This is a genomic window from Mesorhizobium australicum (assembly GCF_900177325.1).
Lineage (GTDB): Bacteria > Pseudomonadota > Alphaproteobacteria > Rhizobiales > Rhizobiaceae > Mesorhizobium_A > Mesorhizobium_A australicum_A.
Map to the genome: position 1 here is coordinate 3,725,716 of NZ_FXBL01000004.1, position 57,010 is coordinate 3,782,725.

At 65.5% G+C, this 57,010-nt stretch carries 50 protein-coding genes and 2 pseudogenes (2 of these 52 running past the window's edge); 29 read left to right on the forward strand and 23 right to left on the reverse strand.

Annotation, left to right across the window (positions count from 1 at the left end; all coding sequences use genetic code 11):
• Window positions 1-647: the start of an aminotransferase-like domain-containing protein gene (locus B9Z03_RS20875; RefSeq protein ID WP_085465970.1), read on the reverse strand. Its footprint begins 742 nt before the window's first position; only the first 647 of its 1,389 coding nucleotides appear in the window; it begins with the start codon at window positions 645-647; its stop codon lies beyond the left edge, outside the window.
• Window positions 648-758: 111 nt separating this feature from the next.
• Here B9Z03_RS20875 and B9Z03_RS20880 point away from each other — a divergent pair, with 111 nt between their 5' ends.
• The 6 genes and pseudogenes from B9Z03_RS20880 to B9Z03_RS20905 all read left to right on the forward strand — a co-directional run bounded on the left by B9Z03_RS20880 (window position 759) and on the right by B9Z03_RS20905 (window position 3,141).
• Window positions 759-1,145 (forward strand): DUF983 domain-containing protein, encoded by a 387-nt coding sequence (locus tag B9Z03_RS20880; protein ID WP_085465971.1) that lies wholly within the window; start codon window positions 759-761, stop codon window positions 1,143-1,145.
• A gap of 102 nt (window positions 1,146-1,247) precedes the next feature.
• On the forward strand, window positions 1,248-1,571 hold the full coding sequence (locus B9Z03_RS20885; RefSeq protein ID WP_085465972.1) for an ArsR/SmtB family transcription factor: 324 nt from the start codon (window positions 1,248-1,250) through the stop codon (window positions 1,569-1,571).
• Window positions 1,568-1,978, forward strand: coding sequence for an SRPBCC family protein (locus tag B9Z03_RS20890; protein ID WP_244561803.1), 411 nt, complete (start codon window positions 1,568-1,570; stop codon window positions 1,976-1,978). The genes B9Z03_RS20885 and B9Z03_RS20890 overlap by 4 nt, the downstream gene beginning before the upstream one ends.
• A 44-nt stretch (window positions 1,979-2,022) precedes the next feature.
• Complete coding sequence (locus B9Z03_RS20895) at window positions 2,023-2,232, forward strand: hypothetical protein (protein ID WP_085465974.1); 210 nt, start codon at window positions 2,023-2,025, stop codon at window positions 2,230-2,232.
• A 10-nt stretch (window positions 2,233-2,242) separates the two neighbouring features.
• Window positions 2,243-2,701, forward strand: a pseudogene (locus B9Z03_RS20900) (DUF1801 domain-containing protein).
• A gap of 11 nt (window positions 2,702-2,712) precedes the next feature.
• Window positions 2,713-3,141, forward strand: a complete 429-nt coding sequence (locus tag B9Z03_RS20905; RefSeq protein WP_085465975.1) for a DUF1801 domain-containing protein — start codon at window positions 2,713-2,715, stop codon at window positions 3,139-3,141.
• A 47-nt stretch (window positions 3,142-3,188) separates the two neighbouring features.
• On the opposite strand, the gene B9Z03_RS20910 is transcribed toward B9Z03_RS20905, so the two are convergent.
• Window positions 3,189-3,638: a GatB/YqeY domain-containing protein gene (locus B9Z03_RS20910; RefSeq protein ID WP_085465976.1), complete on the reverse strand. Its 450-nt coding sequence runs from the start codon at window positions 3,636-3,638 to the stop codon at window positions 3,189-3,191.
• Between the two features lie 285 nt (window positions 3,639-3,923).
• On the opposite strand from B9Z03_RS20910, the gene carA reads away from it, so the two are divergent.
• Window positions 3,924-5,126, forward strand: coding sequence for a glutamine-hydrolyzing carbamoyl-phosphate synthase small subunit (gene carA / locus B9Z03_RS20915; RefSeq protein WP_085465977.1), 1,203 nt, complete (start codon window positions 3,924-3,926; stop codon window positions 5,124-5,126).
• A 67-nt stretch (window positions 5,127-5,193) separates the two neighbouring features.
• On the opposite strand, the gene ypfJ is transcribed toward carA, so the two are convergent.
• The 3 genes from ypfJ to B9Z03_RS20930 all read right to left on the reverse strand — a co-directional run bounded on the left by ypfJ (window position 5,194) and on the right by B9Z03_RS20930 (window position 9,291).
• On the reverse strand, window positions 5,194-6,114 hold the full coding sequence (ypfJ, locus tag B9Z03_RS20920; protein ID WP_085465978.1) for a KPN_02809 family neutral zinc metallopeptidase: 921 nt from the start codon (window positions 6,112-6,114) through the stop codon (window positions 5,194-5,196).
• 153 nt (window positions 6,115-6,267) lie between these two features.
• Window positions 6,268-8,907: a bifunctional diguanylate cyclase/phosphodiesterase gene (locus tag B9Z03_RS20925; RefSeq protein WP_085467793.1), complete on the reverse strand. Its 2,640-nt coding sequence runs from the start codon at window positions 8,905-8,907 to the stop codon at window positions 6,268-6,270.
• 198 nt (window positions 8,908-9,105) lie between these two features.
• Complete coding sequence (locus tag B9Z03_RS20930; protein WP_085465979.1) at window positions 9,106-9,291, reverse strand: hypothetical protein; 186 nt, start codon at window positions 9,289-9,291, stop codon at window positions 9,106-9,108.
• Between the two features lie 137 nt (window positions 9,292-9,428).
• On the opposite strand from B9Z03_RS20930, the gene B9Z03_RS20935 reads away from it, so the two are divergent.
• Both B9Z03_RS20935 and B9Z03_RS20940 read left to right on the forward strand, forming a co-directional pair.
• Window positions 9,429-12,581, forward strand: coding sequence for a caspase family protein (locus tag B9Z03_RS20935; protein WP_176247583.1), 3,153 nt, complete (start codon window positions 9,429-9,431; stop codon window positions 12,579-12,581).
• Between the two features lie 2 nt (window positions 12,582-12,583).
• Window positions 12,584-15,325 carry a caspase family protein gene (locus tag B9Z03_RS20940; RefSeq protein WP_085465981.1) on the forward strand — a complete coding sequence of 914 codons (2,742 nt, stop codon included), beginning with the start codon at window positions 12,584-12,586 and terminating at the stop codon, window positions 15,323-15,325.
• A gap of 12 nt (window positions 15,326-15,337) precedes the next feature.
• Here the strand turns inward: B9Z03_RS20940 and B9Z03_RS20945 are convergent, their stop codons facing one another.
• Window positions 15,338-16,825: an alginate O-acetyltransferase AlgX-related protein gene (locus B9Z03_RS20945; protein WP_085465982.1), complete on the reverse strand. Its 1,488-nt coding sequence runs from the start codon at window positions 16,823-16,825 to the stop codon at window positions 15,338-15,340.
• Between the two features lie 2 nt (window positions 16,826-16,827).
• The gene (locus tag B9Z03_RS20950) at window positions 16,828-18,240 is read right to left on the reverse strand and encodes an MBOAT family O-acyltransferase (RefSeq protein WP_176247584.1); all 1,413 of its coding nucleotides are present in this window, start codon (window positions 18,238-18,240) and stop codon (window positions 16,828-16,830) included.
• Between the two features lie 240 nt (window positions 18,241-18,480).
• Here B9Z03_RS20950 and carB point away from each other — a divergent pair, with 240 nt between their 5' ends.
• On the forward strand, window positions 18,481-21,975 hold the full coding sequence (gene carB, locus B9Z03_RS20955; protein WP_085465984.1) for a carbamoyl-phosphate synthase large subunit: 3,495 nt from the start codon (window positions 18,481-18,483) through the stop codon (window positions 21,973-21,975).
• Window positions 21,976-22,360: 385 nt separating this feature from the next.
• On the opposite strand, the gene B9Z03_RS29520 is transcribed toward carB, so the two are convergent.
• Window positions 22,361-23,182, reverse strand: coding sequence for a HEPN domain-containing protein (locus B9Z03_RS29520; RefSeq protein WP_139832352.1), 822 nt, complete (start codon window positions 23,180-23,182; stop codon window positions 22,361-22,363).
• A gap of 701 nt (window positions 23,183-23,883) precedes the next feature.
• Window positions 23,884-24,651 (reverse strand): type I restriction enzyme HsdR N-terminal domain-containing protein, encoded by a 768-nt coding sequence (locus B9Z03_RS20965; RefSeq protein WP_085465986.1) that lies wholly within the window; start codon window positions 24,649-24,651, stop codon window positions 23,884-23,886.
• A 266-nt stretch (window positions 24,652-24,917) separates the two neighbouring features.
• On the opposite strand from B9Z03_RS20965, the gene B9Z03_RS20970 reads away from it, so the two are divergent.
• Window positions 24,918-25,316 (forward strand): hypothetical protein, encoded by a 399-nt coding sequence (locus tag B9Z03_RS20970; protein WP_085465987.1) that lies wholly within the window; start codon window positions 24,918-24,920, stop codon window positions 25,314-25,316.
• Between the two features lie 217 nt (window positions 25,317-25,533).
• Window positions 25,534-25,965 (forward strand): hypothetical protein, encoded by a 432-nt coding sequence (locus B9Z03_RS20975; protein WP_348529052.1) that lies wholly within the window; start codon window positions 25,534-25,536, stop codon window positions 25,963-25,965.
• A 79-nt stretch (window positions 25,966-26,044) separates the two neighbouring features.
• Here B9Z03_RS20975 and B9Z03_RS20980 read toward each other — a convergent pair whose 3' ends face one another.
• A complete protein-coding gene (locus tag B9Z03_RS20980; RefSeq protein ID WP_085465988.1) occupies window positions 26,045-27,568 on the reverse strand; it encodes a hypothetical protein in 1,524 nt (507 codons plus the stop codon).
• Window positions 27,569-27,718: 150 nt separating this feature from the next.
• Here B9Z03_RS20980 and B9Z03_RS30670 point away from each other — a divergent pair.
• Window positions 27,719-27,984: pseudogene (locus tag B9Z03_RS30670) on the forward strand (hypothetical protein).
• A gap of 18 nt (window positions 27,985-28,002) precedes the next feature.
• Here B9Z03_RS30670 and B9Z03_RS20990 read toward each other — a convergent pair.
• Window positions 28,003-28,521 carry a hypothetical protein gene (locus tag B9Z03_RS20990; protein ID WP_085465989.1) on the reverse strand — a complete coding sequence of 173 codons (519 nt, stop codon included), beginning with the start codon at window positions 28,519-28,521 and terminating at the stop codon, window positions 28,003-28,005.
• 92 nt (window positions 28,522-28,613) lie between these two features.
• Window positions 28,614-29,390 (reverse strand): lytic transglycosylase domain-containing protein, encoded by a 777-nt coding sequence (locus B9Z03_RS20995; protein ID WP_244561804.1) that lies wholly within the window; start codon window positions 29,388-29,390, stop codon window positions 28,614-28,616.
• A 201-nt stretch (window positions 29,391-29,591) separates the two neighbouring features.
• On the opposite strand from B9Z03_RS20995, the gene B9Z03_RS21000 reads away from it, so the two are divergent.
• Window positions 29,592-30,158, forward strand: coding sequence for a methylated-DNA--[protein]-cysteine S-methyltransferase (locus B9Z03_RS21000; RefSeq protein WP_244561805.1), 567 nt, complete (start codon window positions 29,592-29,594; stop codon window positions 30,156-30,158).
• A gap of 145 nt (window positions 30,159-30,303) precedes the next feature.
• Here the strand turns inward: B9Z03_RS21000 and B9Z03_RS21005 are convergent, their stop codons facing one another.
• The 9 genes from B9Z03_RS21005 to B9Z03_RS21045 form a co-directional block, all read right to left on the reverse strand.
• Window positions 30,304-30,609: a hypothetical protein gene (locus B9Z03_RS21005; protein ID WP_085465991.1), complete on the reverse strand. Its 306-nt coding sequence runs from the start codon at window positions 30,607-30,609 to the stop codon at window positions 30,304-30,306.
• 356 nt (window positions 30,610-30,965) lie between these two features.
• Complete coding sequence (locus tag B9Z03_RS21010) at window positions 30,966-31,988, reverse strand: sensor histidine kinase (RefSeq protein ID WP_085465992.1); 1,023 nt, start codon at window positions 31,986-31,988, stop codon at window positions 30,966-30,968.
• A 70-nt stretch (window positions 31,989-32,058) separates the two neighbouring features.
• Window positions 32,059-33,123 (reverse strand): sn-glycerol-3-phosphate import ATP-binding protein UgpC, encoded by a 1,065-nt coding sequence (locus B9Z03_RS21015; protein ID WP_085465993.1) that lies wholly within the window; start codon window positions 33,121-33,123, stop codon window positions 32,059-32,061.
• Window positions 33,124-33,131: 8 nt separating this feature from the next.
• Entirely contained in the window at window positions 33,132-33,980 is an 849-nt protein-coding gene (gene ugpE / locus B9Z03_RS21020; protein ID WP_085465994.1) for a sn-glycerol-3-phosphate ABC transporter permease UgpE, read from the reverse strand.
• Window positions 33,977-34,861, reverse strand: a complete 885-nt coding sequence (gene ugpA / locus B9Z03_RS21025; RefSeq protein WP_085465995.1) for a sn-glycerol-3-phosphate ABC transporter permease UgpA — start codon at window positions 34,859-34,861, stop codon at window positions 33,977-33,979. Before ugpA ends, ugpE begins: the two co-directional genes overlap by 4 nt.
• A gap of 64 nt (window positions 34,862-34,925) precedes the next feature.
• Window positions 34,926-36,239, reverse strand: coding sequence for a sn-glycerol-3-phosphate ABC transporter substrate-binding protein UgpB (gene ugpB, locus B9Z03_RS21030; protein ID WP_085465996.1), 1,314 nt, complete (start codon window positions 36,237-36,239; stop codon window positions 34,926-34,928).
• A gap of 141 nt (window positions 36,240-36,380) precedes the next feature.
• Window positions 36,381-37,016: a glutathione S-transferase family protein gene (locus B9Z03_RS21035; RefSeq protein ID WP_085465997.1), complete on the reverse strand. Its 636-nt coding sequence runs from the start codon at window positions 37,014-37,016 to the stop codon at window positions 36,381-36,383.
• Between the two features lie 95 nt (window positions 37,017-37,111).
• A complete protein-coding gene (locus B9Z03_RS21040) occupies window positions 37,112-37,963 on the reverse strand; it encodes an EAL domain-containing protein (RefSeq protein WP_085465998.1) in 852 nt (283 codons plus the stop codon).
• A 104-nt stretch (window positions 37,964-38,067) separates the two neighbouring features.
• A complete protein-coding gene (locus B9Z03_RS21045) occupies window positions 38,068-38,967 on the reverse strand; it encodes an EAL domain-containing protein (protein ID WP_085465999.1) in 900 nt (299 codons plus the stop codon).
• Window positions 38,968-39,128: 161 nt separating this feature from the next.
• Between B9Z03_RS21045 and B9Z03_RS21050 the strand changes: the two genes are divergently transcribed.
• The 5 genes from B9Z03_RS21050 (at window position 39,129) to B9Z03_RS21070 (ending at window position 47,103) form a co-directional block, all read left to right on the forward strand.
• A complete protein-coding gene (locus B9Z03_RS21050) occupies window positions 39,129-40,328 on the forward strand; it encodes a pyridoxal phosphate-dependent aminotransferase (RefSeq protein ID WP_085466000.1) in 1,200 nt (399 codons plus the stop codon).
• 149 nt (window positions 40,329-40,477) lie between these two features.
• Window positions 40,478-40,735, forward strand: coding sequence for a SemiSWEET family sugar transporter (locus B9Z03_RS21055; protein ID WP_085466001.1), 258 nt, complete (start codon window positions 40,478-40,480; stop codon window positions 40,733-40,735).
• 72 nt (window positions 40,736-40,807) lie between these two features.
• Window positions 40,808-43,678, forward strand: a complete 2,871-nt coding sequence (locus B9Z03_RS21060; RefSeq protein WP_176247586.1) for a caspase family protein — start codon at window positions 40,808-40,810, stop codon at window positions 43,676-43,678.
• A 146-nt stretch (window positions 43,679-43,824) separates the two neighbouring features.
• Window positions 43,825-46,335, forward strand: a complete 2,511-nt coding sequence (locus tag B9Z03_RS21065; protein WP_176247587.1) for a caspase family protein — start codon at window positions 43,825-43,827, stop codon at window positions 46,333-46,335.
• A 138-nt stretch (window positions 46,336-46,473) separates the two neighbouring features.
• Window positions 46,474-47,103, forward strand: a complete 630-nt coding sequence (locus B9Z03_RS21070; protein WP_085466004.1) for a hypothetical protein — start codon at window positions 46,474-46,476, stop codon at window positions 47,101-47,103.
• 19 nt (window positions 47,104-47,122) lie between these two features.
• Here the strand turns inward: B9Z03_RS21070 and B9Z03_RS21075 are convergent, their stop codons facing one another.
• A complete protein-coding gene (locus tag B9Z03_RS21075; protein ID WP_085466005.1) occupies window positions 47,123-47,764 on the reverse strand; it encodes an NIPSNAP family protein in 642 nt (213 codons plus the stop codon).
• Window positions 47,765-47,896: 132 nt separating this feature from the next.
• Here B9Z03_RS21075 and uvrB point away from each other — a divergent pair, with 132 nt between their 5' ends.
• From uvrB to B9Z03_RS21125, 10 genes are all read left to right on the forward strand, one after another.
• Window positions 47,897-50,881 (forward strand): excinuclease ABC subunit UvrB, encoded by a 2,985-nt coding sequence (uvrB, locus tag B9Z03_RS21080; RefSeq protein WP_085466006.1) that lies wholly within the window; start codon window positions 47,897-47,899, stop codon window positions 50,879-50,881.
• 6 nt (window positions 50,882-50,887) lie between these two features.
• Window positions 50,888-51,487, forward strand: a complete 600-nt coding sequence (locus tag B9Z03_RS21085) for a YdeI/OmpD-associated family protein (RefSeq protein WP_085466007.1) — start codon at window positions 50,888-50,890, stop codon at window positions 51,485-51,487.
• A gap of 8 nt (window positions 51,488-51,495) precedes the next feature.
• Complete coding sequence (locus B9Z03_RS21090; RefSeq protein ID WP_244561806.1) at window positions 51,496-52,092, forward strand: DUF922 domain-containing Zn-dependent protease; 597 nt, start codon at window positions 51,496-51,498, stop codon at window positions 52,090-52,092.
• Between the two features lie 36 nt (window positions 52,093-52,128).
• Window positions 52,129-52,470 (forward strand): hypothetical protein, encoded by a 342-nt coding sequence (locus tag B9Z03_RS21095; RefSeq protein ID WP_085466009.1) that lies wholly within the window; start codon window positions 52,129-52,131, stop codon window positions 52,468-52,470.
• A gap of 43 nt (window positions 52,471-52,513) precedes the next feature.
• Window positions 52,514-53,200 carry a polyamine aminopropyltransferase gene (locus B9Z03_RS21100; RefSeq protein ID WP_085466010.1) on the forward strand — a complete coding sequence of 229 codons (687 nt, stop codon included), beginning with the start codon at window positions 52,514-52,516 and terminating at the stop codon, window positions 53,198-53,200.
• 37 nt (window positions 53,201-53,237) lie between these two features.
• Window positions 53,238-54,431, forward strand: a complete 1,194-nt coding sequence (locus B9Z03_RS21105; RefSeq protein WP_085466011.1) for a DNA methyltransferase — start codon at window positions 53,238-53,240, stop codon at window positions 54,429-54,431.
• 217 nt (window positions 54,432-54,648) lie between these two features.
• Window positions 54,649-54,861 (forward strand): cold-shock protein, encoded by a 213-nt coding sequence (locus tag B9Z03_RS21110; RefSeq protein ID WP_085466012.1) that lies wholly within the window; start codon window positions 54,649-54,651, stop codon window positions 54,859-54,861.
• 164 nt (window positions 54,862-55,025) lie between these two features.
• Window positions 55,026-55,460 (forward strand): hypothetical protein, encoded by a 435-nt coding sequence (locus B9Z03_RS21115; RefSeq protein ID WP_085466013.1) that lies wholly within the window; start codon window positions 55,026-55,028, stop codon window positions 55,458-55,460.
• Window positions 55,461-55,757: 297 nt separating this feature from the next.
• Complete coding sequence (locus tag B9Z03_RS21120) at window positions 55,758-55,964, forward strand: cold-shock protein (protein WP_139832500.1); 207 nt, start codon at window positions 55,758-55,760, stop codon at window positions 55,962-55,964.
• A 120-nt stretch (window positions 55,965-56,084) separates the two neighbouring features.
• Window positions 56,085-56,381: a hypothetical protein gene (locus B9Z03_RS21125; RefSeq protein WP_085466015.1), complete on the forward strand. Its 297-nt coding sequence runs from the start codon at window positions 56,085-56,087 to the stop codon at window positions 56,379-56,381.
• A gap of 9 nt (window positions 56,382-56,390) precedes the next feature.
• Here B9Z03_RS21125 and B9Z03_RS21130 read toward each other — a convergent pair whose 3' ends face one another.
• On the reverse strand, window positions 56,391-57,010 hold the 3' portion of the coding sequence (locus B9Z03_RS21130) for an MBL fold metallo-hydrolase (protein WP_085466016.1). The gene runs 19 nt beyond the window's last position; 620 of the gene's 639 nt are visible here — the last part of the coding sequence; its start codon lies beyond the right edge, outside the window — the gene reads right to left on this strand; its stop codon occupies window positions 56,391-56,393.

Below are 57,010 nucleotides of genomic sequence, written 5' to 3' on the forward strand. Positions count from 1 at the left end.
GCGTCGCCCGGCACGCCGACGAGCCCGCGTCCCAGTGCGCGCGTCAGCGAGATCAGGCCGGGATAGGTGCATAGGTCGGTCAGGATCACATCCCCTTCCCGGCTGTGCGCCAGCACGGCGGCCGCCAGCAGCGCCTGCGCGCCGGAGCCGACTGCCATCCGCGCGACCGAAGGCCGGTCGCCCTCGCCCGCGATCCACTGCGACCCCGCCGCCCGTTCGGACGCCGAGCCCGGCCCGGGATGATAGGACAACAGCGCCTCGGCGCTCGACCGCTTCAGCAGCCCGTCGATGCCGCTCCTGATCAGCGCCGGCAGGTTGATGCCCAGCGGCGCTGGCGGAATGTTCATGCTCAGGTCGAGCACCGGTTCGTCGGAACCGCCCGGCGTAACGAACGTGCCCCGCCCGGGCGCCGCCTCGATCAGGTTGCGCCGCCGCGCCTCCATGAAGGCGCGCGTCACCGTTGTCAGGTCGACGCCCAGCGCCTGCGCCAGGTCGCGCTGTGGCGGCAGCCGGTCGCCGGGCTGCAGCAGGCCGCTGGCGCGCGCCTCGCCGAGCGCCTCGACGATCCTCAGATAGATCGGCCCGCCGCCGGTGCCCACGGGCGCCAGCCAGGAGAGATCGGAAACCGCATGCGCGCTGTCTTGCATATCGCCTCAAGCCATACAATTTGTCGCATTGTATGCATTCAAGAACTGAACATATATGGATCTCGACCAGAAGCATAGCGCGAAACCATGCCGGTCGCGCGGAGTGACGCCATGCACGACCATGCCACCTATCCCCCGCTCGAACCCTGGAGAGTCGGCATTCGCGGTCGCTGCCCGCGTTGCGGCGAAGGCCACCTGTTCGAGGGCTTCCTCAAGCTCGCCCCGCGCTGCGAGGTCTGCGGCCTCGACTATTCCTTCGCCGATCCCGCCGACGGCCCCGCCTTCTTCGTCATCTGCTTCGCCTGCATTCCTTCGGTCTGGTTCGCCGTCTGGGCGCAAATCACCTTCGAGCCGTCGATGTGGTTTCACATCTTCGTCTCGCTGCCGATCGTCTTCGCTACCTGCATACCGCCGCTGCGTCCCCTGAAAGGCTGGCTCGTCGCGAGCCAGTTCTATCACAAGGCCGAGGAAGGCCGCCTCGTGCGTCCGGGCGAATAGCCCGGCCGACGCCCGTCGATGCGTTCCTGTTAGCAGCCGCCTTGACCAATCCATAGCCACCGGGTTATACGCTAATCAATAGCCAACGGGTTATTGGTTGCCATGCTCGACGCCCATGACATGCTCTTCAGGACGCTCGCCGATCCGACGCGGCGCGCGATCTTCGAGCGGCTGTGCCGCGAGGGCGAGCAGACCGTCGGCGCGCTGACCGCGCAGGCCGGCGTCTCGCAGCCCGCCGTCTCGAAACATCTTGCCGTGCTCAAGCAAGCCGGCCTGGTGCGCGACCGCCATGCGGGCCGCCAGACGCATTACAGCGCCGATGCCGGCGCCCTCACCCCGCTCGTCGACTGGACGAACCGCATGTCGGGCTTCTGGCAGAGCCGGTTCGACGGCCTCGAAGACCTTCTGAAAAGGATGGACCAGTGATCCCGCCATTGGCCGAAACGCGTTCCGTCGTCGTCGAGCGCGACATCCCCTTTCCGCCCGAGAAGATCTGGCGCGCGCTCACCCAACCCCATCTCATCGAGGAGTGGCTGATGAAGAACGAATTCAGGCCCGTCATCGGCCATCGTTTCGAGCTCCGCGCCGAATGGGGCGTCGTCCAATGCGAGGTTCGCTCCGTCGAGCAGCACCGGGCGCTGTCCTACTCCTGGGGCGACCACGATCTCGAAAGCGTCGTCACCTGGACGCTCGTCCCGACGCAATCGGGCACGCGCCTGCGCATGGAGCAGACGGGATTCCGCCCGGACCAGCCGCGCTACTTCGGCGGCGCCCGGGCCGGCTGGCCGCGCTTCCTCGATCGTCTGGAACAGGTCGTGGCCCAGATGGAATAACGTCTGACCCCGGCCGCATCGACACATTTTCAGAGGAGGTTCCCTTGAACTGGAGCAAATGGATTCGGCAGGTCCACCGCTGGCTGTCCATCGCCTTCACGCTGGCCGTCGTCGCAAACTTCGTCGCGATGGCGCTGGGCGAGCCGCCCGCCTGGGTGGTCTATTCGCCATTGCCTCCACTCTTCCTGTTGCTCGCCACCGGCCTCTACATGTTCGCGCTGCCCTATGCGCTGCGGCGGCGCACCGGCGCATAGGAGCGATCGGATGCCAGAAAAGACACCAGCCGGGCCTGCAAAGGCCGTACCGAAGCCAGACGGCCCGGTCCTCCTCTCCGGCGGCAATCCCCAGATCGCCAAGGGCTACGGCGACGCGCCGGTGCAAGCCTATATTGCCGCCATGCCCGGCTGGAAGAGCGACCTTGGCCGCAGGCTGGATGCCATCGTCACGCGCACCGTCCCCGGCGTGCGCAAGGCCGTCAAATGGAACTCGCCCTTCTACGGCGCGCCGGATGCGGAGGGCACATGGTTTCTCTCCTTCCACGTCTTCGCAAAATACGTGAAGGTCGCGTTCTTCAAGGGCGCGTCGCTTGAGCCGCAGCCTCCCGGTACCTAGAAGCAGAAGGATGTGCGCTATCTCGACATCCGCGAGGACGACCCGCTCGACGAGGCGCAGTTCGTCGATTGGGTGAGGCAGGCGAGCCGCCTGCCCGGCGAGAAGATGTGAGGACAAAGATCATGGCTGCAGGCAAGAGCGATCCGGGCACGGACAGCCCGTCCCGGCTGATCGATCAGAGGATCGCCGAACTCGGCGACTGGCGCGGCGAAACGCTCGCCCGCGTCCGCGGCCTCATCAGGCAGGCAGATCCTGAAATCGTCGAGGAATGGAAATGGCGCGGCGTTCCCGTCTGGTCGCACGACGGCATCGTCTGCACCGGCGAAACGTATAAGGCCGTCGTGAAGCTGACCTTCGCCAAGGGCGCGTCCCTGCCGGATCCCAAGCCTCTGTTCAACTCGAGCCTCGAAGGCAACACCCGCCGCGCCATCGACATCCGCGAGGGCGAAGAGATCGACGCCGACGCTCTGAAGGCCCTGATCCGCGCCGCCGTGGCGCTGAACGCCTCGAAGGCAAAGCCCCGCGCGCGCAAGGCGCCCAAAAGCGAGTAAGCCCGGCTCTCGCCGGGCTCACCTTTGTCGCTGCAAACCGGTTGCCGCTACTGCAGCAGGGTCTTCACCACCCCGCTCGCCTTGCCGAAGTCCATCTGGCCCGGATAGCGCTCCTTCAGCGCGGCCATACACTTGCCCATGTCGCGCAAGCCATCCGCGCCGACGTCGGCGATCACGGCGGCGCAGAGCTGCCTGACCTCTTCCTCGCCCAGCTGCTTGGGCAGGAAGGACTTGATCACCTCGATCTCCTCCCGCTCCTGCTGGGCGAGTTCGAGACGGTTCGCCTCCTCGTAGATACGGGCCGATTCGTCGCGCTGCTTCACCATCTTGGCGAGGATCTGCAGGATCTCCTCGTCGTTCACCGCGCCCTTGCCGGCGGTACGGGCCGCGATGTCGCGGTCCTTGATCGCGGCCTGGATCAGGCGGATGGTGGAGATGCGGCGCTTGTCGCCACCCCTCATTGCGTCTTTCAACTGTGCGGCGAGAATCTCGCGCATGGTGTCACTCCTGTGGCGACGTGCGAGGATAGCGACGGCAACAACGCCGCGCAATTCGTTTCCGACCGCATAACCCCTTGATTTTTCGAGGGAAGCAATTCGCGGTGCGAAACCCGGGCGGTTGTTGACCGCTCCTCGACGTTCGCATATTGTCCGCGCCTCAAGACACGGATGTTGTGTTGCGCACAAGGATGGCTGCCGCCGCCCTTGTGTTTTGTCACGCGTCATATGGCCCCTATATGGACCGTATGCAAGGCTGGCCTCAGCCGGCGAAGGAGAAGCCCGATGGCCGACAAGACCGCCCCCTGGACCAAAGAGGTCCCGACTGCCTGCCTCGTGCTTGCAGATGGCACGGTGATCCGCGGCCGAGGCCTGGGCGCCCCGGGCTCCGCGGTTGCCGAGGTGGTCTTCAACACGGCGCTCACCGGCTATGAGGAGATCCTGACGGACCCGTCCTATGCCGGCCAGATCGTCACCTTCACCTTCCCGCACATCGGCAACATCGGCACCAATGCCGAGGACATCGAGGACCTCAATCCGGCGGCGCGCTCCGGCGCGGTCGGCGCGATCTTCAAGGCCGACGTCACCAACCCGTCCAGCTACCGCGCCTCCGAGCATCTCGACCAGTGGCTGAAGCGGCGCGGCGTCATCGCCATGAGCGGTATCGACACCCGCGCGCTGACCGCCCTCATCCGCGAAAAGGGCGCGCCCAACGCCGTTATCGCCCATGCGCCGGACGGCAAGTTCGACATCGAGGACCTGAAGCGCCAGGCGCGCGAATGGTCGGGCCTCGTCGGCCTCGACCTCGCCAAGGAGGTCACCTCCGGCCAGTCCTCCGTCTGGACCGAGACGCCCTGGGTCTGGAACGAAGGCTATGCGGAACAGGACGCCCCGACCATGCACGTCGTCGCAGTCGACTATGGTGTAAAGCGCAACATCCTGCGCCTCCTCGCCGGCCTCGGCGCAAAGGTCACCGTGGTGCCGGCCAAGACCGGCGCCGACGAGATTCTGGCGATGAAGCCCGACGGCATCTTCCTGTCGAACGGCCCGGGCGATCCGGCCGCGACCGGCGAATATGCCGTACCGGTCATCAAGGATCTGCTTGAGACCGGCATCCCGGTCTTCGGCATCTGCCTCGGCCACCAGATGCTGGCGCTCGCGCTTGGCGCGAAAACGGTGAAGATGCACCAGGGCCATCACGGCGCCAACCATCCGGTGAAGGACCACACCACCGGCAAGGTCGAGATCGTCTCGATGAACCATGGCTTTGCGGTGGATTCAAAGAGCCTGCCCCAAGGCGTTGAGGAGACTCACGTTTCGCTGTTCGACGGCTCGAACTGCGGGATCTCGCTCGCGGGCAAGCCGGTGTTCTCCGTCCAGCACCACCCAGAGGCCTCCCCCGGCCCGCAGGATTCACACTACCTCTTCCGCCGCTTCGTGAACCTCATCCGCGAGAGGCAGGGCGAGCCGGCGCTCGCCGAGCGCTGAAACCAACGAGCACGAATCGAAAACGGCGCGCCCCTGGCGCGCCGTTTTCATGTTCGGAGGGCAGGCCTCAGATCGGGTTGTTGAACGTATCGCAGTCCGACAGCTTGCCGGACTTGAAGCCACGCGCGAACCAGGTCTGGCGCTGCTGCGACGTGCCGTGGTTGAAGCTCTCCGGCACGACATAGCCCTGCGTCTTGCGCTGCAGCGTGTCGTCGCCGATCTGCTGGGCGGCGTTTAGCGCCTCCTCGATGTCGCCCTCTTCGAGCAGCCCCTTCTGGTCGGTGAAGTGGCCCCACACGCCCGCGAAGCAGTCGGCCTGCAGCTCGACGCGCATCGACATCTGGTTCTGCTCAGCCTGGCTCATCGTCTGGCGCATCTGGTTGAAGCGCGGCAGCACGCCGATCAGGTTCTGCACGTGGTGGCCTACCTCGTGCGCCAGCACATAGGCCTGAGCGAAGTCTCCGGCCGCGCCGAACTGGCGGGCAAGCTGGTCATAGAAGGCAAGGTCGATATACACTTTGCGGTCGCCGGGGCAGTAGAACGGACCGGAGGCCGCCGAGGCGAAGCCGCAGGCCGAGCGCACCTGGTCGGAGAACATCACCAGCGTCGGCTTCTGGTAGGTCTGGCCCTCGGCCTGGAAGATACCTGTCCACACGTCCTCGGTCTCGGCGAGCACGGTGGCCACGAACTGGCCCATCTCGTCGGTCGGCTGCGCAGTCTGGCCGCCAGGCTGCGAGGGTTGCACCTGCGTCTGGCCGGGCAGGCCGCCGCCCTCAAGCATCGCCAGCGGATCAATGCCGCAGGCACGCAGCGCGAAAAACAGCACCACGAGGATGACGATCGTCGACAGGCTGAACCCGCCGCTGCGCGCGCCCCCGACCGGGATACGGAAGCCGCCGCCGCGACCCGTCCCGCCGCCGAAGCCACCGCCGCCGGAGCCGCGCAGGTCCTCGATGTTGTCGCTTTGACGACGGCCTCTCCAGCGCATGTGCTTCCTCGAATCCGGTTTCGACCCTCGCGCCGGTCAGCCGGCACGAGACAACCCACAATTAGCCTAAGGGTTGCACGGAGTCATTGCGGATTTTGTGGCGGACTTGCTGGCCCGGATGGGCGTGCGCCCGACATTGCGGCTCGCTCGTTCTCAGGAGGCCTTCTGCTTCCCGTGCGCGCGGGCAAAGCGTTCAAGGTCCCCCGCGCTCATCGGCTTGGCGAAGGCGAAGCCCTGCAGGTAGTGGCAGCCGATATCCTTCAGGATCGCGGCGTGCTGCATCGTCTCCACGCCCTCCGCGACGATCTCGATGTCGAGCGACTTGCCGATCTCGATGATCGATTCGATCAGCTTCCTCTGCTTCACGGAGGAGACGATCGGCATCACGAGCTGCCGGTCGATCTTCAGCCGCCGCGGCTTCAGCTTCTGCAGGCTGACGATCGAAGCATAGCCGGTGCCGAAATCGTCGATCTCGACGTCGATGCCAAGCTCCTTCACCTGGTTCACGTTCCAGGTGATCAGGTCGTCATTGTCGTCGAGGAAGATCGATTCCACCAGCTCGAACGACACCGCGTTGCGCGGTATGTCGAGTTGCCGCAGCGCGCTGATCAGCTCTCCGTCCTGCAGGCGGCGGGCCGAAACGTTCACCGAGATGCGCGGTATTGGCAGGCCGCTTTCCTTCCAGCCGCGGAAATCCGCCAGCGCCTCCTCGAGGATCAGCCGGTCGATGCTCGACACGACGTTCAGCTCCTCCGCCGTCTTGAGGAAGTAGCCAGGCGACAGCAGGCCGCGGCGCGGATGCTTCCAGCGCGCCAGCGCCTCGACGCCGGCGATCTCGAACGTCCTTGCATCGACCTGCGGCTGATAATAGGCAACGAACTCGTGCCGTTCGAGCGCGTTCAGGATCTCGTCCGCCACCCGCTTCGTGCCGACGATCTCGGCCTGCAGCGCCTCCGTGAAGAATTCGTGCCGGCTGCGGCCGCGGCTCTTGGCCCGATAGAGGGCGATGTCGGCATTGACCATCAGCCGTTTCGGGTCCGCGCCTTCGCCCTGCTCGACCGCGATACCGATGCTCACTCCGAAGCGGCACTGGTGGCCGTCATACGACACCGGCTTGCGCATCTCCTCAATGATCCTGTCGGCCAGGCCAGCGAGATCTGCGTTCGTTGGCGACGCCAGGCACAGCACCACGAACTCGTCCCCGCCGATGCGGGCGACGAAATCGGTCTTGCGGACGTTCGATTCCAACACCCTGGCGGCGTGCACCAGCATCGCGTCGCCGGCGCTGTGGCCGAGCGTGTCGTTGATCTGCTTGAAGCGGTCGAGGTCGATGTGCAGGAGCGCGGCGTCGCCGCCCGCGCCCGCCGCCGACAGGTTTTCCAGAACCTGGTCGAGGTAGCGCCTGTTGGGCAGGCCGGTCAGCGGATCGTGCAGCGCGTTGTGTTCGATGCGCCCCTTGGCGGCCTCGAGCTCGACATTGCGCATCTCGGCCAGGAAACGGGCGCGCTCGAGGTCGTTGTGCAGCCTAACGTCCTCGGTCACGTCCCACTCGGTGCCGATCAGCCGCGGCTCGTCCCGGTCGCCCTCGATGAACTTCGCCTTTGTGCGCACATGGCGCAGGGTGCCGTCGGGCAGCAGGAGCCGGTATTCGGATGCGTAGTCAGAATGGCGCTCCACCGCCAGCTCGAAGTCCCGGCGGGCCCGGTCGGCGTCGTCGGGGTGGATCGCGCTCGCCCAGTCGTCATAGCTGCGAACCTTGCCATCCTTCGGCAGGCCGTACAGTTCGTTCACCCGGTCGTCCCAGACGAGTTGGTTGGTCGCAACATTGTGCTCCCAGACGCCGATCTTCGACGCATCGAGCGCGAGGCTCAGGCGCTGCGACAGGCGCGCGAGCTCCTGCTCGCGTTCGGCGAGCTTCTCGAAATAGCGCTCCCGCTCGCCATAGAGCCGGCCGACGAAGAAGGTCGGGATCACGATCACCAGCAGCGCGAGCGCAAGCAACGCCCGGAACAGCGCCGCATTGTCGGGCGTATAGTCCCAGCCGCCCGCCGGCACTGCCGCGATATGCCAGGAGCCCGACGGCAGGATCACGTCGGCCGTCACCGGCTTCTCGCCGGTAAGGTCACGGTCGCCCATAAAGCGCGCTCCGGTTCCCCCCGTCGCGTCCTTGCCGGAGATTGTGATGTCGAGACCAAGGTCAGGGTCTCTCAGGCCGCTGTCGCGGTAGAGCTTGTCGACGTCGATGACCGCCGACAGGATTCCCCAGAACCGGTCTGGTGCCCCGGCCGTCCTGATATAGATCGGAAAGCGCCCGACGAAGCCGGTTCCACCTTGCCTCAGCGCGACTGGCCCGGCCAGCACGAGCTGTCGCGTGTCGCGGGCGCGCAGCGCAGCCTCGCTCTGATCGGGAGTGGCGCGGTAGTCGAGGCCGATCGCCTTCTCGTTGCCCTCCATCGGATACATCAGTGAGATGACGAGGCCGGGCGCGCCTGCGATATTGCGCAGCTGGCTCTGCTCGCGGAACAGGTTGCCTGCGAGCGCGGCGAAGCGCGCCTGGTCCATGTCCGGCTCGGTTTCCACCGTCGCCGCCAGCCCGCGCACGAGCTGGATATTGGAGTTGATGTTGCCTTCGAGCTTGGCACGGATCAGGTTGATCTTGGTCTGCACCTGTGCGCGCATCGACTGCTCATGCAGCGACCGGTTGAGGTAGCCGGCATAGACGCTGGCAATGAGCACGATCACGAAGGCGAGGCCGGCCGGCACATAGGCCGAGCCGAAGGCTCTGCGGAGCATGCGAAGGACCGTCGATCCCTGATCGGTCAAGCGCCCGGGCCTTTCGCGGTTTTGGACCAGATTTGCTGACTATAGGGCGAAGTGTTTAAGGCAAGCTTTCGTTCCTGGCCTGAAGGTGATGACGCAAAGGAAAACAATCGCGCCGGGGGGACTTACTGAAGCATCGACGGCTTCCGTCGCCCACATCCGGTGCCGCAACTATTTCTGCTTGGCTCCGGCACTTTTCCCGTCGGAACTCCTTGAGCGTTCCTCGAAGCGTTTCGCGCCTTTCTTGAGGTCTTGGCCAGTTCTGGCCTCCACCTTCTTCTCGTCCTTGGCGGCGGCTTGCCGCAATCCTGTTGCAGCTTCCTTGCCCTTCGGCGTGGGCGCATTCTTGATAGCCATCTCGTTCCTCCCTCGGCCGCGATCCGGCCAAGGGAGACAACGCAGCTGCGGCCGTCGGGTTCCAGCGGGCTTGCCAGCAGCCGCCATCTTGACGCCATATGTCTGGCGACACTTCCCCTTGGGTTAGGTCTGGTCAGGTGGGCGTTCGGAAAGGCTTCATCGCTGCCGTTCTGGCGTGCTTCGTCGGCGCGCTGGCTTTGCTATGCGCAGCGGCCCCCTCGCTGGCCGCCGACAAGCCCTTGCGCGGTGTGGCGCTGATCATCGGCAACGGCAACTACGAGCATCTGGCGAAGCTCGCCAACCCGCCGGAAGACGCCCGCGCCATCGAGGACCTGTTCGATGAGCTCGGCTTCGAGACCTCCTCCGCGCGCGATGCGGACGCAAAGAAGCTGAAGCGCGCCGTCGAGCGCTTCATCGAGGATGCCGAGGGTGCCGACGCGGCCGTCGTCTACTATGCCGGCCACGGCATCGAGGCTGCCGGCGAGAACTGGCTGATCCCCACCGACGCCGCCCTTTCCTCGCTCGACGACGCAGCTGAGACACTGGTGCCGCTGTCACGCCTGATGCAGGATCTCGGCAAGGTCGTCCCGCTTACTATCGTGCTGCTCGACGCCTGCCGCGACAACCCGTTCCCCCCGGGCACGACCGTCAGGACAGATCCGGACGCAGCCCCTGCCCCCGTCTCCGCCGCCGGCCTTGGCGAAACGCGCTCGGTCGCCCGCTTCGGAGCCACATCCGCGGGCGGGGCGGCCGGGCAGGAGAATTTCGGCGCGCTGATCGGCTTCGCCGCCGAGCCTGGCAAGGTCGCGCTCGACGGCGAGGCCGGCGCCAACAGCCCCTATGCGGGCGCGGTCCTGCGCCACGTCTCGGCCATGACCGGCGAGGAGTTTGGCACCGTCATGCGCATGGTCGCCGAGGAGGTGTACCTCAAGACCGGCGGGCGCCAGCGCCCTTGGGTCAACGAGAGCCTGCGCCGCCTGCTCTATTTCGGCTCCGCCCCCGAGCCGGTCGAAGGCGAGGAAGGCGACATCCTGAAGGAGCGCCGCCAGCTCCTCCTCACCATCGCCGCCCTCCCCGGCCCCGATCGCCAGCAGGTCGAGCAGGCGGCGGCCGCGCGCGGCGTGCCGATGGACGCGCTCTACGGCATGCTGCGCGCGCTGGGCCAGGACATCCCCAAGGACCCCAAGGCCCTGCAGGAAATGCTGCGCGCCCAGGCGGAGACGCTGAAGGACCTGATGGCCGAGCGCGCGGCGCTGAAGAGCACCGATCCCGAGATCGTCCGCCTCTCTGCCCTCGCCGACCATGCGCTTGCCGAAGGCGCGCTCGCGACCGCCATCGCCCTGCACGGCCAGGCCAAGGAACGCGTCGGCGTCCTCGAGAAAACCGTCGCCTCCGCCGAGGAGGACGCGCTCGCCCGCCGGCGCGAATTCGCCGCCGTCTTCGCCCGCAGCGCCGAGGCCAACGCACTCGCCTTCGATCACATCGCCGCCGCGGCCGACTACGGCAAGGCCTTCGAGCAGGTGGATCGCCGCGACGACCGTCTCGCCTGGACCTACAAGCACTCGCAGATGATGAGCCTGTCGCGCCATGGCCGCTTCATGGGCGACCGTGCGGCCTATGAGCAGGCGCTGGCCGCGGGCGACGAGGCGCTTCGTCTCGCCGACTACATCGGTGATCCCCAGCTGAAGCTGCGGACCCGCAATGACATCGGCCTGACGCTGCGCCGCATCGGCGAGCGCGAGCCCGGCACCGAAAGCCTCGACCGCGCCGCCTCGATCCTGCGCGAGGCGCTTGCCTCCACCACGCGCGACGCCGACGTAGCGTTGTGGGGCCGCATGCAGCAGACCTTCGGCGAGGCGCTGGTGCGCATCGGCGAGCGCCGCTCGGACCCCGCGCCGCTGGAAGAGGCCGTCGTCGCCTTCGAGAACGCCCTGTCGACCCGCTCGGTCGAAATCAATGCCGAAGACTGGGCCGAATCCCAGCACGTGCTGGGCGCAGCGCTTGCCACGCTCGGCGGCCGCGACCGCGACGACGTGCGGCTCAACCAGTCGATCGACGCCTTCAAGGCGGCACTGACCGTCCGCTCGCCGCAACTGTCCGAGATCGACTGGTCGAACACGCTGAGCGCCCTCGGCGCCGCCTATGCGATCCTCGGCGAGCGTCGCGGCAACGCCGCGATGGTGCAGGACGCCGTCGCCTGCTTCCGCCAGGCGCTCACCGTCATCCGCCGCGAGCGCATGCCGCTCGAATGGGCCGACGTGCAGTCCAATCTCGGCGCGGTCCTCGTTCGTGTCGGCGAACTCGGCGGCGGCGCTGCGCCGATCGAGGAGGCGATTGAGGCCTTCCATGCCGCGCTGTCGGAACTGACCTATGAGCGCGGCCCCGCCGCCTGGGCCGAGACCCAGAACAATCTCGGCGCCGCACTCGCCTGGCTCGGCAACAACCGCGACGACGTCGACCTCTTCCGCCAGTCGATCGAGGCCTACAGACAGGCGCAGAAGGTGCAGAGCTTCGAGGCTTCGCCGATTTCCTGGGCGCTCAGCCAGTACAATGTCGGCACGACGTCCGGCATGCTCGGCCGCCTCACGCGCGACGTCGCCACCCTGAACGAATCCGTCGCAGCCCTGAAGGATTCGCTCCGCATCTACACCCGCGACCGCATGCCCTACGACTGGATGCGCGCGCAATACGAGCTCGGCCGTACCCTCTTCGCGCTTGCCCGGCTCAACAATGAGCGCCAGACCATGGTCGACGCCGCCACCGCCTTCGAGGCCTCGCTCGGCGATACCACGCCCGAAGAGGCGCGCACCCGCTGGACGGTCGGCTGGAAATATCTCGGCACCGTCTACCTCGAATTCGCCGAGAAGGAAGGCAATGCCAAGGTCGCGCGCATGGCGATCGGCGCGCATGAGAACTCCCTCAAGGGCCAGGGGCTGGAGAAGAGCGATCTCGTCGAGGCGTATGGCGGCCTGGCCAGGTCCTGGCTGACGCTCGGTCTGATCGAGAAGAACCCCGAGGCGATGCGCAAGGCACGCGTTGCCTTCGAGACCGCGATCGGCAACAGCGATCCGGCTGAAGATCCCGACGGCTGGGTCGACAGCCGCGACGGCCTCGCCGGCGTCATCGCCGAGCACGGCATCCTCACCCGCAGCAAGTCCGACCTGCAGGAGGCACGGCTGATCGTCTCCGGCCTGCGCGAATTCGTCCGCTCCAAGGGCGTCGACCGCTACGAGGACTACTTCCGCGACCGCCTCGCCACCATCGACCGCTTCATCGCGGAGATCCCGTGAACATGCCGGGGAAGCTGGCAGGGCTCGACGGCCGGCATCGCGCGAGCGCCGTGTGGATCGGTCTGCTCGCCCTCGCTGTGCTGTTCGCCCTCTGCGCCCCGACGCTGGCTGAAAAACCCTTGCGTGGCGTGGCGCTGGTCATCGGCCAGTCCGACTACGAGCACCTGGCGAAACTGCCGAACACCGCCAACGATGCCGACGCGGTCGACGGCCTGTTGGACGATATGGGCTTCGAGACCTCCGCCTCCACCAACCGCGACGCCCGCCGCCTGAAGCGCGATCTCGACCTCTTCGTCGAAGACGCCGAGGGGGCAGACCTCGCCGTGGTCTACTATGCCGGCCATGCCGTCGAGGTCGGCGGCGAGAACTATCTGGTGCCGACCGACGCCGGCGCCGATCCCGAAAAACTCGCCGACAGCCTGGTCCCCGTCTCCGACTTCATCGCCGGCCTGCGGAAATCGGCCAGGATCGTCGTCGTTCTGCTCGACGCCTGCCGCGACAATCCCTTCCCGCCGGGGCTGGCGCTGCGCCTGGGCGACGCCGACGCTCCGCAGCCCGTCACCGTCAGCGGAGCCGCCGCGCGCAGCGTCCAGCGCTTCGCGCCGACCAGCGCTGCCGGCACCGACGGCCTCGGCACGGTCATCGCCTTCGCCGCCGAGCCCGGCAAGGTCGCGCTCGACGGCGAGCCGGGCAGCAACAGTCCCTATGCGGCGGCGCTTGTCCGCCACATCGCCGCGATGTCCGGCGAGGAGTTCGGCACCGTCATGCGCATGGTCGGCGAGGAGGTTTATCTCAAGACGGGCGGCAGGCAACGCCCCTGGGTCAACGAGAGCCTTCGCCGCCTGCTCTATCTCGGCGCCGCGCCCGCGCCGGTCGAAGGCGAGGAAGGCGCGATCCTGTCCGAGCGCCGCCAACTCTTGCTCACCATTGCCGCCCTGCCCGAGATCGGCCGCCGCCAGGTCGAGCGCGTCGCGGCCGACGGCGGCGTGCCGATGGACGCGCTCTACGGCATGCTCAGGGTCCTCGGCACGGAAGCGCCGAAGGACCCTTCCCGCCTCGACGCGCTGCTGCGCGACCAGAGCAGGCGCCTGTCCGAGATCATGGCCGAACGAGCCCGCCTGAAGCAGACCGATCCGGAGATCGTCCGCCTCGCCTCCCTTGCCGGCGAGGCGATCAACGAGGGAGCGCTCTCGACGGCCACCTCGATCTACGAGCGGGCCAAGGCACGCGTCGCCTCGCTCTCGCGCGACCTCGACGCGGTCGAATCCGACATCCGCGACCGCCGCATCGAATATGCCCGCGTCTACGCCGAAAGTGCCGCCGCCTACGAACTCGCCTTCGACTTCGCCGCCGCGGCCAGCGATTATGAACGTGCCTTCGCCGAGGTCGAGCGCTGGGACGACCAGCTCGCCTGGGACTACCGCCGCCGCGCCGTCATCGCCAGCTACCGCCACGGCGAATACAAGGGCGACGCCGCCTCGCTCGAACGCATCATCGCGGGGCGCGACGAGATCATGCGCCTCGCCGCCCGCCTCCCCTCCAACCTCCCGCGCGCCGAGGCCGAACTCCAGATCGGCAATGCGCTCAACGTGCTCGGACGCCAGCGCGCGGACGCAAAAGTGCTGGAGGAAGCCGTCGCCGCCTATCGCCAGGCGATCCCGGTCTTCGAGGCGGCAAGCGATCGCACCGGCCTCTCCCGCGCCCGCAACAACCTCGCCAGCGCGCTCACCTCGCTCGGCGCCAACGACACGGGCACCGAACGTCTCGACGAAGCCATCGCCATCCACCGCCAGCTAGTGGCCGACGCGCCCTTCGAGGCCGATACGCTCGAATGGATGACCGCCCGCCTCAACCTCGCCTCCGCCCTGTCCCGGCTCGGCGAGCGCTCCGGCTCCACCGCCACGGCGCGCGAGGCGCTTGCCATCCTGTCGGAGATCGTGACGCGCACCGGCCCCGACGCCGATCCGATCCCGTGGGCACTGGCCAAGTTCAACCTCGCCGGCACGATGCTCTTCGTCGGCGAGCGCGAGGGCAATCCGAAGATGCTGGCCGATTCGACCAAGGCCGGCGAGGACGTGCTGAAAATCTGGACCCGCGACGCCTTCCCGCTCTACTGGGCCTCCGTCCACAACAATATCGGCAACGCCTACCAGGCGCTCGGCTTCGGCATGGCCGACGACACCTTCTTCCGCGCCGCCGAATACGAATACCGCGACGCGCTGGACGAGTGGCGCAAGGACCGCGTGCCGGACGACTGGGCCAAGGCCACCAACAATCTCGCCAACGTGCTGAAGAAGCTCGGTGCCTCCACCGGCGAAGAAGCGAAGCTGGAGGAAGCCATCGCCGCCTACCGCGCCTGCATGGACGTCTGGACCCGCCCCGACAAGCCGCTCTCCTGGGCCTCCGCCCAGAACAACATGGGCGACGCGCTGGCGATCCTCGGCACGAAACGCCGAGACGCCGCCCTCTTGCGCTCGGCACTCGAAGCCTTCGACCTCGCCCTCGAGGAATGGACCCGCGACCGCCTCCCCTACGACTGGTCCGTCGCCACCAACAACCGCGGCGGCACCCTGGTCGCGCTCGGCGAAGTCACATCAAGCGCCGACCTCATCCGCCAGGGTATCACAGCCATAGAAACCGCCTGGGCGTATGACAAGGAGACCGGCGAAACCGGATATGACGACTATTACGCCAAGCGGATCGAGTCTGCGCGGAAGGCGCTGGATGGGATGGGGGCGCGATAGCGCCGGTCAACCTTACTGGCTCGATACGGCGCCGACCGGAGGCAGAAAGCCTGTCTGTATCTTCAGTTTGAACACCGGTCCGTTCGCGCCGATCGGGTCGACCCGCAATATAGTCCCTTTGAAATCCTCGGGAAGAATGATCCCGAAGTCGCGTGGCCCCGGAGCGTCGGTGAACGTCAGCGAGAACCCTTCGAAATACGCACCATTCTGATTGGCCGTCTTCTGGATAGGCAGGAAGACGGAACCTTTTTGTTTGACCGTCGTCTCGTACGAGACCCGGACGCACGGCCTGCCCTGATTGGGCAGTTTGATGTATATCTGCGGGTCTATTCCCGCCTCGAAGTCTCCGGCATTCAGTTCGGTCATGTTCTTCAGGGTCAGGTTATCCCTGGCCGCTTCGGAAACTGCGCATTCCCGGGCAGCGCTGGAGTTCACGTCCAGTATCGCCGCGCCCACGCCACGCGCCCAGGAGATTTCCCGTCCCAAAACACGCGGAAACAACTCCCGTTCGACGGAATTGGCCAGGACATGGGCGGGCCTTTTCGCAAACTCGGCTTTCACCTGGGCATCGAAATCCGCGGCGCCGTACGAGAGGAATATCGGTTTGACGAAGATGCCTTCCAGCAAAGGCTTGGCCGAAGCATAAAATGAATCGTGCAGGACGAGGGCCGAAGGCAGCCTGTCTCCTGAAATCTTGCCAAACTCGCTTGCGACAAAATCCTTGTAGATCTTGAAATCCTCCTCGTACGATACGCGCAGGAGGTTCTTGGTCATGTCGGTATTCCTGCGCACCTCACCGCTGGCAACCGAAGGAGCCTTCAGTTCCTTTCCGAGATATGCTTTCGCGATCTGAGAAATCGACAGTATTTTCCCCAGCTCGTTCCAGTGCGTGTCGGTCCTCAGGTAAAGCAGATCGTCCGTATACGTGTGCCCCAAGACATCGAGATGATCGATCACGCTTGAGCCGCTGGCAGCCGCAAGCTCTCGCCATCTGCGCGACGACCGGATCTTGCAACCTGCGGCAGCTTCGGCGGCTGGTCCAAGCCTTTCGGGATACACGACCTCCTTGTCCGGCGAGACCGACACGCGAAAGTCGATGCCGACGGCTCCGGCGAGGGCTCGCATGGCCTCGATCCGTGCCAGACCGACGCCGATGTCGCGGTCGGAAAGACATTCGCCGTCCCTGAAGCCCGGCTTGTAGAACAGCCATCCTCTTTCGCCGGAGATCACCTGCCCCGTGTTGACGAAGCCGAACACTTTGAAATCCAGGGTGTTCTTGGTGCGGATGGCGTCCATTCCGACGGGAGAGTTTGTCACGAGCCGCCGCGCGACGTCGTTGCGGTTTTTGTCGTCAGGCGTCAGGAGCTGGGCGGAGGTCAGTTCCGCCATGGTGACGACCTTCTCCGCCGCCGGGTCGATGCCCTGGACTGCAAGGCTTCCAAGCGGCGCCGCAAGGAACACGGCAAAGACGGCAGCTGTGGCGAGGTTGGCGAGCTTCATCCTCAGAACCTGAAATAGAGGAAGGGCGAGAACGACTGCGGAATGACGTAGATCGTGCACACGGCCACAGCGGCTGCGACGAAGGCCAGCCGCGCATATCGCGCGAGTTCGCCGCTTGCGCCCGCCGCCACCACGCCCGCCGGCCGGAACTGGCCCTGCATCAGGATGAGCAGGCACGCGAGCAGCATCATCGCCGTCGCCTGCGGGGACAGCGCGAGCTGCACGCCGCCCGGCACCGTCCACGCCCCGTCGGCGAGCGGCGAGGCCATGGCGCGCACGTGGCTTAGGAAGGCGGGCAGGTCAGGCGCCCTGAACATCACCCAGCCAACAATCACGACGGGGAAGAAGTAGATCATCCGCAGCGCCTGCGAGGCGACCGCCCGTCCGCCCAGCAGCAGCCGCTCGGCGATCAGGAACGCGCCATGATAGATGCCCCACAACACGAAGGTCCACGCCGCCCCGTGCCAGACGCCGGTGGCCAGGAAGACGATCATCAGGTTGACATAGGTCCGCACCGGCCCTGCGCGGTTGCCGCCGAGCGGGATGTAGAGATAGTCGCGGAACCAGGTCGACAGCGACATGTGCCAGCGCCGCCAGAACTCGGTCACCGTGGCCGCCGCATAAGGATGGTTGAAGTTCTCCCTGAAGCGGATGCCGAACATCATGGCCAGTCCGATCGCCATGTCGGAATAGCCGGAGAAGTCGAAATAGATCTGGATCGAATAGGCGATCGCGCCGAGCCAGGCCGATGCGAAGGTCTGGTCGGCGCCTGCGAGCGCGAACGACGCATCCGCCACGCCTGCGACGCTGTCGGCGATCAGCACCTTCTTGCACAGGCCGACCATGAACCGAGCCGCACCCGCGGCGAAGATGTCGGTGTCCAGCTCCGGATGATGGAAATCCTTCTCGACGTCCTTGTAGCGCACGATCGGACCGGCGATCAGCTGCGGGAAAAACGCCTTGTAAGCCGCGAACAGCACGAGGTTGCGCTCGGCCTTCACCTCGCGGCGCCATACGTCGATCACGTAGGAGATGCCCTGGAAGGTGAAGAAGGAGATGCCGATCGGCAGCACGATCGCCTCGGCGAAGGCCTTGAGCGGCTCCGAGCCGAAGAAGCCGACGCTGCCCAGCAGGAAGGCGGTGTATTTATAATAGCACAGGATCAGCACGTTGAGGGCGATCACCGCCGCCACCACGCCCTTGCGGTGCCATCGCTCCACCGCGAGCGCGCCGGCATAGTTCAGCCCGATGCTGACCAGCAGCAGGAAGACGTAGAGGCCCGAAGACCAGTAGAAGAAGATCAGGCTCGCCAGCAGGATGAACGGCGAAAACAGCCTCGTCCCGCTCAGGATCACTCCCAGGAGCAGCGTGATCGGCAGGTAGAGGTAGAGGAAGGCCTGATCCGAGAATACCATATATCTGCCGGGAGATGCCGAGGTCGCCATCGCAGATCGCAAATGGACGCGGCGAAGTCAATTCGGGCTCTTGCAGCGGAGCTGACGACATGGCGCGACGCAATCCGCCTCTCCCTTGCCGATAGGGGGTTACATCGCTCCCGCTTCTCCCCTATAGAGCCCGCCTAGCCTTACATCGGAATCGATCGGCCGCCGGCGGACCTGCCCGCACCGGCGGCTTGCGCACACGCCGGGACCACCATGCCGAAACGCACAGACATCAAGTCGATCCTCATCGTCGGCGCCGGGCCGATCATCATCGGCCAGGCCTGCGAGTTCGACTATTCCGGCACCCAGGCCTGCAAGGCGCTGAAGGAGGAAGGCTTCCGCGTCATCCTGGTCAATTCCAACCCGGCCACGATCATGACCGACCCGGAACTGGCCGACGCCACCTATATAGAGCCGATCACGCCCGAGGTCGTCGCCAAGATCATCGCCAAGGAGCGGCCGGACGCGATCCTGCCGACCATGGGCGGCCAGACCGCGCTCAACACGGCGCTGTCGCTGCGCCGCATGGGCGTGCTCGAGCGCTACGGCGTCGAGATGATCGGCGCCAACGCCGAGGCCATCGACATGGCCGAGGACCGCTCGCTGTTCCGCGAGGCGATGGCCCGCATCGGGCTGGAGACGCCGCGCTCCATGCTCGCCAACGCCTCCGAGGTCAAGGACGCCGACAAGCGCAAGCACGAGGCCCGCCGCGCCGAGCTCAAGGCGGCCAACCCGCCCGACCTCGACACGGCGCTCGACGCGCTCGAGACCGAGTGGAACCTCGGCGAGGGCGACCGCAAGCAGCGCTACGTCTCCCATGCCATGGGCGTCGCCGCCCAGGCGCTCGACCATGTCGGCCTGCCCGCCATCATCCGCCCCTCCTTCACCATGGGCGGCACCGGCGGCGGCATCGCCTACAACCGCGCCGAGTTCTTCGAGATCATCGGCTCCGGCCTCGACGCCTCCCCCACCACCGAGGTGCTGATCGAGGAGTCCGTTCTCGGCTGGAAGGAATACGAGATGGAGGTCGTGCGCGACCGCGCCGACAACTGCATCATCGTCTGCTCGATCGAGAACCTCGACCCGATGGGCGTCCACACCGGCGATTCGATCACGGTCGCACCCGCGCTGACCCTGACCGACAAGGAATACCAGATCATGCGCAACGCCTCGATCGCGGTGCTGCGCGAGATCGGCGTCGAGACGGGCGGCTCCAACGTCCAGTTCGCCGTCAACCCGAAGGACGGCCGCCTCGTCGTCATCGAGATGAACCCGCGCGTCTCGCGCTCCTCCGCGCTCGCCTCCAAGGCCACCGGCTTCCCGATCGCCAAGGTCGCGGCCAAGCTTGCCGTCGGCTACACGATGGACGAGCTCGACAACGACATCACCGGCGGGGCCACGCCGGCCTCCTTCGAGCCGAGCATCGATTACGTGGTGACGAAAATCCCGCGCTTCGCCTTCGAGAAATTCCCCGGCGCCTCGCCGGTGCTCACCACCGCGATGAAGTCGGTCGGCGAGGTCATGGCCATCGGCCGCACCTTCCAGGAATCGCTGCAGAAAGCATTGCGTGGATTGGAGACGGGGCTGACGGGATTGGACGAGATCGAGATCCCCGGCTTCTCGCCTTCCGGCGACGCGTCTGAAAACCGCAACGCCATCCGCGCCGCGCTCGGCACCCCCACGCCCGACCGGCTGCGCATGGTGGCACAGGCGCTGCGCATGGGCACCTCCACCGAGGAGGTGCACGCCATGTGCGCCATCGACCCGTGGTTCCTCGAGCAGATCGAGGGGATCGTGGCGATGGAGGCCCGCATCCGCGAGCACGGCCTGCCCGACGACGCCGACAACCTGCGCATGCTCAAGGGCATGGGCTTCTCCGACCAGCGGCTCGCCTCGCTCACCCGCCGCGAAGCCTCGGATGTCGCCGCACTGCGCAAGCAGCTGGACGTCCACCCGGTCTACAAGCGCATCGACACCTGTGCGGCCGAGTTCGCCTCGCCGACGGCCTACATGTATTCGACCTACGAGGTGCCCTTCGACGGCGCGCCGCGCTCCGAGGCGGCCGTCTCCGACGCCAGGAAGGTCGTCATCCTCGGCGGCGGCCCGAACCGCATCGGCCAGGGCATCGAGTTCGACTATTGCTGCTGCCACGCGGCCTATGCGCTGCGCGAGGCGGGCTATGAATCCATCATGGTCAACTGCAACCCGGAAACCGTCTCCACCGACTACGACACCTCCGACCGGCTCTATTTCGAGCCGCTCACCCCGGAGGACGTGCTCGAAATCCTTCTCGCCGAGCAGGCCGCCGGCACGCTTGTCGGCGTCATCGTCCAGTTCGGCGGCCAGACGCCGCTCAAGCTCGCCGACGCGCTGGAAAAGGCCGGCATCCCGATTCTCGGCACCTCGCCCGACGCGATCGACCTGGCGGAAGACCGCGACCGCTTCAAGAAGCTGCTCGACCGGCTCGGCCTGCGCCAGCCGAAGAACGGCATCGCCTGGTCGGTCGAGCAGGCGCGCACCGTCGCCTCCGAGCTCGGCTTCCCGCTGGTCGTGCGCCCGTCCTATGTGCTGGGCGGCCGCGCCATGCAGATCATCCACGACGAGGGCCAGCTCCAGACCTACCTGCTCGACACGGTGCCCGGCCTCGTGCCCGAGGACATCAAGCAGAAATACCCCAACGACAAGACCGGCCAGATCAACACGCTGCTCGGCAAGAACCCGCTGCTGTTCGACACCTATCTCGCCGGTGCGATCGAGATCGACGTCGACTGCCTCTCGGACGGCAAGGGCACCTATGTCGCCGGCGTCATGCAGCACATCGAGGAGGCCGGCATCCATTCGGGCGATAGCGCCTGCTCGCTGCCGGCCTACACGCTTGACCGCGCCACGATCGACGAGCTGGAGCGCCAGACCGCCGCGATGGCGCTGGCGCTCAAGGTCGGCGGCCTGATGAACGTCCAGTTCGCGCTGAAGGACGGCGACATCTACATCCTGGAGGTCAACCCGCGCGCCTCGCGCACTGTGCCCTTCGTGGCCAAGACCATCGGCCGCCCCGTCGCCAAGATCGCCGCGCGCATCATGGCCGGCGAAAGCCTCGACGGCGCCTTCGCCCATTACGGCAAGAAGATCGACCCGAACGCGATTTCGCACATCGCGGTCAAGGAAGCCGTCTTCCCCTTCGCCCGCTTCCCCGGCGTCGACACGCTGCTCGGCCCCGAGATGAAGTCGACCGGCGAGGTCATGGGCCTCGACACCGACTTCGCGCTCGCCTTCGCCAAGAGCCAGCTCGGCGCTGGCGTCGACCTGCCCCGCTCGGGCGCCGTGTTCGTCTCGGTGCGCGACGAGGACAAGGAAGCCGTCCTGCCCGCCGTGCAGAGGCTGTCCGACCTCGGCTTCCGCGTCCTCGCCACCTCCGGCACCGCCCGCTTCCTGGCCGGCCACGGCATCGCGGCCGAAAAGGTCAACAAGGTGCTCGAAGGCCGCCCCCACATCGAGGACGCCATCCGCAACCGCCAGGTCCAGCTCGTTTTCAACACCACAGACGGCCAGAAAGCCGTCTCCGACTCCAAATCGCTCCGCCGCGCCACGCTGATGAACAAGGTGCCCTACTACACCACCCTCGCCGGCATGGACGCCGCCGCGCAGGCGATCGCTGCGCTGAAGGCCGGGAGCCTGGAAGTGCGGCCGTTGCAGGGGTATTTCAGCTAGTCGCCATGGCTGAGCTGCGTCTCTTCCCGTTCACGGGGAGAGACGGCCGGCAGGCCAGTGGGCAGCACAGTCCTGAAGTATGCAGAGCCTCGATGGTGATGAGCACTTTCAGCTAAACCTTCGACAAACCCGTCGTGGCGATCCCAAATATAGCCAAACGCTTCATGATAGGGGCCGGCCTTGCAAATCAAAGGGTGATCTTGATCGGCGCGACCTATGGCAAGAATTCGCGGATTTCGACGCGGTACGCGGCTATGCCCGGCAGAATGCGGGCGAGCAACTGCTCGGGGTTTGCAAGAGATGCTGGCCAAATAGGCATGTCCAGATGAACAAGGAGTTTCACAACCTTTTCCTCGGCCGGTGACCTAAAATGTTGATATCTCAACTACGCGTCCAGCACGAGTTTTTCCCAATCCATCTTGCCGATCGATAGAATTTTCTTAGCGACGTCACGGGCGATTTCGATACCAAGTTCGGCATCTAGAAGAGTTCCATTTTGCCGACCGCTTTCCTTAGCTAAATTTCCGGTGTGAACGGCCTTAGATCGCATGCCGTAGAGTTTCTTGATCAACTTATAATTTTCGATCCGCTCGCTCGGATTTCTAGAAATAAGCCATGCACCGCGAACTGCAATCTTATATGCAAGCTCTCCTTGCTCGCCATCCAGGAGCATGCTTTCGAGCGCTATGCTAAGATCTATTAGCTTATCAACTACATGTGTCTCAGCTGCGGACAGCATAATTCTCTCAAGGGGAACGTGGAGTTTCTCCTTCCTTTTCTCATCGTAACTTATCCAGTTTTGCCAAGCACTCATCAAAACATCTCCGTCGAACACGGAGCCTTTACGGTAGTGCGGAAACGGACGAGATCCGCTGCTAAAGCCATGGCCTGGCCTTGGGTGATCTCGCCAATTTGGGTGTTCTGCCCACCTTACAGTCATGTAAGCTAGACATTTGGGAATTAGGGAGAAAGCCCGCATTACTTCATCGGCTAGCGCTTGAGCATGGCGGAAATTTTTCGCATTGGACTGCCCCATTCTTTCCAAAACGGGTGGCCCCTCAAATTCAATCTGCAAAATCGCGTCGCCATGAAAATTACTAAACGGTTGCTGGTATATGTTCATCGACGTGTATTTAAAATCGGCAAACGGCTTTATTGATATATATTTATCGATATTTACAGTATCTTTTATTTCAATTCCTCTCAAGATTGCGATATATCGATATATTTATTTCTCATTCGATGAAATCGACAATAGTTTTTCAATGGACGACCTAGTTTCGCCATTTTTTGCGTTCTCTAGAAGCCAATTCATTAGATAGAAGTGTGATGCCGTGGACGAAGTATCTCCACTGTTTACACATATCGGTTCAGCTAGACCCTTCTCATTGAGAAATTCTTGGACCGCGAGGAACAAGCGAGACGCCGGATCGTCTGCGGGGAGTGAATTAGGTGCAGGGTGTATTTGTCCCCGCACGGGTACATGATGCGCAACGGCATCCTGCAATTCCAGTTCAACCCTTGCCAGATAATTCCTATTCATCTTTGCTCGCCTGACGGACGCCCGCAATTATTTCGTCTAACGTCGTTCGGAAACTTTGATCAATTGAATACAAGCTTATCAGATCGAGTTAGGATCTGTGGCTGTTAAACTACTTGCCAGTCTAAGCGATTCACGCCCCTACGTCATAAAAGTTCACCTCCCCACGGGGGCAGTTTTCGCGCAGGAGAGCTGCACACCGCAAAAGAGAAGACGCTCCAGTCCCGAAACTCTCTTCCGAGTGGCTGCACCGACTACAGGTCACCTCCACACCTTCCAGCGTGCCGTAGTCACCATCAAGGTCGACATAGTGGGTTGTCGTCGCTACGCGGGCCAAGGCCTATCTCCCGTTACCGAAAATATGCCGCTCAAGCCACCACCTCCTTCTTCTTCGCTCTCTCGATCTTCGCCCCCGCCTTCCTGATCCGCGTCGCCGCCTCCTTCGCCTTGTCCCCCTCCATCGTCTCGCGCTTGATCACTTCCTGCTCGATCAGCGCCTTCAGGTTCTCCGGCACGACCTTGAGGTCCGGGAACAGTCGGCGCAGCTCGCGCCGCACAACCGTCACCACCGGCTCCGAGCACATGATCGCGGCCACGGTGAACCGGTTGAACAGCTGCGCCTGCTGATGGAAGGCATCCATCGCATCGATGGTCAGCCCTTCCTTGGCGAACAGGAACAGCTGCTGCAGATGGTCCTCGTTCTTGGCGCTGACGGACGGCAGCGAGAAGCGACAGACTTCTTCGTGGCTGATCTGGTTGGCGACGTAGATGCGGATCAGCCGCCATTCGATGGCATTGGTCAGGATCACCCAATGAATGCCCTGATGCGCGCCGTAGTCGATCACCTGTCGAAGATGATTGTCGGCAAGACTTGAGCCCGCAGACTTCACCTCCACCAAGAGCCTGAGCTTGCCGCCGATCTTGATGGCAAGGTCGCAATAGGTCGCCTTGATCTGGTGCTCCGAGGTCAGTTCCTCGTATTTGTCGTAGCCGAAGATGTCGGCCAGTATGTCCTTGACCAGCGTGACAGTATCGGCCTCGGCTGAATCCGCCTTCTGCTGCGTCTCGGCGATCTTCTGATACTTCTTCACCTGCGCGCCGACGCGCTCGACGAATTTCTTCGGTAGCTTGTTCATGGGATCCCCCTCCCGGTTGCAAGAGTGGAACCGATTCGCGCGATTGGCAAGTGGCATGAGCAAGGGCCACCCTGTGGACAGTTTACGTCACTCCCACGGAAAATCGCACCTCCGGCAAAGCTGTGTGCGGACAGGAAATAGCAAGCCGTCCCGCCACTTACCCGCCGGACCACACGCCCCGTCTCCCCAAAAACCACCCGCCCCCTCAAGAAATCGATCCCACACTTCCCTCCCCGCCCCATACTGAGCGCGGAAAGGAGGCCGGGATGGGCTGGGAGATGGACAGGAAGGCGGTGCGGCGCATTGTGGCGCGGTTGTTGTCGCTGGCCGATCTCGCGGAGCGCGCCGGCGGCCGCTGCCACTTCGTCTGCTGTCTCGTCCTGTGGATCCTGCGCCCCGCCGAGGCCGCCGCGCAGGACTATCTCGCCGAACTGACCGGCTGCGACCTCCCCGCGCAGATGCCGGGCCGCTTCGAGGGCGCCGCCGAGGCCATGCGCCTCGCGCAGAGTTTTCGCGCGCTCGCAGCCGCCCTTGCCGTGCTGATGGACGGGGTCTGCGAAGAATGGCAGGCAGTCATTCCGCCCCGACGCGAACCCACCGGGCCCGCGATCGCCGTTCCCGCCGCGCTGCTTGCGCTGGCGGTCGAGCGCCTCGACACGTCCTGACGCCGGCCGCCGCAGCCCTCTTCCCGTCCATCCCCGCGTCGTGCGCTTGCGCCCGCGCAACGCCTCCGTGCGCCTTCCATCCACCGACCCGCCGCCCGCCCTTACCTCCCCCGCATCGTACCGCCGGATAAGTCACCCTCCGCCCCTTCCCGCTTGCGCGTTGGCTGCGCCTCCGCTAGAGGCGCGGATGGGTGGCTGGGCAGAGCATGGAGTATCGATGCCGTTCGCCCGATATGCGACCGCGCCGCGCGCCGCTGTCCGTCCCCTCGCCTCTTCCGCCGTGAAACGCGCCGTGCCGGCCGCCGCCTGCCTACTGGCGCTCGCAATCGCCGGGTGCACGACGTCGCCGGCGCGATACGCCGCCTCGCTGCCGCAGCAGGACCCGAAGTTCCACTCGCCGCAGTGTTTCGAGATGCGCGCGCGGGCGGCGAACTACGAGGCCGGTCGCAAGCCGCCGATGAGCTGGGCCACCGGCGCGCTGATGGGCCCCTACGGCCTGGCCATCGCGGCCGCGAGCAAGGAGCACCAGGAAAAGCAGCGCAGACTGTTCGCCCGCGACATGCACCTCGCCTGCTCCAGCCGGCCCCTGCCGCGGGAGCTTGACGTCGAGCAAGAACGGCCCGCCGAGCCGGGCAGCGTCCCGCGCTGACCGCCCCGGCGAAACGCCGCGCGGGGGCGCGGCGTTCGTCTTCATTCACGGCGGAGCGACGAGGCTCCGCGAGATCCGCTCAGCCGCCGACGTAGACGAACCGGACCGACGACGTCTTGTCGCCGAACCCGATGTCGTTCAGATTCTGCGATCCCATGCCGGTGAACTCCTTGTAGCTGCCGCCGAACGTGTCGTGCTGGTAGATGCGGGCGCGCCAGCCGCTCGGCACACACCAGCGCACCGCCGATGTCTTGTCGCCGAATCCTTCCACCTTCTTCAGGTCGTCGTAGCGGCGCTTGCCATAGTCGGCATAGTCGATCATCAGGCCGCGGTCGCTGAAGTCGGAATCGTCGTAGAGCTCGATGAAGGCCTGCTGGATGTCCGACATGCACTGGCTGCTGTTGGGGAAGATCGAGCGGAACTCCATCATCTTGACCGTGCTGCTCGGCCCCGAATTGTCGTGCTCGACGCCGTAGACGATCAGCTTGCCGTTGGTGTCGACATAGACGCCGCCGGCGGCGTCGAGGTTGCAGTGGGTGTTGGTGCCCGTGCTGTAGCCCGGCGAAGGATAGCCGCAATAGAGGTGCCTCTTCGCCACCTTGCTCAGCATGATCTGGCCGGCCGAATCCGTCACCTTGAAGAGGTCGAGCCAGTCCTGTCCGATACCGATCACCACCGACGTGTTCATATGCGTGCCGGCCAGGAACAGGCTGCCGTCGCACTGGGTGATGAACTGCAGGCTCTGGTAGTCGCCGAACTCCCAGTCGTTGATCGTCGACTGCTGCAGCTCGGATTCGTGCCAGCTGTCGACGAACGAGAACGTGGTGGTCGGCTGGTTGAGATAGGCCGAGTTCGAACGGTAGAACTCGAGCGTGTTGGCGCCCGAGCGCGCGGTCACCACCAGGAACGTCTCGTCCTGCAGCTGGGTGATGCCGACGGAGCCGGCCTCCGAGGTCTGCGTGGTAATGCGTGGCGGATAGAGCAGCCGGCTGGTCGGCTGGCCGACATTGTAGAACAGCACGCGGCCATTGCTGGCGCCTGACAGCGAGCCGTCGAGCGCGACGGCGAGGATGTCGCCGCTGGATTGCAGCCCGCCGGAATGCTTGAACGCCAGGCCGGACGGCATCGGCTCGTCAGCGAGCATCTGCGCCGATACGTCGGGCGCTGTGGCCGGGTAGGACGAGTGGGAAAGCTTGTTCGAGCGCCAGCGGCCGCCGGTGTCGTTCTCCGCGCCCATATGCACCACCGAGAACGGCACCGTATTGTTGCTGCCGTTCGAGCGCGAGATGGCGAGATAGGCCTTTCCGGCGCCGTTCAGCCGCTGCACGCCCTGCCAGTGCCGGTTCGAGGCGGCGTTGCCGACCGGGTCCCCGATCGTGAAGAAGCCGAGCGGGTCGCCATGGTCCCGAAGCGCATTGACCGAGTCGGGCACGTTCTCGATGCACCTGTTGCAGGTGGACGCTATGGAACCGCAGGCCCTGCCGACCGTGAGGTCGGACGCCAGGGCCGGCGTTGGCAAGGCGGCTGTGATGGGGGCCAGAAGGCCCAGCGCCGCGATGGATTTGCACAGCTGTGCAAGCGATTTGAGGACTGTTTCGCGCACTGTCGTCTCCGTTGGGTTTCAAGGGGGCACAGCGAGGCTATCCGCCTCCGATGACAGTGCGGCTAAGGCTGTGTGACAGTTGCTCCAATATTCGGCTGCTGCTCGGGGTCCTCGCTAGACCTATCCGCCGGCGGGCCCTATCTCGCGCGCATGGAGGAGATCGACTTCACCCCGCCGGACATCGTCGCGCAGAACGCAGCGCGCGGCCTCGAATGGCGCACCCGCTCACGCCCGACACCATCCGGCGCATGGTCAGCTATTTCGCCCGCTAAAAGGTCGACAAGCGCGGGCGGAACTTCTTCGATGACGACAGGCCGTCGGCCGGCCGCATCGCCTGGCTTTTGTGGGGCGGCGACGAAGGCCGCGCCTGGGCGCTCGACCTCAAGCGCCGGATCGGCAAGGCCGGGGATATCTGAGCGGGCCGTCCCTCCGGATCAGTGCCCGCCGGCGGGCTTCTCGCCATGGCCGCCGGCGGCCGGCGCGCCGCCGCCTTCGGCCTTGACCTCGGCGCGGTCGATCTCGGCCAGCATCCGGTCGCACGAGGCTTCCGTCACCGTGCCGGCGCGGCGCAGCGCCGCCAGCCACGACATCTGCACCAGCAGGCCGTCATGCGCGGCTTCCGCGTCGCTCGCCTCCTTCAGCGCGTCGACCTTGAGCGCGCCGCAACGGCCCTTCAGGATCTGCGACAAGGCGAAATTGTAGGTGGCCGACGTCTCGGCAGCCGCTTCCGCCTTCAGCGCCGCGACCTTCTGCGGGTCCACCCCGCCATGCCCCTTTTCCTCGACATGCAGCTCGGGTGCCGGCGCCAGCAAATAGGCCCAGGCGCCATAGCCGCCCCCGCCCAGCACGGCGAGCCCCAGCACGGCAACCAGCGCGAGCTTCACCACCGAGCGCTTCTTCGGCGCGTCGGGAGACGCCGCCGGCGCCGCCATCTTTGCCTTCTTCTTGAACATGCCCCCGTTGTAAGCACGAAGGCGTTAAATCGGCGTAATCGCCAGACCCGGGGGAAGCAGAAACCTACTGCCTACTGCCTACTGCCTACTGCCTACTGCCTGCGCTTGCGCACCCGGTCCCGCCCGAGCCCGGTCTCGTCCAGCAGCCCCGCCCGCTTGGCGTGGTAATAGTAGCCCGACTGGTAGAGCCGGTCGGCCTGCCGCTCGTCGCCGTCCGCCACGAGATAGGCCCCGCGCAGATATTTCACCGAATAGATCAGGTTGGTCTCGGCGTCGAACAGGCCCTCGGCCGAGCCGCGATAGCCCATGCCGCGCGCCGTCTGGTGCTTGATCTGCATCAGCCCCCAGTGGCCGCGATTGTAAGCCTTGGGGTTGAAGTTGCTCTCGCGCTTGACCACCTTGCGCACGAACGCCTCCGGCAGGTCGTAGTGGCGGGCATATTTGGCGATCAGCGCATCGACCGGCGCGCCGGAGGAGCGCGGCGGCAAGGGCGCGAACGCCGCCACCTTCACCTCGCCGGCGGACGGCTGTTCGGGAACGGCGGCCGCGATCGCCGCGGCGGCATTGTTCTGCGGAGTGGCGAGCGCCACCTGCGACAGCCGTTCAGGCGAAGGCTGCTGCGCCACGACCCGGTCGCCCTTGGGTGCGGCTCCTTCCGGCATGGCGGCGGCAACGGCCAGAGCGGAGGGAGCGAGCGGCAGTCCGGCGAAGTTCTCCGCCGCCGCGTCGATGTCGGCCACGGCGAGAGAGGAGGTCGCCCCCTGCGGCTGGAGGGACGGTTGCGGCGCGAGCGACGCCAGATCGCCGGAGACGCAGCCCGACACAAGTCCGGCCGTGCAGGCGATCAAGAAGAGACGGCGGACGGACAACGCGGAACTCCAGGCTCGTTGGCGTTTGTCCCGATTGCAGCCGATTTCTGGCGGGAATGAGACGAAGGCTGCGAATCGTAATCCGCGCGGCCCCCTTCCCGCAACCCGGCGCAATCCGCGGCTTTTTGCCGGGCAAATGTTCCCGGATTGTTCGACTGCGGGACTCGCTGTAGGATGGTAGCCCGTTTCATGGAGCGGCCCATGGATGCTTCTTCACCCCTGTTCCACACCGTGCTGGACACGGTGCTCGGCCCGATCGGGCTTGCCTGGCGCGCCGAAGCGAATCGCGCTCCCGTCGTGCGGCTGCAGTTGCCGGCGGGCGACGCGGCCGAGACCGAGAAGGCGCTGACGCGGCGGCTCGCCTCGACGCGCGCGGCAAAGCTCCCACCCGAGATTGCGAAACTGGCGGCCAGGATCGAGGCCTATGCAAAGGGCGAACAGGTCGACTTCTCGGCCGTTCCGGTCGATTTCGGCCCGGTCGAGCCGTTGCGCCGGGCGATCTACGCGGCGTTGAGAAAACTCCGCCATGGCGAGACGCTCACCTATGGCGAGCTCGCCGAACGCGCCGGCTTCCCCGGCCAGGCGCAGGCGGTGGGCCAGGCGATGGGCAAGAACCCGGTGCCGCTGGTCGTGCCTTGCCACCGCGTATTGGCGGCCGGCGGCAAGATCGGCGGCTTCTCCGCGCCCGGGGGTGCTGCGACCAAGGAAAAGATGCTCCGCCTCGAAGGCGCTATCGCCACGCCGGCGCAGGGGGATCTGTTTGGGTGAGGCAGTAGGCAGTAGGCAGTAGGCAAAAACTCCACACGATCCGGCAGTCCAGAGAAATCCGGGCTGCGAGAGAGATCTTCCTCTACTGCCTACTGCCTACTGCCTACTGCCTACTGCCTACTGCCTACTGCCTACTGCCTACTGCCTACTCATCAAACGGATACGTCCTCTGCATGCATTTCAGCACACGGCAGCGCTTGGTGTCCGACGTGGGTACCACTTCCAGCTTGGCGTATTCGCCGCGCTGGCAGTAGCCGTCATGGGCGACGTAGCGATCGTAGAGCGGCAGCGAGGGATCGCGGGCCGAGCGGTAGCGCAGGATCACAGCGCCCTCTTCCCGGATCCGGCTCTGCGCCTCGCCGCAAGACATCTGCATCGAATTGTAGCGCGAGATCGCCTGCGCCGGCAGAACGGTCGCGACGAGGGTCAGCGCGATGAGTGCGGTTCGCATGTAAACCTCCTGAACCTGCGGCGGGTCGGCGTGATTGAAGCACGTCGATCATGACCGAGATAGGGCGCGCGATCCTGCTGCGAAGGGCCGACCTTGCAAAATCATCCATGCCCACCCATATACAGTCCAACGGCGTTCGATGGATTTCTTCTTCCGGACGCTGGGCGCCACCGCGGAGGCCGATGCCGGAGCGGTGCGCCGGCCCTGGCGGCCTCTCCCGGCGCGCGGCGGACCACGGTCCGCACGCTTTCTGCAAGTCACGGATGTACTGACGGCGGAGCGCGACGCGCGCCCCCCTGCTGCTGTTCGATCGCTCCAGGCGATCCGGCGGCAGGCGGAGATGGCGGCCGGGCAAGCTATTCCCGCTCGGACGCGCTCACTGTCTCCATCGGCGCGGTAAGCGTCCACGTCACCGTGCCGCCTTCCCGCTTCATCGTCGCATGCCCGCCGAGCGACTGCGGCGTCACCCGCTGCAGCACCACAGTGCCGAAGCCCTTGCGCGCCGGATCGGAGCGCCGTTCGCCCGGCGGCGGCGGAAAAGTCTCGTTCCATGTCAGCTGCAGGTCGCTGAGGCCGTCCTCGCGCGCCACGATCTGCCACGTCACCTCAAGCCGCCCCGCGTCGGACGACAGCGCGCCGTATTTGGCCGAGTTGGTACCGAGTTCGTGGAAGGCCATGCCGAGATTCTGCACCGCATTGGAGCTCAATCTGAGCGCCGGCCCGTCGATCCTGGTCTGGTTCTCGCGGCCGAACGGTTTCAAATGCTCCTCGACGAGTTCGGCGAGGGACGCCCCCACCCAATCCGAGTTGACCAGAAGATCGTGCGAGCGCGACAACGCCATGATTCGGTCGCGAACCCGCTGCTCGAACTCCCGCGGATCGGTGGTGCGGCGCCCGGTCTCGCGCACCATCGACAGGATGACGGCGAACTGGTTCTTCACCCGGTGGTTCACCTCGCGCATCAGCAGGCGGATGCGCCGCTCGCTTTCCTTGGTCGCGGTGATGTCGCGCGCGATCTTCGAAGCTCCGACGATTCGCCCGGACGGATTGCGGATCGGCGAGACGGTCAGCGAGACCGGCACCATCGAGCCGTCCTTGCGCTTGCGGATCGTCTCGAAGCTCGGCATCGGCTCGCCGCGCCGGATACGGGCGATGATTTCGACTTCCTCCTGCCGGCGGTCGTCGGGGATGAGCATCAGTATCGAGCGGCCGATCGCCTCCTCCGCCGTGTAGCCGAACAGCCGCTCTGCTGCCCTATTCCAGCTCGTGATGATGCTGTTCAGATCCTTGCTGACGATGGCGTCGAAAGACGAGTCCACGATCGCCGCAAGGTGGGCGTCGGCCGTCGCAGAAGCTGAAAGATCGTCGTCGTTGGTCATGCCCGCTGGTTAGCCCCTGCCGAATCCGGCGGCAACTAAATATGACATGTGCCGAAGACGCCAGTCAGCGTCATACCCGCCTGCCGCTCGACGCATCGAAGAGATGGGCCGCACCCGGCTCGATGGCAAGCGGTATCGTCTCGCCGACCGCTACCGGCATCCCGCCCGGCAGCCGCGCGACAAAGTCGGTTTCGCCGGCGATCCGCCCATGCGCCAGCGTGTCAGCCCCCAGCGTCTCGACGGCGGCAACCGTCAGGCTGAAATCTGCCTCCGACGGCGCGGTCGCCTTCACATGCTCCGGCCGCAGGCCGAACAGCACTTTGCGGCCGTCCTCGGGAATGACGGATTCGCGCAGCGCGATGCGGCTTCCTGCCTGAAGCGCGACCGCGCCGCCCGATATCTCGCCCGCCATCAGGTTCATCGCCGGCGAGCCGATGAAGCCGGCGACGAAGGTTGTCGCAGGCGCGCTATACACCTCCATCGGCGTCGCGATCTGCTCAGCCACACCTTCGTTCATCACCACCAGCCGGTCGGCCAGGGTCATCGCTTCCACCTGGTCGTGGGTGACGTAGAGCGAGGTGGTGCCGACGTCGCGCTGCAGCGTCTTGATCTCCAGCCGCATCTGCACGCGCAGCTTCGCGTCGAGGTTGGACAGCGGCTCGTCGAACAGGAACACCGCCGGCTCGCGCACCAGCGCGCGGCCCATCGCCACGCGCTGGCGCTGGCCGCCCGAAAGGTTCTTCGGCTTACGATCGAGATAGGGTTCGAGCCGCAGCATCGAGGCCGCCTTGCCGACGCGCGCCCTGATCTCCTCGCGCGACAGGCCGGCGATCTTCAGCCCGTAGGCCATGTTGTCGAAGACGGACATGTGCGGGTAGAGCGCATAATTCTGGAACACCATCGCGATGTTGCGCTCGCGCGGCTCGAGCTCGTTGACGACCTTGCCGCCGATCGAGATCTGCCCCTTGGTGATGCGCTCCAGCCCCGCCACCATGCGCAGCAGGGTGGACTTGCCGCAACCGGACGGCCCGACGATGACGATGAACTCGCCGTCCCTCACGTCGAGATCGACGCCATGGATGACCTCCTGGTCGCCATAGCTCTTGCGGACGTCCTTCAGCGCGACGGTCGCCATGGGCTCTCCTATTTCTCGGTCTCGACGAGGCCCTTCACGAACCAGCGCTGCATCAGGACGACGACCAGGATCGGCGGCAGGATGGCGAGCACGCAGGTCACCATCACGAGGTGCCACTCGGTATCAGCGTCGGCGAAGGAGATCATCTTTCGCAGCGCGATGACGATCGTATTCATCTGGTTGTCGTTGGTGACGAGCAGCGGCCACAGATACTGCGTCCAGCCATAGATGAAGAGGATGACGAACAGCGCGGCGATATTGGTCCGGCTGAGCGGCAGCAGGATGTCCTTGAAGAACCGCCACGGCCCCGCCCCGTCGACCCGCGCGGCCTCGACCAGTTCGCCCGGAATGGTCAGGAAGAACTGCCGGAACAGCAGTGTCGCCGTGGCCGATGCCATCAGCGGCAGGGTGAGGCCCGTATAGGTGTCGATCAGGCCGAGATCGACCATCACCTTGTAGGTCGGCAGGATGCGCACCTCGACCGGCAGCATCAGCGTGACGAAGATCAGCCAGAACGCCGTCATCCGGAACGGGAAGTTGAAGAACACGATCGCATAGGCCGACAGGATCGAGATGAAGATCTTGCCGATGGCGATCGCCAGCGCGACGACGGTGGTGTTGAACAGAAGCGTTCCGACCGGCACTCCGCCGATGCGCCCGACGCCGCCGAACAGTGCTTCCGCGTAGTTCCGGAAGAATTCGGCGCCCGGTAGCAACGGCAATGGCGGCCTGAGGATGGTCTGCAGCGTGTGGGTCGAGGCGACGAAAGTGTAGTAGATCGGGAATGCCACGACGACGATGCCGAGGATCAGCACCAGATGCGCGATGGCGCGGCGGATGGGCGCGTTCTCGATCATCCGTAGTGCACCTTGCGCTCGACATAGCGGAACTGAAACGCCGTCAGCGCGATGACGATGATCATCAGGATCACCGACTGGGCAGCGCTGTCGCCGAGGATCAGATTGACGAAACCGTCATTGTAAACCTTGTAGACCAGCGTCTCGGTCGCCTTGCCCGGCCCGCCGCCGGTGACCGCGTGCACGATGCCGAACGTGTCGAAGAAGGCGTAGACCGTGTTGATGACGAGCAGGAAGAAGGTGGTCGGCGCAAGCAGCGGAAAGACGATCGTCCAGAACCGCCGCGTCGGCCCCGCCCCGTCGATCGCCGCCGCCTCGATCAACGATTTCGGGATCGCCTGCAGCCCGGCGACGAAGAACAGGAAATTGTAGCTGATCTGCTTCCAGGCCGCCGCAGAGATGAGCAGCGTCATCGCCTGCGGCCCGTTGAGCAGCGGGTCCCAGTTGTAGCCCGCCCCGCGCAGCATGTAGGCGAAGCTGCCCATGGTCGGGTTGAACATGAACAGCCACAGCATGCCGGCGATCGCCGGCGCCACCGCATAGGGCCAGATCAGCAGCGTCCGGTAGACGCCCCTGCCCCGCACCACGCGATCGGCCATCACGGCCAACACCAGCGCCACCGCCATCGAGATGACCGCGGTCGCGATTGAGAAGACGGCCGTGACCTGCACCGAATTGATATAGTTCGGGTCCTTGAGGACACGCGCGAAATTCTGGAACCAGACGAACTTCGTCGACAGGCCGAACGGGTCCTCGCGCAGCATCGACTGGTAGAGAGCCTGGCTCGCCGGCCAGTAGAAGAAGATGAGCGTGATCGCGAGCTGCGGCGCGAGCAGCAGATAGGGAAGGATCTTGTTCGGGAAGGTGACGCGCGAGGACAAGGGCGGTTCCAGCGTTCCTGAAGATCGGGGCGCCGCTGTGCGCGACGCCCCTTCGTTCCGGCTATCAGTTTCCGATCGCCTGCTGGATCGCCTCGTTGCCGCGCTTGACGGCATTGTCGAGCGCCTGCTGCGCGGTCTGTTCGCCGGCCAGCATCTTCTCGAACTCCTCGTTCTCGATGTCGCGGACCTGAGGCAGGTTGACGAGGCGCACGCCCTTCGAGTTGGCGGTCGGGGCCTTGCCCATCATCTGCTGGATCGGGATCTCGCGGCCCGGGTTCTGCTCGTAGAAGCCGGACGACTTCGTGGCTTCATAAGCGGCCATGGTGACCGGCAGGTAGCCCGACTTCTGATGCAGCCGCGCCTGGATCTCCGTCTGCGACAGGAAGTCGAAGAAGGCGGCCACGCCTTTGTATTCCTCGTCGGACTTGCCGGCGAAGACCCACAGCGAAGCGCCGCCGGGGATCGTGTTCTGCGGCGCACCTTCCAGGTCCGGATAGTAGGGCAGCTGGCCGAGGCCGTATTTGATACCCGACTTGATCACATCGCCGAGACCGCCGGAGGACTCGGTGAAGATGCCGCATTCCTGCGACAGGAAGAGCTGCTTGGCCTCGGAGGTGCGGCCGCCGTAGCGGAACACGCCTTCCTTGGCGAGGTCGGCGATGGTCTGGAAGTGCTTGACGAAAGGCTCGGTGTTGAAGGTGAGCTCCACGTCGGTCGAAGCGAGGCCGTTCTCGTTCGTGCCGTACTGCAGGTTGTTCCAGGCGGTGAAGTTCTCGAGGCCGATCCAGGTCAGCCAGGTTGAGGTGTAGCCGCAGGCCGCAGCGCCCGAGGTCTTGATCTTGCGCGCCGCCTCGAACACTTCGGGCCAGGTCTTCGGCGGGGTCTCCGGATCGAGGCCGGCCTTCTGGAAGATGTCCTTGTTGTAGTAGAGGATCGGCGAGGACGAATTGTACGGGAACGACAGCATCGTTCCGTCCGGCTTCGAATAGTAGGCGACGATGCCCGGCAGATACTGGCTCTTGTCGAAGGCCTTGCCGCCCATCGACAGGATCTCGGCGACCGGCTTCACGGCGCCCTCAGCGGCCATCATCACGCCGGTGCCGACGTCGAAGACCTGGATGATATGCGGCGGCTGCTTGGCGCGGAAGGCGGCGATGCCGGCGTTCAGCGTCTCCGGATAGGTACCTTTGAAGACCGGCGTCACCTTGTATTCGGTCTGTTTCTCGTTGAATTCCTTGGAAAGCGTCTCGACGACTTCATTGTTGGCGCCGGTCATCGCGTGCCACCAGGTGATTTCCGTCACGGCGAAGGCCGAGCCGGACATGAGCGGCAGCGCGGCGAGCGCGGTTGCAAGCGAAAGCAGTGTGGGGACTCTCATCATTCTCTCCCGTAAGATAGCCGGTTGATCACCGGTCGTATTTGGTCATGCTTTATTACGGGGGGATGACAACATGCACGGCTGCGCATGTCTATATCAAAAGTTCGCTCCTCTTTCGCTCCTGCTTCGCCTGCTTTCCAATCAGCCGCCGAACGCGGAATGCTGTGCCGGCTTCCAATCGAGATCGACATAGCCCGGGGCGGCCTTCACCCGGTCGAGCCAGCGGACGACGCCTGGAAAGCGCGCCATGTCGTAGCCGGCGATATCGGCGTGCTGCGTATAAGCGAAGAGCGCGATGTCGGCCACGCCGATCTCGTCGCCGACAAGCCATGGCTCGACGGCCAGCCGGGCCTCCATCACGCCCAGCGCCTTGTGGCCGCCGTCGAGAAGGCTCGCCATCCGCTCCGGCGTCGCCAGCGCGGCGCGCTCCGGATAAAGGACGAGCGACCGGCGCACCGCGATCAGCGGTTCGTGGCTGTATTGCTCGAAGAACAGCCATTGATAGACCAGAGCGCGCTCATAAGGATCGAACGGGACGAAGCGCGAGCCCTCCCCGAGATAGAGCAGGATTGCGTTCGACTCCGCCAGGAACCGCCCGTCCTCCAGCTCCAGCAACGGCACCTTGCCGTTGGCATTCTTGGCGAGGAAGGCCGGCGAGCGGGTGGTGCCGTCGCGCGAACTGGTCTCCACATGCTCGAAGGGCTGCCCCAGCATCGCCAGCAGGAGCCGCGGCTTGTAGCAGTTGCCGCTGTCGGCCATTCCGTAAATGCGGATCATCGTCGTTCCCCTTTGCTCTCCCCCGCGACTGTGCCTCGCCGGTCGGCGGCGAACCAGCGAGAAATAATGAGGAAGAGATCAGCGCCGCTGATGGATCAGCTGGCGGCGTAGAGCGGTACCACGCGATCGCCGAGGCCGGTGAAATGCTCGATCCGCCATGGCCGGTCGTCGAAGTGCGATCCGGCGAGTTCCGGCTTGCCGAGAAGAAAGCCCTGCAGATAGTCGGCGCCCGTCTCGATACCGGTCACAAGTTGGCCCGGCGTCTCGAGTCCCTCGAAGATCACCAGCGCTCCGGCCGCCTTGAGGCTGTTCGACAGCCGGGAAAGCAGGTGGAGCGCGGCCGGCTCCTCCATCACGCGGCGCAGGAAGGCGCCGTCGAACTTGACGAATTCGGGCGCGACGGTCCTGACATGGTCGAGCGTGGCACTGGCCACGCCAAAGCCGTCGATGGCGAGCCGCATGCCGAGGCGACGGATTTCAGCCGCCAGGCGCACGAATGTGTCGCGGTCCAGCGTGTCGGCCTGCGTTATTTCGCAGACAAGCAGCCCTGAGTCGACGCCGAGGCGGCCGAGGCGTTCCGCCATCTCGCCGAGCTGAGCGATCGACCGGTCGAGATCGGTGTTCACACGGGGATCGTAGTTGAAGAAAAGTTCGACGCCCGAGGCGCCGATGTTCGGATAGTTTTCGAGGTGGAGCGTCTGACAGAGCCATTCGACGTAAAACCTCTCGTCCGGCTCGACCTGTGCCAGGAACTCGACCGCCGGCACGGCGACGCCCTCTCGGAACACGCGGGCAAATGCCTCGACGGACCGCGCGCGCAGCACGCCGTCGCGGAAACGCCAGACCGGCTGGTAGGCGGACTTGATGTGGACGTCACGATACCGCGCTGTGCGCAGGCCGATCTCGTCGACCAGGATTTCGTTGTCGAAGATCAGTCGACCGGTCAATTACCCCTCCGCACGCGGCCACGACGCCAACCGGCGATTGCCGCGGGCGAATATCCCGACGATTTCTTTGCAAGCCGTGAATTTCGATGTTGCAATCCTCGGTATTAACCAGGAGCGGAACCTCGACGGCCGAACGATTGTGCCCGCCGTGGCGATGCGGCCGGCGCCGCTGTCGTCGTGCCGGCTTTCTCCTCGCCCCGCTCGGCGGCGACCTCGGGCGATGGAAAAGGGAAGACTGTAGGGACGGTCTCGGGATAGGCGATCGCATAGCCCTGCACCATCGACACGCCGCTCTTCTCTGCGAGCTCCAGCTGCCAGCCGTGCTCGATGCCCTCGAAGACCGTGCGGATGCCCTGGCGCGCAAAGGACTCGACCATACCGGCGAGCAGGGCATAGCCGGGGCCGGAGTTCATCAGCCAGTTGATCCAGTGGGCATCGAACTTGACGATGTCGGGCCTCAGCCGCTCGATCCGATGGATGTCGGAATCCTCCGCGCCGAAATCGTCGACGGCGATGCTGAACCCATGCTTGCGCAGCGCCTCGACGAAAGCGAACAGCGTCGATTGGGAGGCCGTCCGCTGCTCCGTCACCTCGCAGACGATCCTCTCCGGCTCGATCTCCGCCTCGTGGAGCACGAGCCGCATGTCGCGCAGCGCGGCTTCGGTCAGCTCCCTGTCGCTGAACACCGACGGATCGAAATTGATGAACACTCTCGCCGACGGATGCAGGAACTTGCCCGCGTTGAGGAGATGCAGCGTACGCGACAGGGTTTCGACATGCATCCGGTCGATCGGCGGGATCAGACCGAAGAAAACACCGGGAGAGGCCGCCGTGCCGTTTCTCGACGGCCTCAGCAGTCCCTCGAAGGCAACGGGAACGAGTTTTCCGTTCACGAAGGAAAAGATCGGCTGGAACGCGCTGCGCAGCACATAGGTGCCCCACACCCCGACATAGCTTCCGTCAGGGTGGGCGGTCACATGGGCGAGGCCGACGCTGCGCGCCATGACATGGATCTCTGCAGCTACTGTCGGCACGCAAGCTAACGATCAAGATTTTACCACTCGTTAACGCGGGCGGGCGGATCGATACTTGCGCCCGCTGCCGTCTTGCGACATGAGGAGCCCGCGCGAAAACCGCGCTGAGACCCTCAAGGAGACTTTCCGTCATGGCTTTCCTGGCCGACGTCCTTTCCCGTGTGAAGCCTTCCGCGACCATCGCGGTGACCCAGAAGGCCCGGGAACTGAAAGCGAAAGGCCGGGACGTGATTTCGCTCGGCGCGGGCGAGCCGGATTTCGACACGCCGGACAACGTCAAGAACGCGGCGATCGAGGCGATCCGGCGCGGCGAGACGAAGTATCCGCCGGTGTCCGGCATCGTCCCGCTACGCGAGGCGATCGCGAAAAAGTTCAAGCGCGAGAACAATCTCGACTACAAGCCGGAGCAGACCATCGTCGGCACAGGCGGCAAGCAGATCCTGTTCAACGCCTTCATGGCGACGCTGAACCCGGGCGACGAGGTGGTGATCCCGACGCCCTACTGGGTGAGCTATCCGGAGATGGTTGCGATCTGCGGCGGCACGCCCGTGTTTGCGCCGACGACGATCGACAACGGCTTCAAGCTCACCGCCGCTGCGCTCGAGAAGGCGATCACGCCGAAGACGAAATGGCTGGTGATGAACTCGCCGTCCAACCCGTCGGGCGCCGCCTACACGCGTGACGAGCTCAGGGCGATCGCCGACGTGCTGCTCAAGCATCCGCATGTGTGGACGCTGACGGACGACATGTACGAGCACCTGACCTATGGCGACTTCGTCTTCACGACGCTCGCCGAGGTGGAGCCGGCGCTCTATGACCGCACGCTGACCATGAACGGCGTGTCGAAGGCCTACGCCATGACTGGCTGGCGCATCGGCTACGCGGCCGGTCCCGTGCAGCTCATCAAGGCGATGGACATGATCCAGGGCCAGCAGACCTCGGGCGCCTGCACCATCGCGCAGTGGGCCTCGGTCGAGGCGCTGAACGGGCCGCAGGACTTCGTGCACAAGAACAAGGCGATCTTCCAGGCGCGCCGCGACCTCGTCGTATCGATGCTGAACCAGGCCCGCGGCATCAACTGCCCGGTGCCGGAAGGCGCCTTCTACGTCTATCCCTCCTGCGAGGGCCTGATCGGCAAGAAAGGCCCGTCGGGCAAAGTGATCGCGACCGACGAGGATTTCGTTTCCGAGTTGCTCGAGGCGGAAGGTGTAGCGGTTGTGCACGGCTCGGCCTTCGGCCTCGGCCCGAACTTCCGCATCTCCTACGCGGCCTCGGAGAAGACGCTCGAAGAGGCCTGCATCCGCATCCAGCGTTTCACCAACTCGCTGTGATCGACGTCCCGGCCGGCGGCGTTCCCGCGCCGCCGGCCCTTCCCGATACCGGTTCGGGACATCCGGCTGCGACGATGCCGTCATTGACAGGCCGCGAGGCGGCGGCGTATCGCCCCGCCCGCATTTCAGGCATTCCCGGAGAACGCTGGATGACCCTTCCCGTCGAACTGATCGGCAGCGCGGCCGCGGTGATCACCTCGCTGTGCTGGGTGCCGCAGATGGTGAAGATGTTCCGTGAGCGGCAGACAGCCGGCGTGTCGCTGATCGCCAACGGCGCCTTCGCTTCCGGCGTGTTCCTCTGGCTGGTCTACGGCATCCTGATCGGCTCCTGGCCGTTGATCGGTGCCAATCTGGTGACGCTCGCCTGCGCGTTGAGCATCGTGGCGTTGAAGCTCCGTTACGGTTGAGGCCGCCATCGGATTGCCATCAAGACGCAATCATGTAGCTTCCGCTGCGGAAATACGAACGGGTTGGAGATGATGGCACGCTGGAGGAACCTGCTGGCGCGTTGGACGGTCCTTGCGATCGTCCTGGTCCTGTCGACGGCTGGTCTTGCGCAGGACAAGCCGCTCAAGGGCGTGGCGCTGGTCGTCGGCCAGTCCCGCTATGCATCGCTGGCTCCGCTCGCCAACCCGGCCAATGACGCGCGCCAGATCGCAGCGTTGCTCGAAAGGCTCGGCTTCGAGGTCGAGACGCTGATGGACGCCGACGCGCAAGGCCTGTCCGGCGCGCTCGGCAGTTTCGAGGAGCGCGCCCGCGGCGCGGACGTCGCGCTGGTCTACTATTCGGGCCATGGCGTGGAAGCCGGTGGGGAGAACTTCCTTGTGCCCGTCGACGCGGTTCCGTCCGAACCCAAGGGTTTCGCTTCCGCGACGAAACTCATGGAACGACTCCAGAAATCCGTTCCTGTCACCATCGTCCTGCTCGACGCCTGCCGAAGCAACCCATTCCCGGTGGGGGCCACCCTTATAGACGACAACGGCAGGCCGCAGCCGATCGCGGCGACGGGCCTGGGTGCCAGCCGCGGCGTCACGCCTTTCGCGTCCGATCCCGGCAAGCCGAACGCCGTCGGCGCCATCGTCGGCTTCGCGGCCGAGCCGGGCAAGGTCGCGCTCGACGGCGAGCCGGGCGGCACCAGCCCTTACGCCACCGCGCTGCTCAAGCACCTGTCGGCGCAGGGCCTGCACTTCGCCGACATCATGACCCTCGTCGCGGAGGAGGTCTATCTCGACTCCGACGGCCGCCAGGTCCCCTGGACCAATGCGAGCCTGCGCCGCCAGCTCTATTTCGGCGGCTCTGCCGAACCCTCATCCGACGAGCGCACGCCGATCAGGACGGAGCGCCGGGGCCTGCTTCTCACCATCGCATCGCTCAGTTCCGCCGACCGGGCGCAGGTCGCCGCCGTCGCGCGCGAAAAGAGCGTGCCGATGGGCCTACTGTTCGCCACGCTGCGCGCCGCCGGCGACAAGGCGCCCAAGGCGCCGGACGAATTCGACCGGCTGCTGCACGCGCAGGGAGAGTTCGCCCAGGAGCGCCTAGCCGCCTCCGGCGCCAAACTGAGCGACCCCGACCTCGCGCGCCTCGCCGCCCTTGCCGACGAGGCCGTGCGCGAGGGCGCGCTCGATGCGGCGACCGAATTCCATCGCCAGGCGCGCGCCCGCATGGAGGCGCTGTCGGACGGCCTGACCGCCGTGGAGAGCGGTGCCGCTGAACTGCGCAAGGAGCGCGCCTCGGTCTACGCCGCCTCCGCCGCGACCTGGCTCCTCAAGTTCGAGCACGCCAAGGCTGCGGAAGACTTCGCCCGCGCCTTCGCCGAGGTCGAGCGCGTCGGTGACGGCCTCGCCGTCCGCTACAAGCTCGCCCAGGCCAAGGCGCTTGCCGACCAGGGCTATTACGGCGCGGACAACGCGGCGCTCGACGCCGGTATCGAGGCCTTCCGCGACGCGGCCGACCTCGCACCATTGCGCCGCAACCCCGTCGACTGGTTGAAAGCGCAGGCGGGTCTCGGCAACGCGCTCGCCACAAGGGGCGACCGGGAGGCCGACGCCGCACGCCTGACCGAGGCGGTCGAGACCTTGCGCGACGCGATCACCGCGGCACCCGCGGACACGCCCGTCGACCTGCAGGTCGACCTAAAGTCGGAGTTCGCCTACGCGCTGCTTCTCTCCGGCATGCGCCAGCCGGGCATCGACCAGCTGGACCAGGCGTCGATGGTACTCGGCGAGACGACGGCGCAGGTGCCGCTTGACAGGCAGCCGGCCCAGTGGGGCCGGCTGATGCACCGCATGGGCGCGATCCAGTACGAGATCGGCCGCCGCCTGGCCGATCCCACTACACTCGAAGCCGCTCTCGGCGCAGTCGATGCGGCCCTGGAGGTGCGCACCCGCGACACCGTCCCGCTCGACTGGATGACGAGCGAGAACAACCGCGCCATAATCCTGTCCGAACTTGCCGCACGCGGCGCAGGCACCGAGCGAATCCACGAGGCGATCAAAGCCTACCAGGCGGTGCTTGAAGTCGGCACGCGCGAGCGCGGCCCGCTCCTGTGGGCGGAGACGGTGGCGAACCTCGGGACCGCGCAGGCGCTGCTCGCCGAGCGGACGGGTGAAGGCAAGGATCTCGACGCCGCCCTCGCCTCCTTCCGGCTCGCCGCCGAAGAGATGACGCGCGAGCGCGCGCCGCTGAGGTGGGCGGCGTTGCAGGACAATATCGGCATCGCGCTGCGCCGGCAGGGCGAGAAGACCCGCGACGCTGCGATGCTGAACGAAGCCGTGGCGGCGTTCCGCCTGGCACTGGAGGAACGGCGGCGCGACGTGGTCCCTGCCGACTGGGCCGCCACCAGCGGCCATCTCGCCAGCGCCTACTGGAACCTGGCGCAGGTGTCGAAGGACGCCGAAGCTCTGGAGCGCGCGATCGCCGCCGCCCGCGACGCCGTCGACGGAACACCGCGCGACACGCTCCCCCGCGACTGGGCAATGCTGCGCAACAATCTCGGCGGCATGCTCGCCGAACTGGCGGCGATGAAGGGCGACGCGGCCCTCTATGTCCAGGCGGTCGGCGAATACCGCCAGGCACTCGAGGTCTTCAATCCAGACGAGGCCGCCTTCGACTGGGCGCGCACCACCGGGGCGCTGGGCGAGACGCTCCTCGAAGCCGGCAAGCTCGGCAAGGACCCGGCCCTTCTCCAGCAAGCCAAGGAGACACTCGACCAGACGGTGGAGATCTGGAAGGTGTTCGGCGACGAGAAGCGCACCCGCTCGGCCGAGCTGCTCGCCGGTGAAGCACAACTGGCGCTGCTCTCGCTCGACGTGGAGAAGAAGCTGAAGGACGCCAAAGGCTCCGCCAACTGACCAGCCGCGGCGGCCATCGGAATGCCACGATCCGTGCAGTAGATGGGTTTGGGTTTCGCGGGAACACGGGCGGCCGCATGACGACGGCATCGCTCCCAATATGGCGCATGATCGTCCGGCAGGCGCTCGTTGCGTTTGCGGCATCCATGATCGTTTTCCTCGCCACGGCCGCCGAGGCGCAGGACAGGGCGCTCAAGGGCATCGCGCTCGTCATCGGCCAATCCGGCTACGCCGCCCTGCCCGCGCTCGCCAACCCAGCGAACGACGCAAGACTGATCTCCGGCCTGCTCGGCGATCTCGGCTTCGAGGTGTCGACCGTGCTCGATGCCGACCACACCCGGCTCTCGCGAGCATTGCGCCGCTTCGCCGAGGACGCCGAGGGCTCCGACGTGGCCCTTCTCTATTTCGCCGGTCACGGCATCGAGGCGGGCGGCGAGAATTTCCTCGTCCCCGTCGACACGGCGCCGGACGATCCACAAGGTCTCGTTGCCCTCTCCCCTCTCCTGTCCGAACTGCAGGCGGCCGTGCCCGTCACGATCCTGCTGCTCGACGCCTGCCGGACGAACCCTTTCCCGCCCGGCGCGACGATCGCAACCGAAGGCGGGAGCCCTGCGCCGGTAGCGGCCGCCGGGCTTGGCGCGCTGCGCGGCGTCGTGCCGATGAAGAAAACAGGCGGCGCAGATCCAGACACGCTGGGGGCCGTCATCGGCTTCGCGGCAGAGCCGGGCAAGGCCGCGCTGGACGGCACGGGCGGATCGAGCCCTTACGCTGCAGCGCTCGCCAAGCACCTGCCGGCTGCTGGTTTCGCCTTCGGTGATGTGATGACGATGGTGACGGAGGAGGTCTACCTGGCCACCGCCGCGCGACAACTGCCGTGGACCAATGCCAGCCTGCGCCGCCAGCTCTTCTTCGGCCTCACGCCGGAGGAGAGGAAGGGCGACGAGGCGCAGATCCGCGGCGAGCGCCGCAAGCTGCTGCTCACCATAGCCGCGACGCCGCTGCCGACCCGGCAACTTGTCGAGCAGGTGGCGAACACCAACGGCGTGCCGATGGACGCGCTCTACGGCATGCTCGACGTGCTGGGCGTAGATGTGGCCGCAGGCGGCGATCTCGCCCGCCAACTCGACGAAGGCGCGCGGCGGCTGAAGGAGATCGTCGCCTCCCGTAATGCCCAGAGTCGGACCGACCCCGAAATCGTCCGCCTCGCCGCGCTGGCCGACACCGCCGAGAAGGAGGGAGCGATCCGGCTGGCGCTCTCCTTCCGCGAACAAGCGAGCAAGCGCGCCGGCGAGATCGATAGCGCGCTCGACGAGGCTGAGTCCGATATCGAGAAGCGACGGCGCGAACTCTCCCAGACCTTCGAGGATCACGCGGAGACCGCCCTACTGAACTTCGACTTCCAGACAGCCGCCTTGCGGTACGCCGATGCCTTCGCCCAGGTCGAGAGATATGATGTAGCCCGGTCGTATTTCCTGAAGGTTTCCGAAGGCGACGCGTGGGCCGACCAGGGCGCTTGGCACGTCGACAACGAGGCTTTCCAGCGATCACTCGCCGCATACGACAAGGCTTGGCAGATCGGCCGGTCAGCCCCCGATGCCCGCCGCGATGGAGACCTGCGTGGCAACATGGCGATCGTCATGACGCAGCTGGGCGAGCGGACCATGGATCCGCGATGGCTCGATCAGGCAGCGGAGATCTATCGTGCGATCCTCAAGGATAGACCGCGCAAGAAGTTCCCGCTCGACTGGGCGATCACCAACCTAGACCTCGGCGTTCTTCTGAATATCCTTGGCCAGCGCACCGGTGAACGGTCTCAGTTGGATGAAGCGCTGAACGCCCTGGAAGGCGCATCGCAGATCATTACCAAGAAGCAGATGCCCGAGGAGTGGGCCGGTATCCAGCTCAACATCAGCAATGTGCACTCATCGATTGGCGATATCAGTGGCGAGCCTGAGGACTATCTCGACGCTTCCAACGCGATTGAGCGCGCGTTGACTGTATGGACCAGGGAAGCGAGGCCGCAGTTGTGGGCATCGGCGCAATCCAATCTTGGCGCCGCACTGAATTCATACGGCGAGAAGGCCGGCAAACCGGAGGCCGTGCAGCGCGCCATCAAGGCGCAGCAAGCGGCGTTGACCGTCGCCACGCCTGAAAGTTCGCCTGGCACGTGGGCGCAAGCGCAAGGGAACCTTGCCACCGCTTATGTGACGCTTGCGGAACTGACGAATGACTATTCAAATCTTCGGCGTGCCCTAGAAGCATATCGCAGTTCGCTGACAGTCTATACGCCGCAGAGCGACGCAGCAAACTTCGCCGGCGTCCGCTACAACGAAGGGCGGATTCTGCTGCGCATGGGACGGATCGAGAACAGCATGGCGCTTCTGCATGAGGCGGAACAGGCGCTTGGCGTTGCCATCTCCCATGTCCACCGGGCGCAACTCCCCATCCAGTGGGCGCGCATCCGCTCGGTTACCGGCGAGGTTTTGCGTGAACTCGGTGAGCGCGGCAAGGATCGCAACGCGCTCATCGACGCCAGGGCCGCTTTCGAGGACGCCCGCACCACCTTCCGCGACAACGGCATGGGCGACTCCGGCCAGGGGTTCTGGGAAAAGCAGATCGCCGCGATCGACGCGCAATTGGCTTCGCCGAAACCCTGAAAACAGGTCGGGCTCAAGCAACCCTCACGACAAGTTGTTCCCCCTGTCGCCTTTTCGAAGCGACGGGCGCGTTACGTATGCGTTCGTATGTGCGGTGCCGTGCGACGGCAGTCCGAACACGACAGAGGAGGATAGTCCATGAAACGTCTGCTGATCGTCTCCGCGGCCCTGGCCGGCGCAATGCTTGTTCCTGCGCAGGCGCAGGATACGTCGATGAGCTTCTTCATCACCAGCGTCGGCAGCGGCAAGGGTGCCGACCTGGGCGGGCTGGAAGGCGCCGATGCGCATTGCGCGCAGCTTGCCGAGGCGGCTGGCGCGACCGGCAAGACCTGGCGGGCCTATCTGTCGACCGACCAGGTGAACGCGAAGGACCGCATCGGTTCCGGCCCATGGTTCAACGCCAAGGGCGAGAAGATCGCCGACGACGTCGCCTCGCTGCACAGCAACGCCAACGGCATCACCAAGGAAACCGGCCTGACCGAAAAGGGAGAAGTCGTGAAGGGGCGCGGTGACCAACCGAACGAACACGACATACTGACCGGCACCAAGGCGGACGGCACGGTGGACGGGACGAACACCTGCTCCAACTGGACAACCAGCGGCGCGGAGGGTGCGGCCATGCTCGGCCATCACGATCGCAAAGGGCCGGACACGCTGCCGACCGCGACATCCTGGAATGCGGCGCATGCCTCGCGTGGCGGCTGTAGCCAAGACGCGCTGAAGGGCACCGGCGGCGCCGGCCTGTTCTACTGCTTCGCGGCAAATTGAGTCGCCAGGGAGTCTGTAGTTATACCCCGCGCAGGGCCGATCGCGGCGTGGGCGCGAGGCGAAGCACCTGCGATGGGGCGAGGCCGCGGAGCCTCGTCTTGTCGGCTGGCGGCTCACCATCGAGAATGGCGACAACCACGCTGGCGTCCTCGCGGATCGGCAGGCGTGGATAAGTGTTCGCCGACGGCTCCGTAACATACACGGCGCGCAGACCAGGTAATGCGCCTGCGGCCGCCGCGGCGAAGCTAGCGAGACGTTCCGGCGGCACATCCCACACCAGAACCGCGAGCCGATTGCCCTCCGCCGCCCTGTGGCCATGCGGAAGCCGCTCGGCTGGGCTCGCTGCAAGGTCGCTCCCCGCGCCCGCCGGCTTGAGCAGCAGCACGTCGTGCCATTCCGTCATGGTCGCATTGGCCGCCTCGCTGTGCTGCGCCCAGACGGGTCCGGAATAGAAGGCGTCGAGCGCGGCCGCGCGTCGCTCCATGTCCGGGAAGCGGCGTATCCAGACATAGCGGTCGGGCCGGTCCAGATCCATGAACTGCCCAAGCACCTCGATGCCCAGCGCCTCCTGCGTCTCGACGAACTCGCGGTCGAAAATGTCGACGAAATCCTGCCGCCGCCCCGGCGCCATCGTATACTGGCGCAATTCGAGAACCGTCATGTCCCGCCTCCCTGCTCCGGCATTCGGATAACGACACCCTCCTGACAACCTTCTGTCAGGAGCCGGCCGGTGCCGCAGCCGTGTCGAGCCTCCGCCCTTCCCTTCGCGCAGGACTCCGCCCATATTTGGGACATGGCCAAATCCTCCGACCGCAACGCCATGCGCAAGCGTGGCAGCCAGATGACCGACTTCCACGATGCATCCGAGCCGCTGGAGCCGCGCGGCTTCGGCGAGGCACCGCAGGCGGAGTTCGAAGGCGCACCTCTTTCCGGCAGCGTCTCAGACTGGGTGCGCGACCTGGAGAAAGCGGCCGAAGCCGAGGGCCGCAAGTCCGAGACCCGCGCGATCCGCTCCGCGGCCGGCACGCACCGCGTCAAGGCGGCCGGCGGCGAAACGCCCGCTCCCAGGGGCGGAAAGAAGGTGCCGGAGCGTTCATCGGCGCCGACACGCACCGCGCGCGGAACGTCGATGGGCGGCGCCGCGAGCGCCAAGGAACGCGCCGCCGCGGGCCTCAACCCGGTCGCGGGCCTCGACATCAGCCTGGAGGACGTCGGATCGCTCGCCTCCTCCGGCGTCACCGCCACGGTCCAGGCGCTGGCCGACCTGATCGAGAGCGGCAACCCGCTGCACAAGAACGGCGAACTGTGGGTACCGCACCGCCCTGCCCGTCCGGACAAGTCCGAAGGCGGCATCGCGATCCGGATGGAGACCGAGTTCAAACCGTCCGGCGACCAGCCGACCGCGATCAAGGACTTGGTCGAGGGCGTCGACAATGCCGACCGAACCCAGGTCCTGCTCGGCGTCACCGGCTCGGGCAAGACCTTCACAATGGCCAAGGTGATCGAGGAGACGCAGCGCCCGGCGCTGATCCTCGCTCCCAACAAGACGCTGGCCGCCCAGCTCTACGGCGAATTCAAGAAGTTCTTCCCGAACAACGCGGTCGAGTATTTCGTCTCCTATTACGACTACTACCAGCCGGAGGCCTACGTCCCGCGCACCGATACCTATATCGAGAAAGAATCGTCGATCAACGAACAGATCGACCGCATGCGCCACTCGGCGACGCGCTCGCTCTTGGAGCGAGACGACGTCATCATCGTCGCCTCCGTGTCGTGCATCTACGGTATCGGCTCGGTCGAGACCTATACGGCGATGACCTTCCAGATGACGGTCGGCGACCGGCTCGACCAGCGCCAGCTTCTCGCCGACCTCGTCGCACAGCAGTACAAGCGCCAGGAGATCAACTTCACCCGCGGCTCGTTCCGCGTGCGTGGCGACACGATCGAACTGTTCCCCGCCCACCTGGAGGACCGCGCCTGGCGCATCTCGATGTTCGGCGACGAGATCGATTCCATCATGGAATTCGACCCGCTGACCGGCCAGAAGACCGGCGACCTCAAGTCGGTGAAGATCTACGCCAACTCGCACTACGTCACGCCGCGCCCAACGTTGAATCAGGCCATCAAGTCGATCAAGGAAGAGCTGCAGCATCGGCTGCAGGAGCTTGAAAAGGCGGGACGATTGCTGGAGGCGCAGCGGCTGGAGCAGCGCACCCGTTACGATCTGGAGATGCTGGAGGCCACCGGCTCCTGCGCCGGCATCGAGAACTATTCGCGCTATCTCACCGGCCGCCGTCCGGGCGACCCGCCGCCGACCCTGTTCGAATATATCCCCGACAATGCGATTGTCTTCATCGACGAGAGCCATGTCACCGTGCCGCAGATCGGCGGCATGTATCGCGGCGACTTCCGTCGTAAGGCGACGCTGGCCGAATACGGCTTCCGCCTGCCCTCCTGCATGGATAACCGGCCGCTGCGCTTCGAGGAATGGGACGCCATGCGCCCGACCACGATCGCCGTTTCCGCGACGCCGGGCGGCTGGGAGATGGACCAGGCCGGCGGCGTCTTCGCCGAGCAGGTCATCCGTCCGACCGGCCTGATCGATCCGCCCGTCGAGGTGCGGCCCGCGAAGAGCCAGGTCGACGATGTGCTGGGCGAGATCCGCGAGACGGCGCGTAAAGGCTACCGCACGCTCTGCACTGTGCTCACCAAGCGCATGGCCGAGGACCTGACCGAATACCTGCACGAGCAGGGCATTCGGGTGCGCTACATGCACTCCGACATCGATACGCTGGAGCGCATCGAGATCATCCGCGACCTGCGCCTCGGTGCCTTCGATTGCCTCATCGGCATCAACCTGCTGCGCGAAGGCCTCGATATCCCCGAATGCGGCTTCGTCGCCATCCTCGACGCCGACAAGGAAGGCTTCCTGCGTTCGGAAACCTCGTTGATCCAGACCATCGGCCGCGCCGCGCGCAACGTCGACGGCAAGGTCATCCTTTATGCCGACCAGATCACCGGCTCGATGGAGCGGGCGATGGCTGAGACGGAGCGCCGCCGCGAGAAGCAGCTCGAATACAATGCCGCCCACGGCATCACGCCGGAGAGCGTAAAGTCGCGCATCGCCGACATCCTCGATTCGGTCTACGAAAAGGACCACGTGCGCGCCGAGCTTCCGTCCGGCGGCAGCGGCGGCGTCAACAACCTGGTCGGCAACAATCTCAAGGCCCATCTGGAACATCTCGAAAAGGAGATGCGCGATTCAGCCGCCGACCTCGACTTCGAGCGCGCCGCCCGCCTGCGCGACGAGATCAAGCGGCTGCGCGAGGCCGAGCTTGCGGTGGCCGACGATCCGCTGGCGCGTGATGTGGCGATCGATAACACGCAGCAGTCGCGCAGGGACGCCGCACGCGGCAAGCCGAAGACGGCGACGTCGCTCTTCGCCAAGCCCGCCCTCGACGAGATGGGCACCTCCGGCGACCATGCGACGCCGGCCGGCGCCGTCGACCGTTCACTGTTCAGGAAACAGACCGCCAGCGAGGCGCACGGATCCGACTATGGAACCCCGAATGATGGCCGCGGCCTGTTCCGCAAGAACACGCTGGACGAGATGACGGTGCGACGCACCGAAAAGCCGGTCGAAGGCGCGAAACCGGCAAGGCCGGACGACGTCAAGCCGGTGGTCCGCGGCAAGGTGGGTGTGGGCTCTTACGAAGACCCCGCCGACGAAAAGCGTCAGAAGCGCCGCCCCGGCAAGACCGGACGCCCGGGGCAGTAGGACGTCGTGGCGCCCGTCAAAGTCGACCCCGCCAAGGTCCGTGAGGTCGCAAGCACCGACGCCTTTTACGCGTGGCTCGGCGCGAACCACGACCGCGCCGACGAGATCTGGATCCGCATCTTCAAGGTCGCGTCGGGCGTCCCGTCGATCACGCCGAAGCAGGCGATCGATGTATGCCTGTGCTGGGGATGGATCGACGCCATCAAGAAGAGCCTCGACGAGAAGAGCTTTCTCCAGCGCTACACGCCGCGCGGCCGCAAGAGCGTCTGGAGCAGGATCAATGTCGACAATGTCGCCCGCCTGATCGGGGAAGGCCGGATGACCGAACACGGCCTCAGGCATGTCGAGGCAGCAAAGGCCGACGGTCGCTGGGACCGCGCCTATGGCGGCTCTAAGGACATGACCATCCCGCCCGACCTCCAGGCCGCGATCGATGCCGAGCCGGATGCCAAAGCGATGCTCGAACGGCTTTCGGCGCAGAACCGCTTCGCGCTTGCCTTCCGGCTGCATAACCTCAAGACAGAGACCGCGCGGCAGAGGCGCGTCGCGGCCTTCGTCGAGATGCTGAAGCGCGGCGAGACAATCTATCCGCAGGGCAAGACATGACACGAAGAGTGCATCGCTCCCTCCTCGGAGCAGCCGTCGCCACGACTTTGGCGGCCTCCTTCTCGGCCCACGCCGCCGACTGGCAGGCGACCGAGGTCGTCAAGACCTACGCCATCTCCGGCACGACCGGCCCGGAGCTCTACGCGTCGATCGGCGATAAGGGACCAACGATCGGCCCGACGCGCACGATCGCGGTCACGAATTACGACCTGAAATGGCGCCGCAACTATGTGCCGGAGGGCACCTCATGCCGTCTCGTTTCGGCCAAGCCGTTCCTGACGATCACCTACACGTTGCCGAAGCCGTCTTCACAGCTGCCCGCGTCGACCGAGAGACTCTGGAAAAGCTTTATCGACGGTATCCGGGCGCACGAGAAGGTGCATGGCGACTATATCCGCCAGATGACTCAGGCCATCCTCGACACGACCGTCGGCATGGTGGTGGAGAACGATCCGGGCTGCCGCGAGATCAAGGAAAGGGTGAAGAAGCCGATCCTTGACGCCGGTCTCGCCTACAAGGCGAAGAACAGCGCCTTCGAGAGAGTCGAGATGGCAAAGGGCGGTAACGTCCACCAGCTCATCCTGGCGCTGGTCAATGGCGGCTGAACGCGATACGAGTCCCCCTGTCGCGGGGGAACGACCATGAAGATGCTGACGACATGGACGGCCGCGGCCGTCCTTCTTGCCTGCTCGGCCCAGGCGGACGAGCCGCCGAAGCCCGATTTCGGCCGCGACTGTGGCAACTACTACAGGCAGGGGCTCGATGCCGACGTCTCGCCGAACAAGGCAGACGCCTACTGTTCTTGCCTCGCCGGCGAATTCGCCAGGGCAGGGCTCGGCGAGGATGCGCTCGCCTTCTTCGGCCGAACCTATTCGGAAGACCTGACCACCTTCATCCACGAATATCCGAAGGGCGACGCCTGGATGGAGCAGAGCTTCAAGGCCGAACCGATCTGCAAGGCCGAGATCGGCGCGGCGAAGTGAGAGCGGAACGGTCACCCGTCGCCCGGCTCAAGATCGCGCGGACATGATCCCATGGGTGCATCTCGCCAGCGCCGCCGTGCCTGACGGCGCCGGAGACCTGCGGCTGAAGCGCCGGGGGGCAGAGTTCTCGATCATGTCGGGAACGATCGAACTGATGAATTCGCGGCTCTCCGGCTCCGAAGAGGCGCTCGCAACGCTCGTCGCGCAGCGTCTCGCCGGGCGCAAGGCGCCATCCGTCCTGATCGGCGGCCTCGGCATGGGCTTCACGATGCGCGCGGCCCTGGCTGCCCTCGGGTCGGACGCGCGTATCACGGTCGCCGAACTCGTGCCAGAAGTGGTCGATTGGGCACGCGGGCCGATGGCTGAATTGTCTGCCGGGTGCCTGGACGATCCGCGGGTGACGGTGGCGATCGCCGACGTGGCGGCCCTGATCCGACCAGCCCCCGGCGGCGGACGGGCACCTCAGTGGGACGCCATTCTCCTCGACGTGGACAACGGCCCCGAGGGTCTGACCCGCCGCGTCAACGACAGGCTCTATGACCATGCGGGGCTTGCCGCCGCGCGTGGGGCACTGACTCCGGGCGGCGTGCTGGCCGTCTGGTCGCAAGGGCCGGACCGCGCCTTTTCGAAGCGCCTGCGCGATGCCGGATTCGCAGTCGAGGAGGTTATGGTGCGCGCGCATCGCGGAAGGAAGGGCGCGCGTCATGTTGTCTGGCTGGCGACGAGATAACTCGCCGAATCGTGCGTTAGCGGCTACCGTTACGTTGATGACCGCGCATCCGAACCTTTCTTCCGGAATCACGGAATCTCTGGCGGCGTTTTCGGGCTTCGGACGCCCGACGGAAATCGTCGCACGCGACGGCCTCACTTACTTTGTCAATGAGTTCTGGACCGCGCGACAGCGCCAGTCGTCCAGCCTGCATGAGATTTCTTACCGCGCCTGCTTCAAGGCGGAACTGCCGCGTTTCTTCATCGAACGGCTGACCGAGCCCGGCGACCTCGTCTACGACCCCTTCATGGGACGCGGCACGACGCCGCTGGAAGCCGCCCTGCTCGGCCGGCGCGCCGCCGGCAACGACGTGAACCCGCTCTCCGCAATGCTCGTCGGCCCACGCCTTTCGCCGCCAACGCTGGAGGAGGTGGGGGAAGCGCTCGCCGCGATCGACCTCGACGCGGAGGCAGAGAGCAATCCGGACCTGCTCGCCTTCTATCATCCCGACACGCTGCGCCAGATCGCGGCACTGCGCGCCTGGCTGCTCGTGCGGGCCGATCGCCTGACGCGGGCCGAGCAGTGGATCCGCATGGTGGCAATCAACCGGCTCACCGGCCACTCGTCCGGCTTCTTCTCCGTCTACACCCTGCCGCCAAACCAGGCCGTGTCGGTCGCCTCGCAGCGCAGGATCAACGCGAAGCGAAGTCAGACGCCTCCCCGGCGGGACGTTGTCGCCATCATCCTGCGCAAATCCGCGAGCCTGCTTGCCGGTCCCCTCCCCTCGCCGGCCGAGCCGCCGCTCCTGATGACCGGTCGCGCCTCGCACACGCCGGCCCTGCTGGATGCGTCCGCAGCGCTCGCCATCACCTCGCCCCCCTTCCTCGACGTGGTCGACTATGCCGGCGACAACTGGCTGCGCTGCTGGTTCGCGGGCATCGATCCAAGGATGGTCGCCATCGACCACCACAGGACAGTGGCGGAGTGGACAGGCTTCGTGCGCGCGACCCTTGCCGAGCTTGCCCGCGTCGTGCGCCCCGGCGGACATGTTGCCTTTGAGGTCGGCGAGGTGCGCGGCGGCAAGGTACTGCTCGAACGGCATGTGGCCGAGGCGGCCGAAGGCCTGCCGCTCGACTTCATCGGCGTGATCGTCAACGACCAGGCCTTCACCAAGACGGCAAATTGCTGGGGCGTCGGCAACAACAGCCGCGGCACCAACACAAACCGCATCTGCCTGTTCCGCCGACGGTAGAACTTTGCGGCTTCATTACTGAGTCGATGCCTTGCCGGTCCGCGACATCTTGTCAATCAGCCAGCCTTCTGCCATAGCTTGTGATGTTCGGGCACTGACTGACCCGGAGACTGGATGAGTTTTGGACCACCTTTCCCCGACATCGTGACGATCCGACGCCGCGACCCTGTGCACACCGCGCAGACGCTTATGACCCACGGGAAAAGGAGATTCCCCATTGTCGCAGACCGGTACCGTTAAATTCTTCAACGCAACCAAGGGCTTCGGCTTCATCACGCCGGATGGCGGCGCGAAGGACGTCTTCGTCCACATCTCGGCCATCGAGAAGTCGGGCATGCGCACGCTCGTTGACGGACAGAAGGTTTCCTTCGACGTCGAGCCGGACCGCATGGGCAAGGGCCCGAAGGCAGTCAACCTCCGTCCGGCCTGATCCGCTTCCGTCGGATCGATTTCGGGACACGATGGCGCGGCGCTTCAGGCGCCGCGCTTTTTTTCCGGGTCTTAACCGACGCCACTCGTCGGGCTTTGCTGACGATTGCTTTCATGCGATGTTTTTCCACTTCGGCACGGGCCCGAAGGCTGGAGGAACAAGACATGCGTTTCCTGAAGATCGCCGCTGCACTCGCATTGTCGATAGCGTCGGCCACACCGATGACCGCGAGCGCCGGACAGCCCGGCCAGTCTCCCGCCCTGGCCGAAGGGCTGCTCGTCAACGTCTCGGGCTGCCACCGCGACGTTCAACGGCATTACGTTCCGGAATTCGGCCGTCGCGCCTGGCACTATCACCGTGGCCGCAACTGCCGCCCGGTCCGCGTCGACGGCCCTGGTGGCGGTCCGGGCTTCATCCCCGGACCTTCCCGCCCGCCGGTCGATTGCCATCGCGATGCCCGCCGCCACTACCTGCCGGGATACGGTTCTGTCGTCCACCGACATGTCGGGGAAAGCTGCCGCCCACGTATCCTCAGGCGCTCGGAGACCTTCCGCCCGGGCGCTTGCGTGAGCATCGGCCCGGTCACCTTCTGCGACTGACAAAGGCCGGCCTTCGGCTCTCGCGGCCGAAGGGTGGGCCACAACGAAAGTTTCGCTTGCTCCAGCGGCGATTTTGTTGACTATTCGGGCTTCGGGTAATTGCCGGCCCGGAGACTGTATCTGCTTGCCTGTGTTCAGCGCGCGCTTTTCGCAGGCGGATCGCCGAAAGAGTGAGCCGTGGGGACGGCTCCGCAGCGATCGTGCGAATTGCATCTCCTCCAGTAACCAACCGAACGCGCCGGGGTTAGGAAAGGCGCGGCATGTCAGTGACTGAAAAGGGAGCATGCAATGGGCCAGATGCAAGGCACCGTCAAATTCTTCAACCATGCCAAGGGTTTCGGGTTCATCACGCCCGATGGCGGCGCCAAGGACATCTTCGTGCACATCTCCGCTGTGCAGGCGTCCGGCCTAGCCGGCCTGCAGGATGGCCAGAAGGTTTCCTTCGACACGGAACCGGACAAGCGCGGCAAGGGGCCGAAGGCGGTCAATCTGACCGTCGGCTGATGCCGACGCCTCTCGGGCGGGGCGAACGCGGCCTGAACCGGTCATTCAGCCACGGTTCAGGCGGAACGGGTGAGAGTTGCAACGCGTACGACCATCATGGCCGTATGTGCGGAGGCTGATATGTCGTCCATTTTTCGCATTCTTCTGGGTGCCGCCATAACTGTCGGCGCCGCAGCATCGGTCTCTCATGCCGCCGGAAACGGCGCGATCGAAAGGCCTGCCCCGCAACTTACCATCCTGCCCGGCAAGCCGATCGAATTGCGCCCGAACTTCAATCTGGCCGCGACGCTGAACGCCATCATCGCGGCCCAGATCGCGGCGCAGAACGGCGCGCAGATGGACAGCGACAACCCCTATCGCCAGCCGCGCCCGCGGCCGGACCGCGAGCAACTCGTCGGGATCGCGAAGGGCGGATAACCGCCCCTTTCAGGTGAGGAAGGGATTAGAACGCCGTTCATCGCCGAAGCGGCTGCCCGGCCCGTGCCCGCAGATGAAGCCGATGTCGTCGCCAAGCGGCAGCAGCTTTTCCTTGATCGATCGGATCAGGGCAGCATGGTCCCCGCCCGGCAGATCGGTGCGGCCGACCGAGCCGTTGAAGAGCACATCGCCGACATGCGCGAAGCGGGCCGCGCGGTTGAAATAGACAACGTGGCCAGGCGCGTGGCCAGGGCAATGGAGCACCTCGAAGACATGTTCTCCGAAGGAGACAGTGTCTCCCTCGGCGAGATACCTGTCCGTCGTGCAGTTTCGTACGCCGGTGATGCCGAAGCGCATCGCCTGATTGTCGATATTGGCAAGCAGTGGCGCGTCGGCGACGTGCGGGCCGATGATTTCCACCCCTAGCCGCTCCTTCAGCTCCATGGCGCCGCCGGCATGGTCGAGATGGCCGTGGGTGATCCAGATCTGCTCGATCTTGAAGCCGTTGTCCTCGATCGCCTTGACGAGCACGTCGACATCTCCACCCGGATCGACGATCACGCCGGCCTTCGTCTCGTCATCGAACAGGATCGTGCAGTTCTGCTGGAACGGCGTCACCTGGATGATCC

What these genes read in the sequence shown, in the direction of transcription:
- B9Z03_RS20880 (WP_085465971.1), top strand. Translation starts at nt 759, where the DNA reads ATGCACGACCATGCCACCTATCCCCCGCTCGAACCCTGGAGAGTCGGC.
- B9Z03_RS20885 (WP_085465972.1), top strand. Translation starts at nt 1,248, where the DNA reads ATGCTCGACGCCCATGACATGCTCTTCAGGACGCTCGCCGATCCGACG.
- B9Z03_RS20905 (WP_085465975.1), top strand. Translation starts at nt 2,713, where the DNA reads ATGGCTGCAGGCAAGAGCGATCCGGGCACGGACAGCCCGTCCCGGCTG.
- B9Z03_RS20910 (WP_085465976.1), bottom strand. Translation starts at nt 3,638, where the DNA reads ATGCGCGAGATTCTCGCCGCACAGTTGAAAGACGCAATGAGGGGTGGC.
- carA (WP_085465977.1), top strand. Translation starts at nt 3,924, where the DNA reads ATGGCCGACAAGACCGCCCCCTGGACCAAAGAGGTCCCGACTGCCTGC.
- ypfJ (WP_085465978.1), bottom strand. Translation starts at nt 6,114, where the DNA reads ATGCGCTGGAGAGGCCGTCGTCAAAGCGACAACATCGAGGACCTGCGC.
- B9Z03_RS20925 (WP_085467793.1), bottom strand. Translation starts at nt 8,907, where the DNA reads ATGCTCCGCAGAGCCTTCGGCTCGGCCTATGTGCCGGCCGGCCTCGCC.
- B9Z03_RS20930 (WP_085465979.1), bottom strand. Translation starts at nt 9,291, where the DNA reads ATGGCTATCAAGAATGCGCCCACGCCGAAGGGCAAGGAAGCTGCAACA.
- B9Z03_RS20940 (WP_085465981.1), top strand. Translation starts at nt 12,584, where the DNA reads ATGCCGGGGAAGCTGGCAGGGCTCGACGGCCGGCATCGCGCGAGCGCC.
- B9Z03_RS20945 (WP_085465982.1), bottom strand. Translation starts at nt 16,825, where the DNA reads ATGAAGCTCGCCAACCTCGCCACAGCTGCCGTCTTTGCCGTGTTCCTT.
- B9Z03_RS20950 (WP_176247584.1), bottom strand. Translation starts at nt 18,240, where the DNA reads ATGGTATTCTCGGATCAGGCCTTCCTCTACCTCTACCTGCCGATCACG.
- carB (WP_085465984.1), top strand. Translation starts at nt 18,481, where the DNA reads ATGCCGAAACGCACAGACATCAAGTCGATCCTCATCGTCGGCGCCGGG.
- B9Z03_RS20965 (WP_085465986.1), bottom strand. Translation starts at nt 24,651, where the DNA reads ATGAACAAGCTACCGAAGAAATTCGTCGAGCGCGTCGGCGCGCAGGTG.
- B9Z03_RS20970 (WP_085465987.1), top strand. Translation starts at nt 24,918, where the DNA reads ATGGGCTGGGAGATGGACAGGAAGGCGGTGCGGCGCATTGTGGCGCGG.
- B9Z03_RS20975 (WP_348529052.1), top strand. Translation starts at nt 25,534, where the DNA reads ATGCCGTTCGCCCGATATGCGACCGCGCCGCGCGCCGCTGTCCGTCCC.
- B9Z03_RS20990 (WP_085465989.1), bottom strand. Translation starts at nt 28,521, where the DNA reads ATGTTCAAGAAGAAGGCAAAGATGGCGGCGCCGGCGGCGTCTCCCGAC.
- B9Z03_RS21000 (WP_244561805.1), top strand. Translation starts at nt 29,592, where the DNA reads ATGGATGCTTCTTCACCCCTGTTCCACACCGTGCTGGACACGGTGCTC.
- B9Z03_RS21005 (WP_085465991.1), bottom strand. Translation starts at nt 30,609, where the DNA reads ATGCGAACCGCACTCATCGCGCTGACCCTCGTCGCGACCGTTCTGCCG.
- B9Z03_RS21010 (WP_085465992.1), bottom strand. Translation starts at nt 31,988, where the DNA reads ATGACCAACGACGACGATCTTTCAGCTTCTGCGACGGCCGACGCCCAC.
- B9Z03_RS21015 (WP_085465993.1), bottom strand. Translation starts at nt 33,123, where the DNA reads ATGGCGACCGTCGCGCTGAAGGACGTCCGCAAGAGCTATGGCGACCAG.
- ugpE (WP_085465994.1), bottom strand. Translation starts at nt 33,980, where the DNA reads ATGATCGAGAACGCGCCCATCCGCCGCGCCATCGCGCATCTGGTGCTG.
- ugpB (WP_085465996.1), bottom strand. Translation starts at nt 36,239, where the DNA reads ATGAGAGTCCCCACACTGCTTTCGCTTGCAACCGCGCTCGCCGCGCTG.
- B9Z03_RS21035 (WP_085465997.1), bottom strand. Translation starts at nt 37,016, where the DNA reads ATGATCCGCATTTACGGAATGGCCGACAGCGGCAACTGCTACAAGCCG.
- B9Z03_RS21045 (WP_085465999.1), bottom strand. Translation starts at nt 38,967, where the DNA reads ATGGCGCGCAGCGTCGGCCTCGCCCATGTGACCGCCCACCCTGACGGA.
- B9Z03_RS21050 (WP_085466000.1), top strand. Translation starts at nt 39,129, where the DNA reads ATGGCTTTCCTGGCCGACGTCCTTTCCCGTGTGAAGCCTTCCGCGACC.
- B9Z03_RS21055 (WP_085466001.1), top strand. Translation starts at nt 40,478, where the DNA reads ATGACCCTTCCCGTCGAACTGATCGGCAGCGCGGCCGCGGTGATCACC.
- B9Z03_RS21060 (WP_176247586.1), top strand. Translation starts at nt 40,808, where the DNA reads ATGGCACGCTGGAGGAACCTGCTGGCGCGTTGGACGGTCCTTGCGATC.
- B9Z03_RS21065 (WP_176247587.1), top strand. Translation starts at nt 43,825, where the DNA reads ATGATCGTTTTCCTCGCCACGGCCGCCGAGGCGCAGGACAGGGCGCTC.
- B9Z03_RS21070 (WP_085466004.1), top strand. Translation starts at nt 46,474, where the DNA reads ATGAAACGTCTGCTGATCGTCTCCGCGGCCCTGGCCGGCGCAATGCTT.
- B9Z03_RS21075 (WP_085466005.1), bottom strand. Translation starts at nt 47,764, where the DNA reads ATGACGGTTCTCGAATTGCGCCAGTATACGATGGCGCCGGGGCGGCGG.
- uvrB (WP_085466006.1), top strand. Translation starts at nt 47,897, where the DNA reads ATGGCCAAATCCTCCGACCGCAACGCCATGCGCAAGCGTGGCAGCCAG.
- B9Z03_RS21095 (WP_085466009.1), top strand. Translation starts at nt 52,129, where the DNA reads ATGAAGATGCTGACGACATGGACGGCCGCGGCCGTCCTTCTTGCCTGC.
- B9Z03_RS21100 (WP_085466010.1), top strand. Translation starts at nt 52,514, where the DNA reads ATGATCCCATGGGTGCATCTCGCCAGCGCCGCCGTGCCTGACGGCGCC.
- B9Z03_RS21105 (WP_085466011.1), top strand. Translation starts at nt 53,238, where the DNA reads ATGACCGCGCATCCGAACCTTTCTTCCGGAATCACGGAATCTCTGGCG.
- B9Z03_RS21115 (WP_085466013.1), top strand. Translation starts at nt 55,026, where the DNA reads ATGCGTTTCCTGAAGATCGCCGCTGCACTCGCATTGTCGATAGCGTCG.
- B9Z03_RS21120 (WP_139832500.1), top strand. Translation starts at nt 55,758, where the DNA reads ATGCAAGGCACCGTCAAATTCTTCAACCATGCCAAGGGTTTCGGGTTC.
- B9Z03_RS21125 (WP_085466015.1), top strand. Translation starts at nt 56,085, where the DNA reads ATGTCGTCCATTTTTCGCATTCTTCTGGGTGCCGCCATAACTGTCGGC.